This is a genomic window from Flavobacterium sp. (assembly GCF_030146175.1).
Lineage (GTDB): Bacteria > Bacteroidota > Bacteroidia > Flavobacteriales > Flavobacteriaceae > Flavobacterium.
In genome coordinates, this window is the sequence record NZ_JASLCE010000027.1 from 1 (window position 1) to 45,844 (window position 45,844).

A 45,844-nucleotide genomic window follows, 5' to 3' on the forward strand; every position below is an offset into this window, starting at 1 on the left:
TAGGTAGTTTAAGCACCTTAGGGCTTTCTATTGTAAGTGCAGCAATTCTATCACGATATCTGGATAAAGCAGAATATGGGACTTATAAACAAATACTATACGTTTATAATACTTTATTAATTGTTTTTTCTGCAGGCTTACCAAGAGTATATGCTTATTTTTTACCCCGATATCACTTAAATGAAGGTAAGGCAATTGTATGGAAGATAAGTAAAGTGTTGTTTCTGGCAGGAGTGTTATTTTCGGTTTTTTTGTTTTTATTTTCAGATTGCATTGCGGATGTTTTAAAAAATGAAAAATTAGCGTATGGATTGAAGGTGTTTTCGCCAATGCCCATGTTATTATTGCCTACATTAGGTATTGAAGGTATCTTTTCGACCTATAAAAAAACTTTGTTTTTAGCAATTTATAATACGCTTTCAAGATTATTGATGCTGATTTTTATAGTTGTTCCTGTTATCTTGATTAAGGCAAATTATATTATCGCAATTTATGGATGGTTAATCGCTTCATTGATAATATTTGTGATGACTTATTTCTTTAAAGGAATACCTTTCAAAGGAGTGGAATCGAAGGCAGCTAAATTGGAGCTTAAAGAGGTTTTCGCATATAGTATACCTCTTGTTTTTGCCAGTTTTTGGGGTATCGCTATTAAAGCTGCGGATGAATTTTATATTAGCCGTTTTTTTGGTGCAAACGTTTTTGCCGAATTTTCGAATGGTTTTATCGAGTTACCTCTCGTGTCTATGATAACTACAAGTACTTCAGTCGTTTTAATGCCTGTTTTTTCAAGGGTTATACATGAAAATAAAGGTATTGAAGAATTAGTAATTACTTGGAAAAGCGTTTTAAACAAATCTGCAATGATTATCTATCCGATAGTTGTTTTTTTTATGTTTTTTTCTACGGAGGTAATGGTTTTGATGTACTCAGATGTTTATTTTGAATCCGGAAGATATTTTAAAATTAATATGGTACTTAATTTTTTTAATATCATTATTTTCTTTCCATTAATGTTGTCATTAGGAGCTACTAAATTCTATTCCGGATTACATGCCTTTATTGCAATTTTAGCCTGGATTGGTGGATACTTAATCATGATCATTTTTAATAATCCAATTTCACTTGCAATTTTTTCGGTATCATTATCGATAGTAAAAGTGATAATTGCTTTAGTATATGTGAGCAAAAGACTAAACGTCAAAGCATACGAGTTATTTCCTGTTTTTCAGATGCTCAAAATAATACTGCACACATGTCTTGTTATGTTTGCTGTGACTTTTTGTCTTAAGATGATAGCCATTGAAAATAGTTTAATGAATCTTATTGTGGCAGGACTGTTATATGTGACGTTAGTTTTAATGACAGGGCGTTTTTTGAAATTGAATTATTTAGAATTTTTATATCCATTACTTAATAAAATTAAAAAAAATGGTTGATGGATTTAGTGGGGCAATAGAAAATGAAAATGTTCTGAGTGGTTAGCTTTTCTTTTGTTTAAAATACGAATAATTAAATTGCTAGATAAAATATATATATGATTAAAAAGGACTATAGAATTGTATCTGTCTCCTAAAATTACAAACAATAATTTTGAAATTTATATTTAAAATGTGTTTTATGAATAGGATTGCTATAGTATATCTGATAACAATAATCTTTAAAAAATGAAAATAACCTTAATTGCAGGGGCAAGGCCTAATTTTATGAAAATTGCTCCTATAATACATGCTATTCAGAATGCACAAAAAAAGGGAAAAGATATCTCATTTCGATTAGTGCATACAGGGCAGCATTTTGACGAAAAAATGAGTGCTACCTTTTTTAGAGAGCTTAACATTCCGCAACCGGATGTTAATTTAGAATGCGGAGGAGGTAGTCAGGCAGAACAAACGGCAGCTATTATGATTGCTTTTGAAAAAGAATTGTTAATGAATCCTGTTGATTTGGTTTTGGTGGTTGGTGATGTGACATCAACAATGGCCTGCAGTATTGTTGCTAAAAAAGTAAATATAAAAGTGGCTCATGTTGAAGCAGGTATTCGTTCTTTTGATTTAACCATGCCGGAAGAAATAAATCGGATGGTTACTGATAGTATTACAGATTATTTTTTTACTACATCGGAAATTGCTAATGCTAATTTGAGAAAATCGGGGGTTTCTGAAGAAGCCATCTTTTTTGTAGGTAATGTCATGATAGATACTTTGTTGGAAAATATACCGCGCTTTTTAGCTCCCTCAGTTTTTTCCACTTTGGGGTTGCAGAAAGATAATTATCTCGTAATGACTTTACATCGCCCTGCCAATGTAGATCAAGGTGAAAAATTAAAAGAGCTGATACTAACTATTGTTAATAATGTTGATGGATTACCAGTTTTGTTTCCAATACATCCAAGAACAGCCAAAATTTTCAGTGATTTAGGAATACAAGCTGAGAATCTTTTTATAATAGACCCTTTGGGTTATTTAGAATTCAATTATTTGGTTGCAAATGCCAAGGCAGTCATAACTGATTCAGGAGGAATCACTGAAGAAACAACCGTGATGGGGATTCCATGTATTACTTTAAGAGATAACACAGAACGACCGGAAACAATTACTATTGGGACTAATGAATTGGTTGGTACTAACCCATCAGCTTTACTTCCGGTATTATCACAATTGCTAAATGGAAAGTGGAAAAAAGGAGGAATTCCTGAGAAATGGGATGGAATGGCAGCAGAAAGGATAGTTGAATGTCTTTTAAATTTACAGTAAGTCACTGGTTTAAAGTTTTTTTTGATAGTTCTGATAAGGTTATAATATTTGTCAAGCTTTGAAAAAATAAAAATGATGATTGGCGGAAGTGTAAATTGTTTAGATCTAATAATATAGTTTAAATGAATACTAAGCAAAAAGCGTGGAGTGTAAAAGAAAATAATTTAGATAGATTTGTTAAAATTGTTTTTTTTATAATTAGTCCTTTTATCGGGTTTTTATATTCTTTAAAAAATATAAAAACCAAATCGTCGTATGTTATTTTCTTCCTAACAGCAATTTGTTTTGGTATTAGTTTTACTATAGAAAAGCGAAGCGGAAATGAGTATGATTTAGATAGTTTTTTTTATAGGGAAGAATTTGAGTCTTTTCAAAACCTAAGTTATTTCGAGTATATAGAGGGTTTTAAAGATTTTTTAAGTTTTGACGAAGGAAGAAAAGATTATTATTATGAAACGATAGCTTTTTTTGTTTCTAGATTTACAGATAACTATCATTATTTGTTTGCTGTTTTTGCTATAGTTTTTGCTTTTTTGTCCTTAAAAACGTTTCGGTTTTTAACAGAAGAAGAGAATTTCAAAAATGATTTATCGTCTTATATTCTAGCCTATATATTTTTAACAAACCAGATTTTTAATATCAATGGAGTTCGATTTTGGACAGCAGCTTGGGTCGCGGTTTTTATAGTATTTCAGGTTTTTAGAAATAAAAAATACCACTATTTAGTATTGATGGTACTACTTCCATTTATACACGGTTCATTTTGGATATTTATTTTTGTTGTTTTTTTATATTTAATATTAAGCCGATTTTATAGAATTTTTATTGTTTTATTTTTCTGTAGTTTTATTTTCTCTTCAGTATCGTTACAATTGGCAAAAGATAGTACCGATTTTTTACCAATTTTTCTTGCTAAATTAATAGATTCTTATACCAGTACAGAAACGATTGAGAAGTTAAGTGCTGAGGGAACCGGTTTTTTTTGGATAGCTAAGATTTTCAAAACGATATCATATACCTATATGAATTTACTGGTGTATTTGTTTATACGAAATGAAAAATTAATTAAAGGAAACTTGAAAACGGAAAGTCTTTATAAATTCCTATTAGTATTAGTAACTTTTGCAAATTTTACTATGAGTATCCCGTCTCTGGGAGGAAGATTCTTTACATTGTCTTACCCGATAATAGCTTATATATGGCTAATCAATTTTGGAAAGAATAGGTATAAATATTTACTCTACTTTTTTCCTATTGCATTCTTTTTCAATATTTATGAGCAACTTATTTTGTATTTAAAGGTTACGGGCGTGTATTTTTATATTTCAAGTCCATTTTATATTGTTTATGAATACTTGTTCTAGAAGGATTTTAGGTTCGGTGATTGTGTGGTGAATATAGACTTCGTTTATGTGTATTTAAAATGAAAGTTGATGTAAAATGTTTTAATAAAAATGAAAAATAAAAAAATTATAATTATTGCGAGTGCTATTTTTCCATTTCAATCTCCTAGAGCTAATAGAGCGACTGAACTAGCTAAAGAGCTTGGTAAACAAGGACATGATGTGACCCTCTATGGCGTATTAGGGAATTATGATTATTCCGTGTTTGAAGCTAAAAATAACGTCAAAGTTAAAAACATTGAAAAAATGACTTTTGCAACTTTGAATAGCGATAATTCTAGTAAAGATACTTTTCTAAATAAAGTTTTAAGACGTTTATTAGGACGTTGGCTGGAGTTCCCAAATATTGAATTCATGTTTAAGATGACTAAAATTCTTAAAAAAGAAAAAGGGACAGACATGTTGATATCTATCGCATATCCGCATCCTATTCATTGGGGATGTGCATTAGCAAAAGCGCGAATGGGAATGACGTTTCCTAAGCTCTGGGTGGCAGATTGTGGAGATCCTTATATGGGAAATCCAATTGAAACACCAGCTTTTTATTTTAAATATATTGAAAAATGGTTTTGTCGGAATGTAGATTATATTACGATTCCGATAGAAGAAGGAAGATCAGCATATTATTCTGATTTTAGAGATAAAATTAAAGTCATTCCACAAGGTTTTGATTTTGATTTAGTGCGTATAGATTCAAGAGAACCTAATAATGAAGTGCCTACATTTATTTATTCGGGCGTGTTTTATCAGGGAGTTAGAGACCCTAGAATGTTTCTGGATTACCTTTCAAAAGTGCCAATTAATTTTAAGTTTATCATTTATACACAATCAAAGGATATATTGGAACCTTACAAAAGTAAATTAGGAGAAAAACTTATTATAAAAGATTATGTAACCAGAGAGGAATTATTAGTAGAATTGGCTAAAGCTGATTTTTTGGTAAATTTTGAAAATGGAAACGCTGTACAGTCTCCCAGTAAGTTAATTGATTATGCGTTAGCAAAAAGACCTATAATGTCAGTATCGTCTTTTACAATTGATGAAAATAATATTGATAGGTTTCTGAAAGGAGATTATAGCAAAAAGTTAGAAGTACATAATATAGATCAGTATGATATAAGAAATGTCGCGAATAAGTTTATTGCACTTAATTAAGGTAATGATTTATTAAAGTAGTCTTTATGATTATAGTATAGTGTAAAATAATAATAGTAATGTGTGGTATATATATAACTAACATTCCTTATGAAAAGGAAGAAGTGTTGGACAAGCTTAACTTAATAAAGTTTAGAGGACCTGATAATTTAGGGTACTCAAAAAAAGGGAATATTTCTTTAGGTCATCTACGATTGGCTATTGTCGATTTGGATGTTCGTTCAAATCAACCATTTTTTTACGATAAATATAGTATCGTTTTTAATGGCGAAATATATAATTTTCAAGATATCAGAGATGAATTGGAAACACTGGGACACTCTTTTGAAACAACTGGTGATACAGAAGTTTTAGTAAAGGGATATGCAGTATGGGGTAAAGATATTTTACAAAAGATTAATGGAATGTTTGCATTCGCGATTTATGATTTTGAAAATGAAAAAGTTTTTTGCGCAAGAGACCGGCTTGGTGTAAAACCATTTTATTATTATTGGAAAGATGGTCTTTTTGAAATTTGTAGCCAATTAAAACCGCTAATGAATTCAGAGAGTGAAGTATCAGAAGAAGCGATTTCAATTTATTTAGATTGTGGTTATGTACCTTCTCCATATTCAATTTTGAAAAATGTATTCAAGTTAAGTCCTGGGAAATGTATTGAAATTGATTTAGTGGCTCAATCGATGAATATTTCTGAATATTGGAATTTGGAATCCGTTACGGCTAAAGATATTTCCTATGAGAAGGCTAAAGAAGAATTACACAAATTATTAATCGATGCTGTAAAAATAAGGTTGGATTCAGATGTTCCTTTAGGAACGTTTCTTTCTGGAGGAATAGATTCAGCATTGGTTACAGCTATTGCGTCTAAAATAACTACTGAAAAGATAAATACATTTACTATTGGATTTAATGATCCGAAGTTTGATGAAAGTAAAATAGCAGAAGAGTTTTCAAAAATTTTAGGCACCAATCATAAAACTACATTTTGTGATGCCAATGATGCCTTAAAATTACTGCCGAAATTTCAAGAAGTTTATGATGAACCTTTTGCTGATAGTTCCGCTTTGCCTTCGTTGTTGTTGAATTTAACTACAAAAAAAGGAGTCACTGTCGCTTTATCCGGTGATGGTGGTGATGAAAGCTTTTTGGGATATAATTATTTTGAAAGTATTCGAAAAGCTACAGTTTTTTTTAAAGTTCCTTACTTTATTAGAAGTTTTCTGGGGCTTTTCATAATAAATAAAAAATCAAAATTTAAAGAGTGGCTTTCAATTAAGAATATTGACGATTTTATCGTAAGGATTTTTGTTTCAATGAATAGTTTGAATTTAGTAAAGAACGATTCATGGATCAATACACACTACTCAATATTTAAAAAATTAGCATCTGATGAAAAGCAAAGAGCAGCGGATCTAAATATTAAACTTTGGTTAGAAAATGATAGTAATGTTAAGGTGGATAGAGCGAGTATGGCTTATGCCGTAGAAGTCAGAAGTCCTTTTTTAGATTATAGGATAATTGAATTCGCCAGAACGTTACCCGTAAGTTTTAGATATCAAAAAGAATTAAGAAAAAAGATTTTAAGAGATATATTGGAAGAATATATACCTAGTTCCGTTTTTAATCAGCCCAAGAGAGGATTTTCTATACCATTAGATGATTGGATTAAAAATGACCTGAAAGAGGAAATTTTAAATTGTTTGAATGATTCCTTTTTGAATGGAGTGCCTAATCTGGATGTGAAAAAATTCAGAAAACAATTGTATAATCATATGGAAGGGACGGAGATTAACGGAAACAATATCTGGAAGTTATATGTACTTGCGAAATGGTCTGAGTACAATAATATTAGTCTGGGCTCAAAAACGAATTAAGGCGTATTAGTGTTTTTCCGTTGCTTATAAATGAAAGAATACTGATTATTCGGGATACTAATGTTTCTTGTTCGAAACTTTTATGAAATATGAAATCAAGGAGCATTGAAATTATCATTGATGTCATTACGGATCGTCTGACTCGAAATCTGAAATTAAATTAAAATAAAGAAAGGATCTTATTATGGAAAAAAAGAGAGTCGTTTTTGTTGCGGCTTCTACTCAGGGTGGCGGTGCCGAAAGAATGCAAATCAATATTATGCATTCTCTTTCTATTGAAAAATACGATGTCTTTTTTGTGAATACCAGCAGTGAGCCTAAACCTCAAACCTTAAAGCCACATATTACATATATTCAGTACAATAAAAGCCATGCTAAAAATGCATATCGCTTACTGTCTAAAGAGTTAAAGCATATTAATCCGCATTATATTTTTACCACATCCATTGTTGTGGCGTATTTGTTGCAGATCATACGTATGATGTCCCGACTCAAATCCAGGTTGATTGTTCGTATAGCTGTACCGCCGTCAGAATCGCCTCATAAAGGAGTGAAATCATCTATTCTAAGTTTGATTAATTCGTTTACGCTTAAGCATGCTGATCTGATTATTGCTCAGACCGAATTTTCGAAAATAGATGTTGCCAGGCACTATAAAGTACCGTTGACAAAAATAAAAGTAATCAGAAATATTGTTGATCAATCGTTATTAGACGAAAGTGGAGATCGGTATTTTCCGGGTGAATTTAGTAGCGGGAATTATAACATAGTAGCTGCGGGAGCCTTGTATTCGGTAAAAGGATTTGACCTTTTGATCCATGCGATGAAAGAAGTGGTAAAGTACAATATAGCGACCCGTTTATATATTTTAGGTGATGAGCGGTATGAGACGGGATATAAAACCCAATTGTTGCAGCTGATACAAGATAATCAATTAACAAATCATGTTTTTTTATTAGGCCATCAATCGAATCCGTATCCGTATTATAAAAATGCCGATTTGTTTGTACTGTCTTCACGGAAAGAGGGGTTTCCAAATGTTGTTTTAGAAGCATTATATTATGGAATTCCGGTTGTAGCAACCAATTGTGTGGATTTTTCTGAAGTCATCAACAATGGCGTAAATGGATACATTGTTGCTAAAGATTCCGTAAATGATTTATCGGAAGGGGTCATTAAGGCTATCGATCATTTGAAAAAAACGACGACTAACAAAATTGTTAATTATAATTACGAGCAAATTTTTAGCTAATGCATCTAGTTTCTGTTATTATTCCGACCTATAAACCCGGAGACTATATTTACCAATGCTTCGAGTCGCTTGCTGTTCAGACTTGCGGCAAGGCTGTATTTGAGGTTGTGGTTGTGTTAAATGGGGAAAGAGCACCTTATTATGATACTATAGCGGCAGCTCTGAAAAAGCATAATTTTAATTACAAGCTATTCTATACCAATGTACCCGGGGTATCAAATGCAAGAAATATAGCGCTTGATTATGTCGCAAACAGTGCTACATCGTATGTTACCTTTTTGGATGATGACGACAGATTAAGTTCGTCTTTTATAGAAGAATGTTTAAAAAAGGCACAACCGGATGTCATTGTGGTGTCCAATGCCAAAACCTTTGTTGAAAATACAGATGAAAAGCTCGGTGATGATTATCTCTCCAGTTGTTTTAAAAAAAATCAGGGGAAAAAATATAATATCATAAATTACAGGAGTTTTCTATCAACAGTATGCGCGAAATTCATTCCGTTATCTGTAATTGGAAAAACCAGATTTGATACGCATTTTGCTATCGGTGAAGATTCCTTATTTGGTTTCGAAATATCCGGCAGAATCAATGAAATGAAATTGACAGACGAGAAAGCGATTTATTTGAGAGGTTTACGGCCATTATCGGCAAGTAGAAAAAAACAAAAAAAAATACCCCGTATTTTAGGGAGCTTAGGCTTGTGTAAAAAGTACTCACAGGTTTATTTTTCACACTGGAGGCAGTACAGTTTCAAGTTATATATAACGAGAATTTTAGCTGAAATGCAATATATTTTAAAAACCCTTATCCATTAATAATAACCGACTTAAAGCAAATAAATAATGAAATATACTTTTGAAGTTATTACATCTCCCGATATTTTGTGGGATAAAATGGCCTCATGCTATGACCATACTGTATTTAAGTCCAAAAACTGGGCAAATTTTCTGAAGGAATTCTATAAGGTGGCTCCGTTTGTTGTTGCTGTATCTGAAAAAGATAAAGAGATCGGCTATTTTTATGGACATAAAATAAAGAAATTTGGCGTTCCGATAGTAGCATCGCCTTTTGAGGGTTGGTCAACATCGTATCAGGGTTTGTCGATGTTAAAAGAGATAACGGTAAATCAAAGATTGGATATTTATGAAGAATTAATAGCATGGTTGTTTAAGAATAAGCACTGTCGTTATTTTCAGGTTTCTGATTGGCAATTGGAAGTTGCAGAATGCCTGCATCGTAATTTTACTATTGAATTGCAGAAAGGTTATGTGCTGGATCTTACAAAAGATAAGGAAGAACTTTATAAAAATACGAGTTACAGCAGTGTACGTTATTCCATTAATAAATCCAAAAAAAAGGGAGTAGAAGTAAAGGAAATTTCGGATGTAAATGAATATGCTCACGAATATTATAAACAGTTAAAAGAGGTTTTTCAGAGACAGGGTTTAACGCCTACCCATTCTATGGAGCAAACCAAGACAATGTTGCAGCATACCTTTTCTGAAAATATGGTGGCGCTTTATGCCGTTAATCCTGAAGGAGAATGTCTGGCGTCAGCATTTTTTCCTTATGCGGGTAATTATGGATTCTTTTCAGGAGGAGCAAGCTACCAGTCGGCACAAAGTTATTGTCCTAATGAATTAATCATGTGGAGTGCAATAGAAATGTTGAAGGATAAAGGGGTGAAATATATGGAATTCGGAGGAGGGCGCCGGTATAAAGAAAAGTACGGTCCTACGCCTTACGTGAAACCAAAAATTATTGCGTCGAACCTGTTCTGGCTTATTCCTGCCAAAGCATTTGCCAAATCAGCCTTTTATACTGTTAGAAAAATTGGAGCATTGCTTAAAGGTAAAAGAGTTAATGAAGGGGTATAATACTAGTAAATGATGAGAAAAATGATTTCTTTAATGTATCATGATGTATATGAACATTCCGTTCATGAAAGTGGTTTTCAAACAGCACCAGCCAATAAATATAAAATTTCAAAAGAGGAATTTGCAAAACAAATTCAAAGGATATCCCAATATTGTACTGATAGAAATATTTTAAAAGAAAATGTAATGCTGACCTTTGATGATGGTGGAGCTTCTTTTTATTCAATAATAGCTCCGATTTTAAAAGAATATGGCTTTAAGGGATATTTTTTTATTAGTACCGCATTTATTAATACGAAAGGGTTTTTAACATCAGATCAGGTGATTTCGCTGCATGAAGAAGGACATTTTATTGGGGCACATTCGCATACACATCCGGGTATGCTAAATAAATTGCCGTTAGTAGAACTGGAAGAAGAGTGGTCCGTTTCAATTAAAATATTAAATGAGCTGTTAAAAATCAAAACAACACATGTATCGATTCCTGGCGGTTCATTTTCTAAGGAAATGGGAAATATACTTGCGAGCAAGGGAATTGAATCGATATTTATATCACAGCCTACCGATAAAATAGAGCTTATTAGTGATAATTGCCGCACCATAGGAAGATTCGCAATTTATAACAATACAAAAGTTTCTGAAGTCGAAGATTTATTGAAGACTATTTCGGTAACGCGTTTAAGACAGATTGTGAAATGGAAAAGCTTAATTCTGTTTAAGTATTTATTAGGAACAAATTATTTAAGGATTCGGAAATTTCTATTGAAATGATAAAGAGCATGAAAATTTTATACGTACATCAATATTTTAAATTTCCAAGTGAAAATGGAGGGACGCGTTCCTATGATCTGGCTACTGGATTTGCAGAAAAGGGATATGAAGTCGAAATAGTGACCTCCACTTCAGATCCGGAATATAATCAGGCGAAACGCTGGGTAAAGTTCCAAAAAGACGGCTTAATAGTGCATTATATCTATTTGCCGTATGGGAATCACTTATCGTATTTTAAAAGAGCTTTGGTTTTCTTTCAGTTTCTTTGGTTTGCATCGTTTAAGTTGTTAACAATAAAAGCAGATTTGGTTTTAGCTACTTCTACACCTTTGTCTATCGGTATCCCTGCGTTGATAAAAAAATGGACAACTAAAACACCATTTGTTTTTGAAGTAAGAGATGTCTGGCCGGAAGCGGTTATTGCAATAGGAGCAATCAAAAATATTTATTTGCAGAAATTATTGTACCAACTGGAAAGAATAATTTATAAAAATGCAGCTGCTATAGTTCCGCTATCGGTTGATATGAAGAAATCTATTGTCGATAGATATCCACAAATTCAAATGAAACCGATTGAAATTATAGAGAACATATCTGAAATCAGACGCTTTCAAAACAACTACAATCAGGACAAATCATTATTAAAAGAAAAAATAGGTTTTATTCCCCGATTTACGGTTTTATATGCGGGGACTTTCGGTCGTGTGAATGGAATAGGTTATGTTGTGAAATTAGCCAAAGAAGTAATAGCAATAGATCCGACTGTTGTTTTTGTATTAATTGGTGCTGGGGCTGAAAAAGAAATGATCACACAGCTTGCTTCAGATGAGGGTGTTTTAGATAAAAATGTTTTTATACTGGATCCGGTTTCCAAACAAGAGTTACCACAACTGTATTATGAATGTAATATGGGAAGTTCTTTTGTGATACCAGTAAAAGAATTGTGGGCCAATTCAGCCAATAAATTTTTTGATACTTTGGCGGCAGGAAAACCGATATTGATTAATCATCCCGGATGGCAGAAAGATAAGATAGAATCTGAAAATATGGGTTATGTACTTCCGGAAAAAATTGACAAATTTGTAGCTCGTGATTTCGTAAGCTATACTCAAAATGATGCGCTGATTCTAAAGCAATCCACCAGGGCTTTGGGAGTTGCTAAAGATAACTATTCATTGGAAATAGCAGTTAAAAAGTATATAGCGGTTTTTAATAAGATAGTATAATGTATAAAAATTATTGTAAACATTTTTTCGATTTTATAGTGGCTTTTTTTGGACTGCTAATTCTGAGTCCGATATTTATTATCGTAATGATTGCTTTGTTTATTGCAAACGATGGAAAGCCTTTTTTCTTTCAGATCAGACCCGGAAAAAACGAACGCCTTTTTAAAATCATCAAGTTTAAGACGATGAATGATAAGAAAGATACGGATGGAAATTTATTGCCGGATTCCGAACGTTTAACGAAAGTTGGAAGCTTTGTTCGTAAAACATCGTTGGATGAAATTCCTCAGCTGATAAACGTTTTAAAAGGGGATATGAGCTTAATCGGACCAAGACCCTTGCTACCGGAATATTTAGAAATGTATAATGAAGTTCAAAAGAAAAGACATTTAGTAAGACCAGGAATTACAGGTTTGGCTCAGGTTAAAGGGAGAAACCAGATGAAATTTAGTGAACGACTCAAAAATGATGTTTATTATGTGGAAAATCTTACTTTTTCATTAGATGTTAAGATTATTTTAATGACGATACAGTCAATATTATTTAAGTCAAATTCTATAGTAAACGGGCAAACTGTTGATGAAGTGGATGATATTGGGCTAAGTAAAAATTTAAGTTCTAACCATTTTAAAAAGAGATAAATATGAATATAAAAGGAAATAAAGTTACTTTAAGAGCTATAGAAAAAGCAGATTTAGATTTATTGCATAAATGGTCAAATGATCCTGAAATAAATTATATGCTAGGCGGATGGCATTTCCCATCTGGTTTATCGGATCAGGAAAAATGGTTTGACTCGCTTAACCTATCAAGTGTAAATCAGCGTTTTGCAATAGATACAAAGGAGATGGGCTTAATAGGTATGGCAAATTTGGTCAACATTAATTGGAAAGACAGAAATGCCTTCCATGGAATGTTGCTTGGTGATAAAGATATGAGAGGAAAGGGATATGGTGTTGATACTATAATGGCAATAAATAGATTTGCCTTTGAAGAACTGGGATTGGAAAGAATGGATGGATCTATGATTTCTTATAATGAAGCATCCATTGGAGTTTATACAAATAAATGTGGATGGAAGATTGAAGGTGTAAAGAAGAGGTGTTATTTTAGAAAAAATCAATGGTGGGATCAGGTAGTTGTTGGAATAACCAGAGATGATTATTTTGAATTAATAAATAAAAACAAGTACTGGGAAGATGTTAAATAAAGAATTTGGCTCTGATTTTCATTATTGTAAAGAAGACAGATTTCTTTTGAAAAGTCCAGATCAATCCGTCTTTTTAAGTAAAGAATTCTCCTTGTTTTTTTCAGGAAGAGTTGCTTTATATAACTTGGTGAAAGACGGAATTGAAAAGGAAAAGTGGCGTAAAATATATTTTCCTAGTTACTACTGCCATGAAGTTGTCGAATACATCCGGACCTTGCCGATACAAGTTGTCTATTATAACTTTAACCCTTTTGTAGATTCAGTTAATACAAAAGTAGAGGTATCCGATGATGAACAAAATGTTGTTGTGAATGTTGATTTTTATGGACTGAAAAAAGTAAATCTCGAGTATTTAAAACGAGCAGTGCTAATAGATGATTTAACTCATAATATATTAGGATTTAAGAATAGTACTGCTAGTTACTGTTTTGCGTCATTAAGAAAGGAATTGCCGGTTCCTGTAGGTGGTTTTTGTTTTTCGCCAAAAGGATATGTATTGCCAGTAGGTGAAGATAATAACAAAAGTGAAGATATAGCCTTAAATAAAATGCAGGCTATGATTTTAAAGAGAGCGTATTTAGAAGGTAATTTGCGGGATAAAGAAGAATTCAGAAGATTGTTTGCTCTCGCTGAAGAAAAATTTGAAGAAAATTATACAAATACAATAATTCCTGAAACTGGAAAACAAATATTATACGAGTTAGATATTGATGAGATTCTCAGCGTAAAATCGTCTAATTTAAAAGAAGCAGTAAAGCGATTAGAAGATGTAAATCAAATAATTGTGAATATGAAACAATTGGATGATGCTTTTGGATTGATTATTGAGTGTCAAAATGATAAGACGAAAATAAAATTAAAGGAGTTTTTATTGTCTAAGAGTATTTTTCCAGCAACGCTATGGCCGAATCAGTTTGTCGATATTGATACTCAATTAGAAAATAGGATGTTATTCATTCATGTAGATTATCGTTATGGACAGGATGATATGATTTTAATAACAAACTATATAAAAGATTTTTTTGCAAATGGTTAAATTTAGCATAGTTGAAATTGAAGATTTTGAATGGAAAAATATAGTTTCGAAGAGTAAACAGTACGATTTCTATCATACGCAATCATATCACCTTTTGGCCAAAGAAAATCATCCTGTATTATGTGTGGCATATTTTAATGATGATTTTATTGCTTTGCCATTAATAATCAGGGATATTGTTGGAACCCCTTATAAAGATTGTACATCAGTATATGGATATTGTGGACCAATAAGTAGTATGGATTTTAATAAGATTCCTGATGAAATTATACAAAGTTTTCAAAATAAATTATTAGTATTCTTTAAAGAAAATAACATTATTACAGCTTTTTCAAGATTACATCCGCTAATCGCTAATGAAAAATTGTTTGATGGTTTTGGAATCGTAAAGGATATTAATAAAACGATTGCGATTGACTTACGATTGTCATTGGATGAGCAACGAAAACAATATAGGAAATCTAATAAATCGGAGTTGAATCAATTAAGAAGAAAAGGATTTCAGGTAATTGAGTCCCAAAATAAAAGTGATGTAGATACATTTGTTTCGATTTATCAAGAAACAATGAGAAGAGTGGAAGCATCGGAAAGCTACTTCTTCGATAAAGATTATTTTTATGATTTTCTGAATAATAGTTGCTTTGAAAATAAATTGCTGTTGGCTAAAAAAGATAATATTATTACCGCTGGAGCCATATTTACCATTACGGATAAAATTATGCAATATCATTTGGCAGGAACAACAGAGGCTTATATCAAAGAGACACCAATGAAACTAATACTTGATGAGGCTAGACTTTTAGGCAATGACCTGGGTGTTGATTTCTTACATTTAGGAGGAGGTGTAGGTGGAAGTGATGAAGACTCACTTTTTAGATTCAAATCCGGTTTTTCAGATTATAGATGTAATTATAAGGTTTGGCAATTTATCGTTGACCCAGAAAAATATGATGAGTTAGTTAAAAACTGTAAAGTAGTACGGACTAATTTTTTTCCACTTTACAGGAGTTAATAATAGTACCCGTATGTTAAAAAGAGTATTTGATTTTAGTCTTGCATTAGTCCTTTTCAGTATGCTCTTTGGGGTATTATTGATTGTATGGATTATATCCGTCATAGCAACGCGGTCAAACGGTCTTTTTCTCCAAAAAAGAATCGGACAATATGGGAAGCTATTTACGATACTAAAATTCAGAACCATGCGTTTAGTATCTGTCAGTGATACTAAGAGTGAAGTTGTTATTCCAATGATATCCGCTTTTTTTCGCAAATATAAATTGGACGAGTTACCACAGTTACTCAATATACTGTTCGGACAAATGAGTTTTGTTGGTCCAAGACCCGATATTCCCGGTTATTACGACAAGTTGGTCGGTGACGAACGTAAAATTTTAGAATTGAAACCCGGGTTAACTTCAGAAGCGAGCATTAAGTACTCGAATGAAGAAGAAATATTAAAAAATATTCCCAATCCTGAGAAATTTAACAATGAGGTTATTTTTCCGGATAAAATAAAAATGAATTTACATTATTATCATAACCGCAGCTTTACAGGGGATCTTAAGGTGATATTTAACACATTGCTTCGTTTTTGTTAAAAATAAATATTTTACTAACAGGGTTTTTATATAATATTCAGGGTTTACCATGCTATATAAATAAGTATAATGTTAACAATGACAAAAGAATAATTATTTTTGCATAAAGATTAGTTCTTCTTTTTAAATAAATATGAAAAAAAATGAGTTCTGCTAAGATTTGGCTTTCTTCACCTCATATGGGAGGAACGGAGCAACATTATGTTAATGAGGCTTTCGAAAGTAACTGGATCGCTCCTTTGGGACCGAATGTAACCGGTTTTGAAAATGCATTGCAATCGTATCTGGGCGGTATAGCCGAAGTGGCGGCATTAAGTTCAGGAACAGCAGCGCTGCATTTATCCTTAATTATGTTGGGTGTACAAGCTGGTGATGAGGTACTATGTCAATCCATGACATTTTCGGCATCGGCCAATCCAATTGCCTATCAGGGAGCCACGCCGATTTTTATTGACAGTGAATCCGATACTTGGAATATGTGTCCTGTGGCACTGGAAAATGCCATCAAAGACCGTATTGCTTTAGGAAAAAAGCCAAAAGCGATTATCGCGGTACACTTGTATGGTATGCCTTATAAAGTAGACGAAATCAACCGAATTGCAGCAGCCTATGATATCCCGGTAATCGAAGACAGTGCCGAAGCGTTGGGAAGTACCTATAAAGGACAATCCTGCGGTACTTTTGGTCAATTTGGGGTTCTGTCGTTTAACGGAAATAAAATCATTACAACATCAGGTGGTGGAGCCTTGGTTGTTAAAGATTCGGAACTGAAAAAGAAAACAATATTTTTATCGACTCAGGCAAGAGACGAAGCGCCACATTACCAGCATAGTGTTATCGGGTATAATTACCGGATGAGTAATATTTGTGCCGGAATCGGAAGAGGACAAATGGAAGTGCTGGACGATCATGTTGCGTTGCGAAGAAAAGTAAATCAATATTATAGAAACTATTTTAAAAATATAGAAGGGATAACCGTATTACAAGAGCCAACAACCGATTATTTTTCGAATCATTGGTTAACGGCAATTTATATCGATCCGGTTATTTTTGGTGTAACGGCTGCCGAGGAATTGCGACTAATGCTGGATGCTAACAATATCGAAAGCAGACCACTTTGGAAACCAATGCATTTGCAACCGGTATTTGAAAAAGCTCCTTATTATGGAGGAACTACCGCAGAAGAGCTGTTTAAAAACGGACTATGTCTGCCTTCCGGTTCGAATATGACCGATGCTGAAATGGAAAGAATTGGAATAGTTCTTGATATGTTTTTTAAATTAAAACTTTCGGAAGCACTTTAATTCACCTTAATTATAGTAATAATTCATGAATAATAATACTGTTGAACTTGAAAAATAGTGTGCTTCAAGGCCTGTACTCTAATTTACAGCAGGCTTCATCAACTTTTAGAGAAGATTTTTCTTTGCAAAGTTTACGCTATTTGCCCCGATGGATTGTCTTATTTATAGACATTTCCGTCGTGATGATCGCTTCTGTGATCAGTTATTTCTTGCTCGACGGCTTGGGAATTCAGTTCCGACTGGCATTAGATAAAGACAAATTTATCTATGTCGTTAGTGTATATCTTTCGGTAACCGTTTTCTTTTTCTGGTTATTCCGAACCTATTCCGGTATTATCCGACATTCGACGTTTATCGACGGTATTCGTTTGTTTTTCGCTCAATCGTCCACCTTTTTGGTGATGTTTTTTATAAATGTCTACTTCGAACAGGCCATTGGTGATAAACTGTTTCTGAATACCCGTTTGCTGCTCAATATTATTATTTCCTTTATGGGATTATTTCTGTACCGCATTGTGGTAAAACAGATTTTTGAGCATTACCTTACCGAATCCAAAAAAATAAAACTCGAAAGAGCGCTGATCTATGGTACCGGTTTTAACGCTACTGCCTTAGCCAATGCGTTGCGTACCGAACGACCACAACGTTTTAAATTACTGGGGTTTGTAGATTATGACGCATCCAATACCACAAAAAGGATTTTGGATATGCCGATTTATACCAGCCGAAAAAAAGTGCCGGTTTTACTACGCTCCTTAGGTGCCAATACGTTAATTCTGGCTTCGAACGATTTACAGGAAGACCGAAAAATCGAACTAATCGATGAGTGTTTGGAATACGGATTTAAAGTATATACCGTACCGGTAGTAGCCGACTGGTCGGATGTTAAGGACATTTCCAAAAAAGTAAAGTCGATTCAGATTGAAGACTTACTGGAGCGAATGCCAATCAAACTGGATAACACCGCTATTCAAAAGGAAATAAATGGAAAAACGGTGGTGATTACCGGAGCAGCCGGTTCAATCGGTGGTGAAATCGTAAACCAGGTAATTGCCTTCTCTCCTAAAAAAGTGATACTAATTGATCAGGCCGAAACACCCTTGTACCATCTAACGTTAGAGCTGAGTAAAAAGAAAACAACGGCAACCGTGCATTCGTTTGTCGCCGATATACGGAATAAAAAAGAAATCGAGTCGATCTTCGCCAAATACAAACCGGATATTGTATTCCACGCGGCGGCCTATAAGCATGTGCCGATGATGGAAGATCATCCGATACAAGCGGTTTTTACCAATGTAATGGGAACCCGTAATCTGGCCGATTTGTCCGTAGCTTACAAAGTTGCGAAGTTCGTAATGATCTCTACCGATAAAGCCGTAAATCCAAGTAATGTAATGGGAGCCAGTAAGCGGATTGCAGAAAAATATGTACAGACGCTAAACTATCATTTGCACGACAACGGTGTAAAACACACTAAGTTTATCACCACGCGTTTTGGAAATGTATTGGGATCTAACGGTTCGGTTGTCCCTTTATTTAAGCAGCAAATTGCAAATGGTGGTCCGATAACGATTACGCATCCGAAGATTATCCGCTATTTTATGACAATCCCGGAAGCTTGTCAGTTGGTATTGGAAGCCGGAGCTATGGGAAGTGGCGGTGAGATCTATATTTTTGATATGGGAAAACCAGTAAAAATTATCGACCTCGCTCGTAAAATGATTCGTATGGCGGGATTACAACCCGATAAAGATATTAAGATCGAATTTGTCGGATTGCGACCGGGAGAAAAATTATACGAAGAGTTGTTAAACGACTCTTCTAAAACGCTGCCTACGCATCACGAAAAAATTATGATTGCAATTGAGGTCTCCGATACCTTTGAAGTGATTTCTGAAGCGGTAGATTTTTTGATCAACATCACAGAAGAAGGAAACGAAATGTCCGATATTGTAATGCAGATGAAAACAATCGTGCCGGAATTCAGAAGTATGAATTCGTCGTTCTCGACCTTGGATATTAATTAAAAATCAAAAGCGTATCTTTGCGCAACATTTATTATTTATGGAGGTAATTTCTCGCTTTTTCTGTTTTTTGGCTCTGGGAGCTCTATTAATCCTGTCTTCCTGTGCGCAAAAAAAAGATATTGTTTATTATCAAAATATCGATCAGTTTTCGAGAGAAGGATCTTCTGCAACATTCGAACCGAAATTACAACCGGATGATTTGCTAATGATTGTTGTTTCGGCAGAAAACCCGGAAGTGGCGGTACCGTTTAACTTATATGCGGTTACCATGCAAGGTAATATCGAAACAGCCGCAAGCCAGCCTCGTTTACAAACGTATCTGGTGGATTCCAATGGAGAAATTTCTTTCCCGGTTATCGGAACTATCAAATTTGGTGGATTAACCCGTAGTGAAGCCATGACAAAATTAAAAGGACTGTTAAGTGATTATATCAAAAATCCAACGGTTAACATGCGGATATTAAACTACAAAGTAACGGTTCAGGGAGAAGTAACCCGACCAGGAACCTACCCGATACAGTCGGAACGGATTACACTACCGGAAGCATTGAGTTTGGCTGGTGATCTTACCGTTTACGGAAAACGTAACAATATTCTGATAATCCGTGAAACAGAAGGTAAGGTAACAACCACACGTATCGATCTTACAAAGCCTGAGTTTTTCAATTCTCAGTTTTACTATCTCAAACAAAACGATGTGGTATATGTAGAGCCTAACAAAACCAAAGTAAATTCATCGGTAATCGGACCGAATATCACCGTAGCCATTTCAGCAATTTCTTTGTTAATAACCATAATTGCTTTAACCACAAGATAGATATAGATGAATCAGGAATTTAATAATTTTGAAGAGCAAAACGAAAATAACTTTTCTATTCGGGAACAGATTGATAAATACTTAATCCATTGGCATTGGTTTGTACTGGGGATATTTCTTTCATTAGTAACGGCATTCTTGTATTTGCGTTATTATACATCACCTAGCTACAAAGCAGTTGCAACGATACTTGTAAAAGATGATAAAAAAGGGGGAATCGCTTCTGAGTTAGCTGCTTTTTCCGATATTGGAATGTTGACAGGGGCAAAGAGCAGTGTCGATAATGAAGTAGAGGTATTAAAATCCAGAACATTAGTAGAAAACGTTATACAAAGATTAGATCTAAACGTATTCTATATAGCTGAAGGAAGAGTTAAATCTTCTTTTTTATATAAAGATTCGCCAATTAAAATTGAGTTTACAAATAAAAGCAAAGATTTTTATTTGCAAAATTTTGCTTATAGAATAGAAAATAAAAGCAATAATCGTTTTGTGATCTATGATGAAAAAGAAAATAAATTAGGTGAATATTCTTATGGTAATGAAGTAAAAACCAAATACGGAACATTTATTGTTAACAAAAAATTAGAAAACTTAACAGATGCCGAAGGTAAAAGCCATAGCAATGATCCTTTTGTTGTCCATGTTAAAATAGTGCCCTTGTCGAAAGTTACCGAAAATTTTAAATTAAAATTGATGGTAAATCCGCTAAGTAAGAATACCAGTGTTATCGAATTGTCGTTAATAGATCCTGTAAAAGAAAGAGCGGAGGATTTTTTAAATGCTTTAGTTAGAATATATAATGAAGATGCCATTGCCGATAAAAATTTTATTTCCGAAAATACCTCGCGTTTTATTTCGCAACGTTTAGAGTTGATCACTCAGGAACTGGACGGGGTAGAGAAAAATGTGGAAGGCTATAAAAAACAAAATAAAATTACGGACATCACTTCCGAAGCAGGTTTGTTCCTGGAAAGTGCCAGTCAGTATGAAAAAAGTGTCATCGAAACTGAAACCCAGATGAAGGTGGTCGCTTCGATGAAGGACTTTTTAAAAAATAGCAAAAAAGGAGATCTTATTCCAAGTAATCTTGTTCCAAGTAATCTCGCTTCCAACGTCGCAGCCTCTACATCCATTGATGAGTTTAATAAAATGGTACTGGAACGCAATCGTATTCTTAAAAGTTCTACGCCAAACAACCCGATTATCATTGCTTTAGATGAGAAAATAGAAGCCTTAAAAATAAGCGTAGATGAAAGCCTGAATCGTATGCAGACGACATTGACGATTAAAAAACGCAACCTGGATCGTCAGGAAGGTTTATTGGGCGGACGCATTTCCCGAATTCCAACACAGGAACGGGAATTCAGAGTGTTGCAACGACAACAACAAATCAAAGAATCATTATACCTGTACCTGTTACAAAAAAGGGAAGAAACGGCAATTTCTTTGGCGGTAACAGCACCAAATGCCAAAGTGATCGATGCGGGCAAAGCTTCGGATATCCCTGTTTCGCCTAAAAAAAATCTGATTTATTTAGGGGCATTGTTTATGGGACTGCTTATTCCTTTTGGAATAGTTTATCTGAGAGATTTGTTGGATACCAAAGTAAAATCGCGTCAGGATATAGAAGCAAAAATCAAAGCACCATTCCTGGGTGATGTGCCACAATCGCTTTCGGCTAATGAATTAATCACAACTACTAGCCGAAGTAGTGCCGCGGAAGCATTGCGGATCGCTAAAACAAATCTGGAATTTATGTTAAACCATGTTCCGGAAGGACAGGCAAAAACTATTTTCCTGACATCAACGTTCCCGAAAGAAGGGAAAACCTTTATCACAGCCAATATTGCTGCTACAATAGCCTTGTCGGGTAAAAAAGTATTGTTGGTTGGTTTGGATATCCGTAATCCAAGGCTGGATGAGTATGTCCAGATTCCATCCAAAGGTTTAACCAATTATCTGTCGTCCAAAGACGATGATATCAATGATTATATCATTAAACACAACGGCTTCGAAGAGTTTTATGTATTACCTTCCGGAGTGATTCCTCCGAATCCGGCTGAGTTGTTGATGAGTAAAAAAGTAAATGCACTTTTTGAACAATTAAAAAAAGAATACGACTATATCGTGGTCGATACGGCTCCGGTAAGTTTGGTAACCGATACCTTACTGGTTGCGCATCTGGCAGATGTCTTTATCTATGTGGTTCGGGCGAATTATTTAGATAAGCGAATGCTAAGTGTACCGCAAACCATTTACAGAGAGAAAAAATTACCGAATATGTGTTTGTTGTTAAACGATACGGATGTAACCAAAGGATACGGCTATGGCTACGGTTATGGTGCCGATCTTGAAGATGAAAGAGCATGGTGGCAAAAACTTTTTAACCGATAAAAAACAATCCGGTTTATAAAAAAAGTCCTTATTTATAAGGACTTTTTTAGTTTATTTAAAAAGAGTATTGCGTTTCATCGCGGCGACAAGCAATAACTCATCAATCTTTATCTTTTTTGAAAAAGAAGCAATATGACTTTTATGATGTATGTCGGAACCGGTAAAATCGATCATGTCGTTTTTAAATAGTTTTTCAACCGTTTTGGTAACGTGTTCACCATAATAGCCAACAGCCGAAAGTAAATTCGCCTGAAACAGACATCCGGCTTTTTTTAGTTTTTTATAGGCGTCGAAATTGTTGTGGTAAAAATTATAACGCTCCGGATGCGCCAGTACAGGCTGATATCCGGCTACCTGTAACTCAAATAAAATATCAAACAACTGAATCGGCGGATTGATATACGACATTTCCACCAGAACGTAGTTGTCTTTTAAGGTTAACAGTTTTTCGTTTTGAAATAATTTTACAAAAGTATCGTCCAGCATATATTCCGAAGCCGCTTTAAGCTGTAAAGCTCCGGAAAGTTCCGGTAAAAGCCCGTGTACTTCATCAAGCTTGTTTTCAATGCCTTCGCGGGTATTTTCCCAAACCGAACTACAGGTATGCGGTGTCGTTATCATTCGGGCGAAACCGAATTCGCGGCACGAGTCTAATAAATAAGCCGTATCCTCCTGAGTTTGGGCACCGTCGTCAATTCCAAAAAGAAGATGGGAATGAATATCGGTGTAGTCCTGCGGTATAAGTTCCTTTAAAAGGGCTTTGGATTTAAAGAATGATAACATACTGCAAATATAGCCAAATTGAGTATGCAAAAATAAACTGCAATCGGGTGAGAGAAAAGGAATCTTATAGCAAAAGAAAATATTGTTTCAGGACTTTATTTCGCTAAATTTGACTCCGTCTAAAATTATAGATAAGTTTGTAAACTATTAACATTAAAACTACCAATACTATCCGGTGAAAGATGTAATTCTAAAGGCCGAACATATTTCCAAACAATATCGTTTGGGAACGGTCGGTACGGGAACCGTAAGCCATGATTTAAACAGATGGTGGCACAGAGTGCGCGGTAAAGAAGATCCTTACTTAAAAATCGGTGATGTAAACGATCGTTCGAGAAAAGGAAACAGTGATTATGTCTGGGCTTTACACGATATAAGTTTCGAAGTCGAGCGAGGAGAAGTACTGGGAATAATCGGGAAAAACGGAGCTGGAAAATCCACCCTGTTAAAAATCTTATCCCGGGTAACGGCACCTACAACCGGAAGTATCAAAACCCGCGGGCGTATTGCGTCGTTACTGGAAGTAGGAACGGGTTTTCATCCGGAAATGACCGGAAGGGAAAACATCTACCTGAACGGTTCCATTTTGGGAATGACAAAAAATGAGATTACCTCCAAAATAGATGAGATTATTGCTTTTAGCGGTTGTGAACGCTATATCGATACACCGGTAAAACGCTACAGTAGCGGAATGACCGTTCGATTGGCATTTGCTGTTGCGGCACACCTCGAACCGGAAATCCTTGTAGTCGATGAAGTATTGGCTGTTGGTGATGCGGAATTTCAGAAAAAAGCAATCGGAAAAATGCAGGACATCGCCAAAGGCGAAGGACGAACCGTACTATTTGTAAGTCATAATATGGCGGCCGTAAAAAGTCTTTGCACCAAAGGTATTGTCATGGAACACGGAAGGGTGGTTTTTGAAGGTAATGTAGACGACTGTATTGACGAATACCTGAGAGAATCGCAGCAAAATGCGACAAGACAATGGGATAAAGACCATCCCGGATCGGAATTTTTCCGTCTGCACAAAGCGGAAGTCCTCAATCAGAATCAGGAAACAGCGTTAAATCATATGATCTCAAGTCCGGTAATGGTTCGTTTTACGTATGAAGTACTGAAAGACGAACAACAATTCACACACGGATTTAATTTATTTAACAACCAGGGGATTCATATTCTGAGTTCACACGACACAAAATCCGATACACTTCTGGAACCAGTATCCAAAGGAATATATACCAAAACCATTACAATTCCGGGCAATTTACTGGCGGAAGGAGGTTACACCTGTAGTTTTGCGATTATGCGCTATAGTCCGTTTCATGTGGAGTTTCACGAAATGGAAGTGGTTGGGTTTAATATCATTGATGAAATGGGCGATAATACGGCTCGTGGCAATTATTCAGGACGATTCCCGGGATTGGTACGTCCGTTGTTAAAATGGGAAAAAATATGAAAAAAGGATGGACAGGCGAACGCCTCGAAACATTTATATATAACAGAGATGCTATTGATCATTTGCATCGTTATGCCATAGCACAACAGTATGTAACCGGAAAAACGGTTCTCGATATTGCCAGTGGCGAAGGATATGGAACCAATCTTTTAAGTGAGAATGCGGCATTTGTTTACGGTGTCGATATTGACGAAAAGACCGTAGCAGCGGCAACACGCAAATACCACAAAAATAATATCCGTTTCCAACAGGGAAGTACCAGTGCGATTCCGCTGGAAAACCAAAGTGTGGATGTGGTGGTCAGTTTTGAAACCATCGAACATCACGATCAGCACGATGAAATGATGTGCGAGATCAAACGCGTTTTAAAACCGGGTGGCATGGTGATCATTTCCACTCCGGATAAATTGTACTATTCCGATCAGCGGAATTTTAAAAACGAGTTCCATATTAAAGAACTCTATCAGCAGGAATTCGAAACCTTGTTGTCGGGATATTTTGCAAAGCAACAATTGTTGGCGCAACGCTATTGTAATGGGAATTCCCTGATTACCGATATCGCAAGCCCGGAACAACCGGTGATTATGACCGGCGATTATAAGGCTGTACAACAAACGGATATACCCGCTTTGTATCTTGTTGCCATTGCTTCAGACGAATCATTTGACCGACAGGGTCTTTCTGTTTTCGACGGAAGCAGCATTATGGAAATAGAATACCAGCAAAAAATGGCAAAAATCTATAATTCAAATTCCTATAAAGTGGGGCATAGGGTATTAATGCCGTTTAAGTTTCTAAAAAAAGCCTTTAAATAATGCTGGCCATCGTAATTCCATATTACAAGATTCAGTTTTTTGAAGAAACACTCCGTTCACTCGCCAATCAGACCGACAAACGGTTTACGGTATATATCGGAGACGATGCCAGTCCCGATGATCCATCGGGGTTATTAGAACGATTTAGCGGTCAGTTTCCGTTCGAATACCATCGCTTTGAAACCAATAAAGGCGGCAATTCGCTGGTTCGGCAATGGGATCGTTGTATCGATTTGATCAACGACGAGGAATGGATTATGATTTTAGGTGACGATGATGTATTGTCGGATAATACCATAGCATCCTGGTATTACAATTACGAACAGTTTAAGGACAAAACGAATGTGGTTAAGTTTGCCTCAAAAATAATTTTTCAGGAAACAGCCCGAATTTCCGATCCTTTTCTACATCCTGTTTGGGAAAAAGCAACGGAATCTTTTTTTAAAAAAACAAAAGCGCTTACAAGAAGCTCGCTGTCGGAATATATTTTTACCAAAAAGGCTTACGATACCTACGGTTTTTACGATTATCCACTGGCATGGTACAGTGACGATCGCGCGTGGATCGATTTCTCCGAACAGAAAAGCATATACACCATTAATGAAAGTTTTGTCTTTATTCGATTTTCAGAAATGAATATTTCGGGCCGACAAGACAATACCGTTTTAAAAAAGAAAGCCAAAGAACAATTTTTTGGAGACTTTATCCTAAAAAAATTAGCCCTGTTTTCTAAAAAGGAGCGATTGGATTTATTGTTAACCTATGAAGTTGCGGTAAAAGACCAGCGAAAGTTAGTCTTCAAAGAATGGCTGCTGTTAGGGAAGCACTATGTTCGTAATTTTACACCAATATCGTTTTTAAAATTTATCCGACGTTTTTTTATCAGTATTTTTAAAAAATGAAAGCGTTAGTATCCGTAATCATCCCAACCTATAACCGAGCTGATCTGATTGGAGCGACTTTGGACAGTATGATTGCCCAAACCTATCAGGACTGGGAATGTATTGTCGTAGACGATGGCTCGACAGATAATACCGAAGAAATCCTGTCGGCATATAGCAATAAGGATAGTCGGTTTTACTATTATAAAAGACCCGATAACCGGACGAAAGGCGCCAATGCGTGTCGGAATTATGGCTTTGAAAAAAGCAAAGGTGCCTATATAAAGTGGTTCGATAGCGATGATATTCTGTATTCCGATTTTCTGGAAAAACAGGTTCGCATATTGGAAGAAGATAAAGAGTTGGATTTTTGTGCCTGTCTGGCGGAAGATTTTACAGAAGGTTCACCCATTAAAACCGTTTTTAGAGCAAACCGAACACCAAAGGAAGATGTATTAACGGCCTATCTCACCAAAAATCATTATTTTTTTACCGCGGCACCGTTATGGAGACGTATAACATTGGAGGGCAAAGCTTTATTTGATGAAGAATTAGCCAATAGTCACGAAACGGATTTCCATTTCAGAATGCTGGCCAATCATTTAAAATATGTATACAAGGACGATGTGTTATTTGGAATCAGAAGAGGACATCAAAGTATAACGCAGGACAAAGCCAATGAACTTTCGTCGCATATTTCCCGACTTAAATTTTTTACAAAAGCATTTAAAATTGTAGCAACAACGGCGACAGAAAATCAAAATACGCTCCAACAATATTTATTATACCGACAGTTGAGTTCGTTTTATCAGATCAAAATAAATTCCGGAAAAACAATAAAAGGATACGGTATTCAAATACTGAAAAATATTTTCAATACAGCCTATCCGCTACAAGATAAAATCCGGATCTATATCGGTTTTATACTCATCACAATTTCCAATAAAGGCTATAATTTTTTAAAAAGTGCCAAGATTGACATCAATGAAGCGATCGAAAATTAAATAAAGTAATCGTTTAAAAATATTGATCATTAAAAAATCGTTACGTAAAATTAAAACGGATTTGTCATAAACAAAACAAACAAGGAGTTATGAAAGTTAGTGTATGTATGATAACTTATGGGCACGAAAAGTTCATACGTCAGGCGATAGAAGGCGTCTTGATGCAGGAATGTGATTTTGATTATGAATTAGTTATCGCCAACGATTGTTCTCCGGATGCCACCGACGAAATTGTAAAAGATATTATCAAAACACATCCGAAAGCACACAAAATACACTATTTTCCCCATTCCAAAAACCTGGGTATGATGCCTAATTTCCTGTTTGCTATGGCACAATGTAAAGGCGAGTATGTGGCGATGTGTGAAGGAGATGATTATTGGATAACCAAAGATAAACTTCAAAAGCAAGTCGGTATTCTGGAAGCTAACCCAAATACAGGATTGGTTTATACGGATGTAAAACATTATGATCAAAAAATAGAAAAGTTGCTGGATAAACCGGCCGGAAAGGAAGTCAGTAAAGCGGATGTTATTCCCGTAATGTTGAAAAACAAATTTATTGAGTTTCCAACTACCTTGTTTCGGAAAAAAGTTCTCGATAAAGCAATTGAAATCAACCAGACGTCACTGTTAAAAGGTGTGATCGGCGATACCCGTATTCTTTTAGAAACAGCATACCTGTCGGATATTTTCTTTTTAAAGGAAGTGACAACCGTATATCGGATCGTCGAAGGAAGTGCCAGTCATCCCAAAAATATTGACAAATATATTTTTGCGCTTAAAGATTCGTATTTATGCCGAAAAGAATTCGTAGAACGCCATAACCTGCCAAAAGTCTGGTTGTCGGATGCAATATGTAATACCAATAGAGGATTGATCAACATGGCTTTTATTGCAGATAACTATACTGATGCATTGAAATTACTTAAAAATGTAGTAATTTTTGAGATGTTTACATATTCGAGCAAATCGGTTATAAAGAAAAAAATGACCTTGGAAATATGGGGTAAAGGATTTCTGGCGTTTTTAGGAATCGGTGTTTTACGCCAAAAAATAAAAAAGAATAATTAGACAAAATAAACAATACCCTATATTCTTTGGGATATTATAGTGATAAAAGCAATTTATTTTAAATACGATGCGGGTAGGATTTAATCCACATAAAGATCAAGTACAACAAGCGGACGATTACTTCCATCAGGTAATCTTACCGGTCTATATTCCATCTTTCGACGGTTATTTTAAAGACAGTTTTGCGATATTGAAATATTGTATCGATTCCTTATTGCTAACGGTTCATTCCAAAACCTTTATCACGATTGTTAATAATGGTAGCTGTGAAACCATCGTTACTTATTTGAATGAATTATTGGCCGCCCAAAAAATTCACGAATTGCTGCATACCTCTAATATCGGAAAAATGAATGCCGTTTTAAAAGGCTTGTCCGGTAATGACTTTCCTTTGGTCACTATTGCGGATTCCGATGTGATGTTTTTGCCCGACTGGCAGATGGCGACCTATGCAGTGTTCGAAAATTTTCCTAAAGCCGGGGCGGTTTGTCCAACGCCGTCTTCGCGATCGTATAAAACCTATACTGCTAATGTTTTGTGGGATTATTTCTGGTCCCGAAAATTGCAATTTACAGCCGTGAAAAACCCGGATGGATTAAAAGCGTTTGGACATAGCGTGGGAAATGAAAATTTTTACAACCGTTACCAACTGGAAAAATACCTCACGCTTACGCAAGGAAATACCAAAGCAGTAATTGGCGCCGGACATTATCTGGCCACCTATCGCAGCGAAATTTTTAAAAATAAATTGCCCAAGCATACTCAATATCGTTTAGGAGGAACCAGCGAGCGGGACATATTGGATATTCCAGTGGTCAAATCCGGTTATTACCGATTGGCAACAGAAGATAATTTTGCCTACCATCTTGGAAATGTAACAGAACCCTGGATGGCCGATACATTGCAAACCCTAACAAAAAGCGCTGTGAGCCCGATAAAACAACCCGTTTTAAAAGCAAACAATGCAACAAAAATCGGATATTGGATCAAAACAAAACTTTTTTCCAGATTCCTGTTTAATAAAAATATAATACCCTTATTTTTCAAGTTTAAAGGATTGCCGGCCAATGTGGTACAATCGTATTTAAAGAATTAACTGAGGAAGAAAAACAAACCGAAAAAGACATAATAACTGTTGATACCCATGATAACCGTAATCTATCCCTATAGAAACCGGGACTTGGAACGCGTGCGACGTTCCCTGGATTCCTTACAGATCCAGACCGATATACGATTTAAAGTCGTCTTGGTCGATTATGGATCGGATCAGATAACAGCACGTGCCGTTCAGGAATTGACTAAGCAATATGCTTTTGTAGAATACCATTACCTTTTTACAACAGATCAGCCCTGGAGTAGGAGTATCGCCTTAAATTATGCCATCCGGAAAGCCGATACCGACTATTGTTTTATGGCGGATATCGATATGATTTTCGCCCCGGATTTTATGGCATTTGCCAATCAGCATGCCCGATTGGACGAAGGAATGTATTTCCCGGTAGGGTTTCTATCGGAAGCGGAAAGCGTTAATAAAAAATCATTTGATCAATATATACTAAAATTTAGTAGTAGTAGCGAAGCTGCAGGAATGTCGTTGTTTCCTACGGCAAAATTGCATCAGATTCGAGGGTACGATCAGTTTTTTCATTTTTGGGGATCGGAAGACAACGATATTCACAATCGCCTAAAACAATTGGGTTGTCCGATTCGATTTTGTGACGACAAAATACGGATGTTGCACCAATGGCATCCCAACTTCCGACAAACGGAAAGCGCTCTGTTAAAACAGGAATTGCAACTTTCGGGTGTGGCCGAATTAAACCAGGAACATTTTCGGTTCAATCAACAACGACAATTCACAACGGTTAACTCCGAAAACTGGGGAATCGTGATGGATAAAAAAGACTATAATTTCCTACGGGAACTTCCGGTTCAAAAAATAACAAACCGTAAAAGTGCCATTGATCATTTGATATTCGGTCAACTGCCGCAATTGAAAGACGGAGAAACGCTTAGTGTTTGTATCGAAGAAGAGCCGTTGTATAACAGTTTTAAATACAAACTCAAAAAAATACTGGGAAAAAAGGTACCGGATTATTATACGTTAAAAGAGAGTAACGATCTGTTGTTGCGGCATATTGTTACCCAGTATGCGCATTTGCCATATACCTACAGAATACGTGAAAACCTTAGCGGTATCGAGTTTAAAATAAAAAAATAGAAGCCATATTTTTTATATTTTTACCAAATGGTAACAAACTTTCCCAAAGTAATCCTTATTTCACAAATGCCCCTGCCTTATCCGAAAATAGGGAGCTGGACAACCTTGTATAAGAATTACTTCGAAAGTAAGCATCAGATCGACTATATTATCTGCGAACCTCCTGAAAAAAGATTCGATACGGTAAAATATGCAGTGGTTGAAAACACCTTACAGGCAAAAATCATCCGGAAATGGAAGAAAAACCGCTATGTGGGATATCTGAATGCGTTGGAAGAATTGTTACAACCGGATCAGAAATACATCATTCAGATTGTCGATAATTACGGAATTGTAAAGCCGCTACTAAAATTCCTTTCGGAAAGTGGCTATCGTCAGCATTGTTATTTGCAATTCTGTTATCACGGCTTCCCGCCTTTCTACGAAAATTTTGCCGGACGTTGGTTTTTTGAAGGGATCGATGAGATGGTAGTGTTAACGCACGATTCGTACAAAGCCCATAAAGACTATTATACCGTTTTACCAACCCGTTTTTCGGTACTTCATAATGGCGTGGACACTAAAAAGTTTCACCCGATTGCAACAGACACCAGACAACTTCTAAAAGAAGAATATGGTGTGATCAATAAAAAAATATTTGTCTGGTGTGCACAGGATCGTCCTAAAAAAGGATTGCATATTGTTTTGGATGCCTGGAAAAACGTAATCGAAAAAAGAAACGATTGTGTATTGTGGGTTATCGGAACCGAACCCAAAGAAGCGATGGAAGGCGTTCGTTATTTCGGGAAAATTCCGAATGATGAATTGGCAAAATACCTTCAGGCAGCCGATTGTTATTTGTTTTCAACGTTGTGTCACGAAGGTTTTGGCTTAAGTCTTATCGAAGCTTTGCATTGCGGTAATTATTGCATCGCATCCGCTTTAGGAGGCGTTCCCGAAGTATTACAATACGGAAAGTTTGGAAAACTAATCGAAAGTCCGCATTTTGTCTCCGAATGGGAAAAAGCAATGTTGGATTTTGCAGAAAATCCCGAGCAATCTTATGCTTTTGATACCGCGTTGTATACCACCGAAAACTGGAATGCAGGAATGAATACGATTATTGCATCTGCTCAAAAGAAAATGTCCCAATGAAAACGATAGCTGTAATTCCGGCTCGCGGCGGATCGAAACGACTTCCCGGGAAAAATATAAAACTACTCGGAGGAAAACCGCTTATCGCGCATTCTATCGAATATGCCAAAGCCAATGCGGATATAATTGATGCTATCGTAGTAAGTACCGATGATTCGGAAATCAAAAAAATAGCCCTGGATTACGGAGCGATTGTAATCGACAGACCGGCTTCGCTTTCGGGCGATTTGGAACCAACGGTTACCGCTTTAAAACATGTGCTGGAATCGCTAACGGAAAAACCGGAAAATGTCGTTTTATTACAGGCGACAAATCCGTTACGACCGGAGGCATTACTTCGGGAAAGCTTTGAAAAATATAGCACGACCGGAGCCGATAGTTTGTTTTCGGTAACTCCCATAATCCGTAAACTAGGAAAAATAACCCAATCCAGATACGTTCCGTTTAATTATGAAATCGGACAACGGAGTCAGGATATGGAACCTTTATATTTTGAAAACGGATTGCTATACATCAGTAAATCCGAACTTATTTTAGAAGAACAAAAAATTATTAGCGAACAGGCTATTCCCTGGATTGTGGAACATCCGTTTGCCGAACTGGATATCGATACGGAAGCCGATTTTGAATATGCATCCTATCTGTATCACAACCATAAAACACATAATAAATGAATCCCTATATTGAAATAGCCGGAAGAAAAATCGGCCCGGATTATCCGCCATTGGTAATTGCCGAAATCGGAATTAACCACGAAGGTTCCCTGCAAACGGCCAAAGAAATGGTCGATGCGGCTTTTCGCGCCGGTGTGGAAGTGGTGAAACATCAAACCCATATTGTAGCCGATGAAATGAGTGGTGCCGCCAAAAAGGTAATACCCGGCAATGCCGATGTTTCGATCTATGAAATTATGGAGCGTTGTGCTTTAAATGAAGCCGATGAACTCGAGCTTAAAAATTATGTGGAAAGCAAAGGAATGCTCTTTATTTCGACACCGTTTTCAAGAGCGGCAGCCGAGCGATTGCGAAAATTCGATATTCCGGCCTATAAGATCGGTTCGGGTGAATGCAATAATTATCCGTTACTCGAACATATCGCATCTTTTGGAAAACCGGTCATTTTAAGTACCGGGATGAATACCATTGAAAGCATTCGTAAAGCCGTGGCTATTTTTGATAAACACAAGGTGCCGGTAGCACTGTTGCATACTACGAATTTATATCCTACGCCAATCCATCTGGTTCGTTTTGGCGCGATGACCGAAATGCACAATGCCTTCCCGGATAAGGTTTTCGGATTAAGTGATCATACATTAAACAACAATGCCTGTCTTGGAGCCGTAGCCTTGGGAGCGTCCATTTTGGAACGCCATTTTACCGATCATATGGAACGCACCGGACCGGATATTGTATGCAGTATGGACGAGCAAAATTGTGCCGATCTGATTCGGAATGCCGCTGAAATCGCACTAATGAGAGGCGGAACCAAACAACCGGCAAAAGAGGAACAGGTAACGATCGATTTTGCATTTGCAACCCTGTGTACGATTCAGGATATCAAAAAAGGGGATGTTTTTACAAAAGAAAACACCTGGGTAAAACGCCCGGGAACCGGAAAAATACTGGCCGAACATTTCGAATCCGTATTGGGTAAAACCGCCGGACGGGATATTGCTAACGACGAACAGCTAAGTTGGGACGATATAGTATAATCGCAGGATGAAAAAAATTGTATTTCTAACCGGTACCCGTGCCGATTTCGGGAAAATCAAATCGCTGATCCAGGCTTTGGAAAAGCAACCGGATTTTACACCCTATCTTTTTGTGACCGGCATGCACCTGCAACAGGAATACGGTTATACGTGGATTGAGATTGAGCGTTGTGGATTTACAAATCTGCATGCGTTTGAAAATCATACCCACGAAACAACGATGGATTTGACACTGGCCAAAACGATCGAAGGATTGTCGGCCTACTGTAAAGAGATCCAACCGGATATGATTATCATTCACGGCGACAGGGTGGAAGCACTGGCAGGAGCTATTGTGGGATCGCTCAACAATATCCTGGTAGCGCATATTGAAGGTGGTGAAATTTCCGGAACGATAGACGAATTGATCCGACATGCGACAAGTAAGATGAGTCACGTTCATTTTGTGTCGAATGATACGGCCAAAAAACGACTGATACAAATGGGCGAACTGGAAGCGTCTGTGTCGGTTATCGGTTCTCCGGATCTGGATATTATGTTTTCGGATACACTTCCCGACCTGCAAACCGTAAAAGAATACTACGAAATAGATTTTGATCATTATGCGGTGGCCATGTTCCACCCGGTGACAACCGAATTTCAAAACATGCAAGACTATGCCGATAATTTTGTCGCGGCATTATTAGATGATGATCGCCCGTATGTGGTCATTTATCCGAATAATGATCTGGGCAATTCTGCGATTGTAAAGGCTTACGAAAAGCTAAAAGACAACAAACGTTTTCGGGTTTTTCCGTCCTTGCGGTTTGAATACTTTCTGACTTTGCTCAAAAATGCCCGTTTTATTATCGGAAACAGTAGTGCCGGAATCAGAGAGGCGCCGTATTACGGTTTGCCGATCATTAACATCGGCAGTCGCCAGCAAAATCGTTCGGTAAATAGTGATATATTGAATGTCGACTATGATAAAGCGGCTATTCAGGAAGCATTGAAAGTTATCGGGACGCATACTGTTCAAAAAATAACCGGTGATTACGGTAGCGGAAATAGCGCCGAATTATTTGTCAGTTCCCTTAAAGAAGCGAATCTTTGGCAATTAAACCACCAAAAACAATTTAGGGATATTTAAAAAGATGTCAAAAAACAAAATTTTTATTCTGCTTCCGGACGGAATTGGACTTCGCAATTTTGCCTATTCCCGTTTCCACGAGTTGGGAGTCGAACAAGGCTATGACGTGGTTTTCTGGAATAACACCCCTTTTCAGCTAACCGATTTAGGGTTTCAGGAAATTACAATCCGCGAAGCGAAAAGTAACAAACGTACCGAAGTCTATAAAAATGCCCGGAAACAAATTGAATTAAACCGGAATAAAAAACAATGTAACGATGCGGTGTACGATACCTATCGATTCCCGTATTCGTATAAAAATATAAAAACAGCGCTTAAAAGCATCGCAACCCAATGGTTGACATGGCGCTATACATCCGATAGCGGAATTCTGAAAATCCGACAAAATATCCGCGAACTCGAAAAACAAACGGCCTATTTCCGGGAATGCAAAAAAGTGCTGGAAACCGAAAAACCCGCGATGGTATTCTGTACCAATCAAAGGCCAATGACGGCTATTGCGCCACTTTTGGCCGCTCAGGAACTGGGAATTCCCACGGCAACGTTTATTTTTTCATGGGATAACCTACCCAAAGCCACGATGGTAGTCGAAACCGACTATTATTTTGTCTGGAGTGATTTTATGAAAGCGGAACTTTTAAAATATTATCCGTATATTAAATCGGAATCCGTTTTTGTAACGGGAACACCGCAGTTCGAATCGCATTTTGAAACAGAGCGACTGCTTTCGAGGGATGCTTTTTTTCAAGCTAATGGATTGGATCCGAATAAAAAATATATCTGTTATTCCGGAGACGATGTGACCACTTGTCCCGATGATCCGGAATACCTTGAAAATGTAGCGGAGGCTATCGAAACACTCAATCGGGAAGGACAAGCATTGGGAATTTTGTTCCGCAGATGTCCGGTGGATTTTTCGGATCGTTTTGATTCGGTACTACAAAAATACAAACACCTTATCGTACCGGTAAATCCCAAATGGGAGAAAAAAGGCGGTATGTGGAATACAATTTTACCTACTCCGGAGGATCTGGATTTGCAAATGAATACGATCGCCCATACCGAAATGGTGATCAACTTGGGATCGTCGATGGTTTTTGATTATGCCGCACATCACAAACCGTGTGCCTATATCAATTATGACGTTGAAAATAAAAAAATAGCCGACTGGTCGGTAAAAAAGATTTACAACTATGTGCATTTCCGTTCGATGCCCGATCCGGAAGCGGTGATCTGGTTGAACAATAAAAATACAATCGACGCTGCGATTCGGGAAGTGGTCGTTCACGGAAACAGCGATACGACAAAAGCCGAAGAATGGTTCCGGATCATCAATGCGGTTCCACCCGAAATGGCCTCAAAAAATATATGGACTGCGATTAATACCCTGTTGTCATGATGCACATTGCTTTTTTAACACCGGAATACCCGCACGAAAAGGTACTGAACAGCGGCGGAATTGGAACCAGTATTAAAAATCTGGCCGTAGCATTAGCACAAAAAGGCGTGACGGTATCGGTAGTGGTCTACGGACAAGCGGAAGATTGTGTTTTTGAAGAAAACGGCGTCACGATTTATTCGGTCAAAAAACGAAAATACAAATGGGCAACCTGGTATTTTTATCGGAAATACCTGGAATCCTATCTGAACGATCTGATTGTTTCCGAAAAAATTACACTGGTCGAAGCACCGGATTGGACGGGTATAACGGCTTTTATGAAATTAAAAGCACCGTTGATCATCCGATTTCACGGCAGTGATGCCTATTTCTGTCATCTGGAAAACAGACCGCAAAAACGGAAAAATTTCTATTTTGAAAAATGGGGCATCCAAAAAGCAAAAGCCTATATCGCTCCGACAACCTTTGCCGGTGCGCTAACAAAAGAGATTTTTAATATCCGAAATAAAGAGATTGTAACGATTCATTATGGATTGAATCTGGAGCAATTCCGCGATAATGGAACACATCTGGAAGAAAACGGACTATTGCTCTATATCGGGACGATTATCCGGAAGAAAGGCGTACTGGAATTGCCCGGAATCATGAAACACGTGATCGAACAAAACCCGGAAGCGCGTCTAATTCTGATCGGAAACGATTCGTCCGATATTAAAACCGGGGCGTCGTCTACTTGGGAATTACTGGCGGATAGTCTCGACGATGCGCTAAAAAACAAAATAGAATACAAAGGCAAAATACCGTACGAAAAAGTACGATCGTATATCGAAAAAGCACAAGTCTGTGTTTTTCCTACTTTTGCCGAAACTTTGGGAATGGTAACAATTGAATCGATGGCCATGCGAAAACCGGTTGTAAATAGTAATATCGGTTGGGCTAACGAACTGATTGTAGACGGAGAAAGCGGTTTTCTGGTACATCCAACGGATCATAAAACCTATGCCGACCGTATTGTACGTTTATTAAACGATTCGGAATTACGGGAAAATATGGAGAAAAAAGCCGAAGTCAGAACGCACGAAAGATTTAATATTGCCAAAACGGTTGAACAGAATATAGCATTTTACCAAAAGATAATCGGAACATGATCGTATTGTATCATCATCAAAATACCGTCACGACTGTTATGGACCTCGAAAGCGGTACCACAATCGCGGTTCCGGATTCCGGAAATATAGCCCGTAGTTTGCTACGTCTGGCAACGGATTATCCGGATCGGTTGTTACTTTGGTGCGATACCAATTATCGCGAGGTACTTCATCTCGAAAAAATCGCGGCGCTTTTCCCGCATAAAAAAAGAATGCTATCCTACGGTATCGGAAATTTTATACCGGATGCCATTGGTTATGTGGACGAGAGTTTGTTTGCCAATCCCAATCGCAACGTAACATTTCCAACCTGGCAAATGCACAGCACCGTAGGGGGCATATTTGCCGAAACGGTAAACGCATTAAATGGTCTGAAGGCCGACCGGAATTTTGCCTATTTTTTATGCTCCCTGGCCAAACTGGGAATGGCTATCGGATTAGAATGTTGCTCGGAACCCTTACTACTCCGAAAACAGCTGGATACTAAAGTTAAAACCGGACCGGAAGCATCGAATCAATTACTTTTCCGATTTGCAAAACAACATTATCGCGGTCGCTGGATTTTGATGTTGTTGTTAAACCTGTTCCTATACGAACGAAAAGTAACGCTATTTCCTTTTATTATGGCGTTATTTTATAAACGAAGAACACTTTCCGGAGTATTGTTCAATAATGACATAGAACCAATAACCGATAGAACACCTTTTGCGTTTGATGTTATCATTCCGACGATCGGTCGAAAAATGTTTTTATATGATGTTTTACAGGACTTATCGGCTCAGACACTAAAACCGAAAAGCGTAATCCTGATAGAACAAAATCCGGTGACGGATAGTAATAGCGAATTGGATTACCTTGCAAAGGAATCATGGCCTTTTGAAATCATACACCGTTTTATACATCAAACCGGAGCTTGTAATGCGCGGAATATGGCTTTGTCGTTTGTACAAAGTGAATGGGTATTCCTGGCGGATGACGATATTCGTTTTCAGTCGGATTTTTTAGAACAAGCAAGCCGCGAAATAGGTAAAACAGGAGGGAAGGCATTTACGCTAAGTTGTCGACAGAAAGACGATATCCCGAAAGATACCAATCGCATACAATGGGAAACGTTTGGTTCAGGTTGTAGTATTGTACATCGCGATGCCCTGCAAGGACTGAAATTCGACATGCGGTTTGAAAATGGTTTTGGAGAAGATACCGATTTTGGAATGCAACTCCGCAATAAAGGATATGATATCTTATATTTGCCACAACCCGAAATATTACATCTGAAAGCACCTGTAGGCGGTTTTAGAACCCGTCCCGTTTTGGAATGGCAAATTGATGAGGTTCAGCCCAAACCATCGCCTACGGTGATGTTGTTCCGACTGTTGCATTATACCGAACAACAACTATTAGGATACAAGACTACACTTTGTATCAAGTTTTATACAATCCAATCCGATAAAAATCCGCTACGCTATTATAAAAAGTTCCGCAAAGCCTGGAACCGGAGTACCTATTGGGCAAACGTTTTAAAAGAACGATCATGAAGAATACATTGATCATCTGTACTTATAGAAGAGCGCAATCGGTATTGCGATTGTTGCAATCGGTGGCGGAGCAAACCTGTTATCCCGATGCGATTCTTATTGTCGATGGTTCGCCAGACGATGAAACGGAAAAGATCTTACAGGAAAATACCTTTCAAAATTTAAAATATCATAAAGTTAGCCCGGAAAACAGAGGGCTTACCAAACAACGCAATGTTGGGATCAATCTTGTTCCAACCGATAGTGATGTGATCTGTTTTTTAGACGATGATACCATTCTGGAAAAAGACTATTTTGAAGCATTGCTTAAAACGTATACACAATATCCCGATGCCAAAGGCGTAGGAGGTTATATTACCAACGAAGTAAAATGGAAGCCGATCACGCCGGAATATACGATTTCGAAAAATGAATTCGAATACGACGGATGGGTACGTAAAGACGGTAGCCGTTTTGTGTTGCGAAAAAAGCTGGGACTGGATGCGGATCGACCGCCCGGATTTTTACCAACGTTTTCACACGGGCGAAGTGTTAGTTTTTTACCGCCTTCCGGAAAAACTTATCCGGTGGAACAACTCATGGGTGGTGTTTCGTCCTTTAAAAAAGAAATTTTTCAAAATTTCCGTTTTTCAGAATATTTCGAAGGCTACGGATTATATGAAGATGCCGATTTCTGTCTTCGGGTTTCGAAAATGGAAAAATTATACGTTACTACCAGCGCCCGACTGGAACACCATCACGACGCTTCCGGCCGGCCGAATCAATACAACTATGGTCGAATGGTGGTTCGAAACGGTTGGTATGTCTGGAAAGTGGCCTATCCTCAAACCGATTGGAAGTCAGCATTCAAATGGCATGCAATCATCGGTCTGCTACTTTTGATCCGAATTAGTAATATCTTTACAACATCCGATAGAAAGGCAGCCTTTACCGAATCGTTGGGACGTTTTACCGGATGGATCAGTCTGCTGTTTAACAAACCAAAGGTCCAATCCGGACAATTCTTTTAGCATATGAAATTAGCCCTTATTACACATGTACCGCATATTATCCGGGAAAACCGGTATTATGCCTATGGGCCTTATGTAAAGGAAATGAACCTTTGGTTTCAATATATCGATACGGTTTTACTGGTCGCTCCGGTTCAGAATGGAGCTATTTCGGCGATCGATTTGCCCTATCAACATTCGGAAATCGAATTTCGCGAGGTTCCGGCTTTTTCACTTTTATCGGCCAGGGAAATACTAAAAACGATAACGCATTTACCCCGTATTATCCGCTCGACCTACCTTGCGATGCGGGATGCGGATCATATCCATTTGCGTTGTCCCGGAAATATGGGACTGGTCGCCTGTCTGGTACAAATTTTATTTCCGAAGAAAAATAAAACGGCAAAATATGCCGGAAACTGGGATCCTAAAAGCAAACAACCCTGGAGTTATCGCCTGCAAAAGTGGATTTTGAGCAATACGACACTCACCCGGAATATGAAAGTTCTGGTATATGGCGAATGGGAAAATGCCAGTTCGAATATTGTTCCCTTTTTTACGGCAACCTATCGCGATAGTGATAAAAAAGAAGTGCTGTTGCGAACGCCCGATACGACAATAAACATACTTTTTGTAGGAACATTGTCCAAAGGAAAACGACCTTTATATGCCGTACAACTAACGGAAGCGTTGCTCCAATCGGGATATGATGTTCGCCTGGACTTGTTTGGCGAAGGTGCGGAACGGGAAAATCTGGAAAATTATATTCGGGAAAACGGACTACAACAACAGATCGTTTTACACGGAAACCGGGAAGCGGAAATCGTCGAAAATGCCTACCGGAAGAGTCATTTTTTAATATTACCTTCGCAAAGTGAAGGCTGGCCTAAGGTGGTTGCCGAAGCCATGTTCTGGGGATGCGTACCCGTTGCGACAAAAGTTTCCTGTGTGCCGTCGATGTTGGATAACGGAAAAAGAGGTATCTTGTTATCGCTGTCTATTGCAGCTGATAAGGCATCTGTAGAACGATGTATCGTTAACCATTCGGATTACCGGGAAAAAGCCAGACAGGGAATGGAATGGTCCCGACAATTTACGTTGGACTATTTCGAAAATGAAATAGGAAAAATGCTAAAAAATCAGTGATGCTAAAAAAAGTCATTATATTCGGGATGATAAGTATAGTGCTGCTATTGCTTGTAATTAACAACAGAACACCGTTTATGCAACCGGAAGGCGGCCCGTGGTCTGTTGGATTTGGAGAGTCAACTGTATTTCCACATAAAATTCCGATTGAAAAAAATCAATTATACACTTTTGAACAGCTAAAAAAACAGGAAGACAGTACAACATTCCTGGCCGATCCGTTTTTTATAAAAGAAAAAGATACCTTTTATCTTTTTGTGGAACATAAAAAAACAAAACCTAACGGAGATATTGCATTACTAACATCGACCGATGGCGTCAATTACAATTACAAAGGAGCGGTACTGACCGAAAAATTTCATTTGTCCTATCCTCAGGTTTTTAAATATAAAAATGAATTTTATATGTTGCCGGAAACCAAAAGTGCCGGACACGTATTATTGTATAAAGCAGAACGATTCCCTTACGGCTGGAAAGTTTGCGATACCCTGATTAAAAACAGAGCGCTGAAAGATCCGTCAATTTATCTGTCGGATAGTCTTAATGTTTTAGTTGCTTCCGATGATCATTTGAATATGTATTTGTTTGAAGCGGATTCGCTTTTTGGAAAATGGAAATCGCACAAAAAGGAAAAAGTACTAATGGGAACTGAAGCAAGAGCCGGTGGCCGTTTTTTTGCCGATAAAAAAGGCTTGTTGTTGCCGGTTCAAAATTCAACGGAAGGCTATGGTTTTGGGCTATCGTTATACCGTTTTAATTTTGCCAACGGAACGTATACTACCAAAAGAGAGCACCCGTTTTTCCTTAAAAGAAGCGAAACAATTAAAGAATTTAACGCGGGCATGCATCAGATCGATGTACAGTTGATTGATGGAAAATATTATTATGTTTACGACGGTAATCGTTTAAAAAATAATGAACGGAAATTGAATGTCAAAGGACCGTTAAAATGGAATTATATCGATTTTAAAAATTGGATTTACCAACAATGCGAATCGTTCAATTAATTGACAGCCTCGAAACCGGAGGTGCCGAAAAAATGGCTGTAAGTTATGCCAATGCCTTGTCGGCTGAAATTTCGTTTTCAGGGCTAATCGCAACCCGGAAAGAAGGAGCTTTAAAAAAGGAATTACAATCCGATGTTCCCTATTGGTTTGCCAACCGAAAATCCGCTTTGGATTTTAAAGCTTTGTGGCGAACGCGAACGTTTGTAAAAGAGCATAAGGTATCAATAATGCATGCGCATAGTAGTTCTTTTTTCTTTGCCGTATTGCTAAAAATGATTCAACCTTCTTTAAAAATTGTTTGGCATGATCATTATGGTTATAGCGATTTTGTGTCGGAACGAAAAAATAAAAGGTTGTTACAGTGGGCATCGTTCTTTTTTTACCGAATCATCGCTGTCAACGAAAAACTAAAAAACTGGTCCAAAAAGGAGTTGCATTGTAAACAGGTAAAATACCTTCCTAATTTTGTATCCGTAGTGCATAGCGAATCCGGAATACCGTTACAAGGAGCAGATGGAAAACGAATTCTCTGTCTGGCAAATTTAAGACCGCAGAAAAATCATTTGCTGGTATTGGAAATTGCAAAAAATATAAAAAACATACATCCGGACTGGACATTTCATCTGGTTGGGAAAGATTTTAAAGATGCCTATTCGGAGCAGTTGCGGGAACAGATTCTTGCTTTAGGATTACAGCATACTGTTTTTCTATACGGAAGTGTAGCAGAAGTGGATTTTGTGATCCGACAGTCCGACATCGGGATATTAACCTCCATTTCCGAAGGACTGCCGGTTTCGTTACTGGAATATGGCTATTTTGGTCTTCCGGTGGTAGCGACAGCCGTAGGGGAAATTCCAACGGTGATTAGCGGTGCAAACGGTATTTTAATACCGGAAGGCGATGCCGGATCATTTACCGAAGCATTGTTGCAACTGATTGCAGATCCGGTAAACCGTAAACAAATCGGAACCGCACTGCAAAACGACATCAAACAACATTATATAAAAGAATCCGTAGTACAGGATTATCTGAATTTTATCAGTAATGGGGAATAAAAAACAAACGACCTATATCGCTTTATTACTATTGCATATTGTAATAGGTGGTGTTATTTATGTAGTGCCGTTTTTATCGGTACTACTAACCATGCTGACTTTTGTTTCCGGTTTAGTGATTTTGCTTAAAACCAGAAATAAGAATAACGAAGCACTGTATTTGTCGGCCTATGTCGTTGGAATCGAAGTATTCCTGCGAATGACAAACGGTATGATTTTTAATGAATACGGAAAATATTCCGTCATGATCTTCCTGCTCATCGGAATGTTTTACACCGGTTTCTCCCGGAATGCGTGGCCTTACTGGTTATTCCTTATTTTTTTGGTGCCGGGTATCATTGTTTCCACAGCAACCCTGTCGTATGAAACCAATATGCGAAAAGCCATCGCATTTAATATATCCGGACCGGTTTGTCTCGGAATGGCGGCTATTTATTGTTTTGACAGAAAAATAACCATTCGGGAATTGCGGAGCCTGTTAACGACTTTTGCAATGCCCATAGTTACCGTAGTGACCTACCTGTTTCTGTATACGCCCAGTGTACGGGATGTGGTAACCGGAACGCAATCCAATTTTGAAACTTCCGGTGGTTTTGGTCCCAATCAGGTATCAACCATGTTGGGTTTTGGAACCTTTGTGTTTTTTAGCCAGTTTTTATTGAATTCACCAACCCGGAGATTACAAATTATCAATATTGCGTTGACGTTAATGACAGCCTATCGCGGTATTATTACTTTTTCCCGTGGCGGTATGATAACCGGATGCATCATGATCCTGTTATTGGTTATTATGACGTATTTTAAATTGAACAAGGAAGGGCGAAGTAAAATGTTAGTGGTGTTTATTTTTACGATACTGGCGAGTCTTAGCGTTTGGATTTATAGTTCCTATCAGACAAGCGGACTTATTGATAAACGGTATGCCAATCAGGATGCTCTAGGAAGAGAAAAAGAAAGTAAATTATCGGGTAGGGAAGAGTTGATTAAAACGGAAATCCAAATGTTTGTTGATCATCCGTTTTTAGGCATTGGTGTCGGAAAAAATAAAGAATACCGACAGGAATTAACCGGAATTGACCTGGCTACGCACAATGAAATTACGCGAATGCTGGCAGAACATGGTATTTTAGGAGTGATCAACCTGTTAATCCTCTTTATCGTACCGTTAGTGTTGAGTCTGGGAAACCGGAATCATATCTTCTTGTTTTGTTTTTTAGCCTTTTGGCTGTTCACGATTAACCATGCGGCCATGCGACTCGCCGCACCGGCTTTTATTTATGCCTTAACCTTATTAAAAGTATATCCCGATGACGAAAAAGATCCTTTACATCGGGAATAAACTGGCCGGTCATGGTCAGAATCCTACAACAATCGATACGCTTTCGGTTTTATTTGCCAAAGAAGGGTATCGGATGGTTACGGCTTCGTCCCAAAAAAATAAAATACTGCGAATTGTCGATATGGTGCTTACGGTTCTAAAACACGCACGATCGGCCGATTTTGTAATTATAGATACCTACAGTACTTTCAATTTCTGGTATGCCTTTTTGGTGAGTCAGGTTTGCAGAATACTACGATTAAAATACATTCCGTATCTGCATGGTGGCGATCTTCCGAAGCGGTTGCAACAAAACCCGCGTTTCTGCCGGATGATTTTTGATCATGCCTATAAAAACGTAGCGCCGTCGGCCTATCTGATCGAACAGTTCCGACAAAAGAATGTGCCACGTCTGATACAAATTCCAAATCTGATCGAACGGGAGCGGTATACCTTTAAACAGCGGAATGTAATCAAACCGCATTTACTTTGGGTACGGGCATTTGCCGCAATTTATAACCCTAAAATGGCGGTTGATGTAGCGGCATCATTGCAAAAAATATACCCGGAAACAACCTTATGTATGGTTGGTCCTGATAAAGATGGAAGTCTGGATGCGGTGAAAGACTATGCCGGTTTAAAAAAGGTAGCGGTTCGCTTTACCGGACAACTATCCAAAACGGAATGGACGACATTGGCCGCCGGATACGATATTTTTATGGCGACATCTCATTTCGACAATATGCCCGTTAGCGTGATGGAAGCGATGGCTTTGGGATTACCGGTAGTCGCGACAAATGTTGGCGGAATTCCGTTTTTGCTACGTAATGATGTTGAGGCACAATTGGTTGCCGATGGCGATGTTGAAGCCATGGTTGCGGCCATTCGGATGTTGATTGAAAATCCGGATAACGCTCAAAAACAAATCGGAGAAGCCTATCGTAAAGTCGAAAGCTTTGACTGGAAAGAAATCAAAAAGCAATGGAAGCTATTGTTTGAGTATTAGTAATATTATTGTATGTTTGTTTAATAAATGAAGATTAATTCTATAAAAAAACAAGTATAAACTGTTTTAATTATATAAAAACTTGTTTTTTGTAGAAATAAATTCCCCTACATGAGCGGCAAAAAAATACATTTTGAAATTTCTGAAAGGAAAGTGCTTTTGCGTATAATAGATGTTTTCGCTGTTTTTGCTGCCTTATACTTTTTGACGGTTACCTTTAAATTTCATTATTTTTCCTTTAAACAATCCTCTATAGGTTCCATACTATTTCTGGGGCTTTATATCAACCTGTTCGGAACCATTTTTGAAATGTATAACCTGCAGG

The 45,844-nt window shown here is 37.2% G+C and carries 40 protein-coding genes; 39 read left to right on the forward strand and 1 reads right to left on the reverse strand.

Translation table 11 applies throughout. The features are described from left to right. The 19 genes from Q1R07_RS03105 to Q1R07_RS03195 all read left to right on the forward strand — a co-directional run. Nucleotides 1-1,439, forward strand: a 1,439-nt coding sequence (locus Q1R07_RS03105; RefSeq protein WP_300485906.1) for an oligosaccharide flippase family protein, incomplete at its 5' end; no start/stop codon positions are given. A gap of 228 nt (nucleotides 1,440-1,667) precedes the next feature. Then, nucleotides 1,668-2,756 carry a UDP-N-acetylglucosamine 2-epimerase (non-hydrolyzing) gene (wecB, locus tag Q1R07_RS03110; protein ID WP_300485908.1) on the forward strand — a complete coding sequence of 363 codons (1,089 nt, stop codon included), beginning with the start codon at nucleotides 1,668-1,670 and terminating at the stop codon, nucleotides 2,754-2,756. A gap of 122 nt (nucleotides 2,757-2,878) precedes the next feature. After that, nucleotides 2,879-4,120, forward strand: coding sequence for an EpsG family protein (locus Q1R07_RS03115; RefSeq protein ID WP_300485910.1), 1,242 nt, complete (start codon nucleotides 2,879-2,881; stop codon nucleotides 4,118-4,120). Between the two features lie 90 nt (nucleotides 4,121-4,210). Then, the gene (locus Q1R07_RS03120; RefSeq protein ID WP_300485912.1) at nucleotides 4,211-5,314 is read left to right on the forward strand and encodes a glycosyltransferase; all 1,104 of its coding nucleotides are present in this window, start codon (nucleotides 4,211-4,213) and stop codon (nucleotides 5,312-5,314) included. A gap of 59 nt (nucleotides 5,315-5,373) precedes the next feature. Further along, on the forward strand, nucleotides 5,374-7,188 hold the full coding sequence (asnB, locus tag Q1R07_RS03125; RefSeq protein WP_300485914.1) for an asparagine synthase (glutamine-hydrolyzing): 1,815 nt from the start codon (nucleotides 5,374-5,376) through the stop codon (nucleotides 7,186-7,188). Between the two features lie 184 nt (nucleotides 7,189-7,372). Further along, nucleotides 7,373-8,440, forward strand: a complete 1,068-nt coding sequence (locus Q1R07_RS03130; protein WP_300485916.1) for a glycosyltransferase — start codon at nucleotides 7,373-7,375, stop codon at nucleotides 8,438-8,440. Continuing rightward, entirely contained in the window at nucleotides 8,440-9,258 is an 819-nt protein-coding gene (locus tag Q1R07_RS03135; protein ID WP_300485918.1) for a glycosyltransferase family 2 protein, read from the forward strand. Before Q1R07_RS03130 ends, Q1R07_RS03135 begins: the two co-directional genes overlap by 1 nt. A 27-nt stretch (nucleotides 9,259-9,285) precedes the next feature. Next, the gene (locus Q1R07_RS03140; RefSeq protein ID WP_300485920.1) at nucleotides 9,286-10,320 is read left to right on the forward strand and encodes a GNAT family N-acetyltransferase; all 1,035 of its coding nucleotides are present in this window, start codon (nucleotides 9,286-9,288) and stop codon (nucleotides 10,318-10,320) included. A gap of 9 nt (nucleotides 10,321-10,329) precedes the next feature. Next, nucleotides 10,330-11,091 carry a polysaccharide deacetylase family protein gene (locus Q1R07_RS03145; RefSeq protein ID WP_300485922.1) on the forward strand — a complete coding sequence of 254 codons (762 nt, stop codon included), beginning with the start codon at nucleotides 10,330-10,332 and terminating at the stop codon, nucleotides 11,089-11,091. 8 nt (nucleotides 11,092-11,099) lie between these two features. Beyond that, entirely contained in the window at nucleotides 11,100-12,317 is a 1,218-nt protein-coding gene (locus Q1R07_RS03150) for a glycosyltransferase family 4 protein (protein ID WP_300485924.1), read from the forward strand. Continuing rightward, nucleotides 12,317-12,958, forward strand: coding sequence for a sugar transferase (locus Q1R07_RS03155; protein ID WP_300485926.1), 642 nt, complete (start codon nucleotides 12,317-12,319; stop codon nucleotides 12,956-12,958). The genes Q1R07_RS03150 and Q1R07_RS03155 overlap by 1 nt, the downstream gene beginning before the upstream one ends. A gap of 2 nt (nucleotides 12,959-12,960) precedes the next feature. Then, entirely contained in the window at nucleotides 12,961-13,527 is a 567-nt protein-coding gene (locus tag Q1R07_RS03160; RefSeq protein WP_300485927.1) for a GNAT family protein, read from the forward strand. Continuing rightward, nucleotides 13,517-14,563 (forward strand): hypothetical protein, encoded by a 1,047-nt coding sequence (locus Q1R07_RS03165; RefSeq protein ID WP_300485929.1) that lies wholly within the window; start codon nucleotides 13,517-13,519, stop codon nucleotides 14,561-14,563. Before Q1R07_RS03160 ends, Q1R07_RS03165 begins: the two co-directional genes overlap by 11 nt. Further along, complete coding sequence (locus Q1R07_RS03170; RefSeq protein WP_300485931.1) at nucleotides 14,556-15,575, forward strand: GNAT family N-acetyltransferase; 1,020 nt, start codon at nucleotides 14,556-14,558, stop codon at nucleotides 15,573-15,575. The genes Q1R07_RS03165 and Q1R07_RS03170 overlap by 8 nt, the downstream gene beginning before the upstream one ends. 13 nt (nucleotides 15,576-15,588) lie before the next feature. Continuing rightward, nucleotides 15,589-16,161, forward strand: a complete 573-nt coding sequence (locus Q1R07_RS03175; RefSeq protein WP_300485933.1) for a sugar transferase — start codon at nucleotides 15,589-15,591, stop codon at nucleotides 16,159-16,161. A 143-nt stretch (nucleotides 16,162-16,304) separates the two neighbouring features. Further along, entirely contained in the window at nucleotides 16,305-17,465 is a 1,161-nt protein-coding gene (locus Q1R07_RS03180; RefSeq protein ID WP_300485935.1) for an aminotransferase class I/II-fold pyridoxal phosphate-dependent enzyme, read from the forward strand. Between the two features lie 140 nt (nucleotides 17,466-17,605). Continuing rightward, nucleotides 17,606-19,492, forward strand: a complete 1,887-nt coding sequence (locus tag Q1R07_RS03185; protein WP_347760657.1) for a nucleoside-diphosphate sugar epimerase/dehydratase — start codon at nucleotides 17,606-17,608, stop codon at nucleotides 19,490-19,492. Between the two features lie 37 nt (nucleotides 19,493-19,529). Continuing rightward, entirely contained in the window at nucleotides 19,530-20,309 is a 780-nt protein-coding gene (locus tag Q1R07_RS03190; RefSeq protein ID WP_300485937.1) for a polysaccharide biosynthesis/export family protein, read from the forward strand. 6 nt (nucleotides 20,310-20,315) lie between these two features. Then, on the forward strand, nucleotides 20,316-22,706 hold the full coding sequence (locus Q1R07_RS03195; protein ID WP_300485939.1) for a tyrosine-protein kinase: 2,391 nt from the start codon (nucleotides 20,316-20,318) through the stop codon (nucleotides 22,704-22,706). 51 nt (nucleotides 22,707-22,757) lie between these two features. On the opposite strand, the gene Q1R07_RS03200 is transcribed toward Q1R07_RS03195, so the two are convergent. Further along, complete coding sequence (locus Q1R07_RS03200; protein WP_300485942.1) at nucleotides 22,758-23,489, reverse strand: CpsB/CapC family capsule biosynthesis tyrosine phosphatase; 732 nt, start codon at nucleotides 23,487-23,489, stop codon at nucleotides 22,758-22,760. 175 nt (nucleotides 23,490-23,664) lie between these two features. On the opposite strand from Q1R07_RS03200, the gene Q1R07_RS03205 reads away from it, so the two are divergent. The 20 genes from Q1R07_RS03205 to Q1R07_RS03300 all read left to right on the forward strand — a co-directional run bounded on the left by Q1R07_RS03205 (nucleotide 23,665) and on the right by Q1R07_RS03300 (nucleotide 45,519). Then, entirely contained in the window at nucleotides 23,665-24,948 is a 1,284-nt protein-coding gene (locus tag Q1R07_RS03205) for an ABC transporter ATP-binding protein (RefSeq protein WP_300485943.1), read from the forward strand. Further along, nucleotides 24,945-25,763, forward strand: a complete 819-nt coding sequence (locus Q1R07_RS03210; protein ID WP_300485945.1) for a class I SAM-dependent methyltransferase — start codon at nucleotides 24,945-24,947, stop codon at nucleotides 25,761-25,763. Before Q1R07_RS03205 ends, Q1R07_RS03210 begins: the two co-directional genes overlap by 4 nt. Further along, complete coding sequence (locus tag Q1R07_RS03215; RefSeq protein WP_300485947.1) at nucleotides 25,763-26,665, forward strand: glycosyltransferase family 2 protein; 903 nt, start codon at nucleotides 25,763-25,765, stop codon at nucleotides 26,663-26,665. Before Q1R07_RS03210 ends, Q1R07_RS03215 begins: the two co-directional genes overlap by 1 nt. Then, the gene (locus tag Q1R07_RS03220; protein WP_300485949.1) at nucleotides 26,662-27,648 is read left to right on the forward strand and encodes a glycosyltransferase family 2 protein; all 987 of its coding nucleotides are present in this window, start codon (nucleotides 26,662-26,664) and stop codon (nucleotides 27,646-27,648) included. The genes Q1R07_RS03215 and Q1R07_RS03220 overlap by 4 nt, the downstream gene beginning before the upstream one ends. Nucleotides 27,649-27,737: 89 nt before the next feature. After that, the gene (locus Q1R07_RS03225; RefSeq protein WP_300485950.1) at nucleotides 27,738-28,721 is read left to right on the forward strand and encodes a glycosyltransferase; all 984 of its coding nucleotides are present in this window, start codon (nucleotides 27,738-27,740) and stop codon (nucleotides 28,719-28,721) included. A gap of 67 nt (nucleotides 28,722-28,788) precedes the next feature. Next, nucleotides 28,789-29,817: a glycosyltransferase family A protein gene (locus Q1R07_RS03230; protein ID WP_300485951.1), complete on the forward strand. Its 1,029-nt coding sequence runs from the start codon at nucleotides 28,789-28,791 to the stop codon at nucleotides 29,815-29,817. A gap of 48 nt (nucleotides 29,818-29,865) precedes the next feature. Further along, nucleotides 29,866-30,942 carry a galactosyltransferase-related protein gene (locus Q1R07_RS03235; RefSeq protein ID WP_300485953.1) on the forward strand — a complete coding sequence of 359 codons (1,077 nt, stop codon included), beginning with the start codon at nucleotides 29,866-29,868 and terminating at the stop codon, nucleotides 30,940-30,942. A gap of 27 nt (nucleotides 30,943-30,969) precedes the next feature. After that, nucleotides 30,970-32,076 carry a glycosyltransferase family 4 protein gene (locus Q1R07_RS03240; RefSeq protein ID WP_300485954.1) on the forward strand — a complete coding sequence of 369 codons (1,107 nt, stop codon included), beginning with the start codon at nucleotides 30,970-30,972 and terminating at the stop codon, nucleotides 32,074-32,076. Then, complete coding sequence (locus Q1R07_RS03245; protein WP_300485955.1) at nucleotides 32,073-32,750, forward strand: acylneuraminate cytidylyltransferase family protein; 678 nt, start codon at nucleotides 32,073-32,075, stop codon at nucleotides 32,748-32,750. Before Q1R07_RS03240 ends, Q1R07_RS03245 begins: the two co-directional genes overlap by 4 nt. Continuing rightward, the gene (gene neuB / locus Q1R07_RS03250) at nucleotides 32,747-33,787 is read left to right on the forward strand and encodes an N-acetylneuraminate synthase (protein WP_300485957.1); all 1,041 of its coding nucleotides are present in this window, start codon (nucleotides 32,747-32,749) and stop codon (nucleotides 33,785-33,787) included. The genes Q1R07_RS03245 and neuB overlap by 4 nt, the downstream gene beginning before the upstream one ends. 7 nt (nucleotides 33,788-33,794) lie before the next feature. Next, nucleotides 33,795-34,916 carry a UDP-N-acetylglucosamine 2-epimerase gene (gene neuC, locus Q1R07_RS03255; RefSeq protein WP_300485959.1) on the forward strand — a complete coding sequence of 374 codons (1,122 nt, stop codon included), beginning with the start codon at nucleotides 33,795-33,797 and terminating at the stop codon, nucleotides 34,914-34,916. A gap of 4 nt (nucleotides 34,917-34,920) precedes the next feature. Beyond that, a complete protein-coding gene (locus tag Q1R07_RS03260) occupies nucleotides 34,921-36,315 on the forward strand; it encodes a UDP-glycosyltransferase (protein WP_300485961.1) in 1,395 nt (464 codons plus the stop codon). Then, nucleotides 36,312-37,463, forward strand: a complete 1,152-nt coding sequence (locus tag Q1R07_RS03265; protein ID WP_366526331.1) for a glycosyltransferase family 4 protein — start codon at nucleotides 36,312-36,314, stop codon at nucleotides 37,461-37,463. The genes Q1R07_RS03260 and Q1R07_RS03265 overlap by 4 nt, the downstream gene beginning before the upstream one ends. Beyond that, the gene (locus tag Q1R07_RS03270; RefSeq protein WP_300485963.1) at nucleotides 37,460-38,998 is read left to right on the forward strand and encodes a glycosyltransferase; all 1,539 of its coding nucleotides are present in this window, start codon (nucleotides 37,460-37,462) and stop codon (nucleotides 38,996-38,998) included. The genes Q1R07_RS03265 and Q1R07_RS03270 overlap by 4 nt, the downstream gene beginning before the upstream one ends. Next, complete coding sequence (locus Q1R07_RS03275) at nucleotides 38,995-40,008, forward strand: glycosyltransferase (protein ID WP_300485964.1); 1,014 nt, start codon at nucleotides 38,995-38,997, stop codon at nucleotides 40,006-40,008. Before Q1R07_RS03270 ends, Q1R07_RS03275 begins: the two co-directional genes overlap by 4 nt. Before the next feature lie 3 nt (nucleotides 40,009-40,011). Next, nucleotides 40,012-41,133: a glycosyltransferase gene (locus tag Q1R07_RS03280; protein WP_300485966.1), complete on the forward strand. Its 1,122-nt coding sequence runs from the start codon at nucleotides 40,012-40,014 to the stop codon at nucleotides 41,131-41,133. Continuing rightward, nucleotides 41,133-42,140, forward strand: coding sequence for a hypothetical protein (locus Q1R07_RS03285; protein WP_300485968.1), 1,008 nt, complete (start codon nucleotides 41,133-41,135; stop codon nucleotides 42,138-42,140). The genes Q1R07_RS03280 and Q1R07_RS03285 overlap by 1 nt, the downstream gene beginning before the upstream one ends. After that, a complete protein-coding gene (locus tag Q1R07_RS03290) occupies nucleotides 42,122-43,195 on the forward strand; it encodes a glycosyltransferase family 4 protein (protein ID WP_300485970.1) in 1,074 nt (357 codons plus the stop codon). Before Q1R07_RS03285 ends, Q1R07_RS03290 begins: the two co-directional genes overlap by 19 nt. After that, nucleotides 43,185-44,534 (forward strand): O-antigen ligase family protein, encoded by a 1,350-nt coding sequence (locus Q1R07_RS03295; protein WP_300485972.1) that lies wholly within the window; start codon nucleotides 43,185-43,187, stop codon nucleotides 44,532-44,534. The genes Q1R07_RS03290 and Q1R07_RS03295 overlap by 11 nt, the downstream gene beginning before the upstream one ends. Then, nucleotides 44,503-45,519, forward strand: coding sequence for a glycosyltransferase (locus tag Q1R07_RS03300; protein ID WP_300485974.1), 1,017 nt, complete (start codon nucleotides 44,503-44,505; stop codon nucleotides 45,517-45,519). Before Q1R07_RS03295 ends, Q1R07_RS03300 begins: the two co-directional genes overlap by 32 nt. Nucleotides 45,520-45,844: the final 325 nt, after the last annotated feature.

Excerpts from the sequence above, each read along its gene's own strand:
- Q1R07_RS03240 (WP_300485954.1), top strand. The coding sequence starts at position 30,970 with ATGGTAACAAACTTTCCCAAAGTAATCCTTATTTCACAAATGCCCCTG.
- Q1R07_RS03290 (WP_300485970.1), top strand. The coding sequence starts at position 42,122 with ATGCGAATCGTTCAATTAATTGACAGCCTCGAAACCGGAGGTGCCGAA.
- Q1R07_RS03235 (WP_300485953.1), top strand. The coding sequence starts at position 29,866 with ATGATAACCGTAATCTATCCCTATAGAAACCGGGACTTGGAACGCGTG.
- Q1R07_RS03280 (WP_300485966.1), top strand. The coding sequence starts at position 40,012 with ATGAAATTAGCCCTTATTACACATGTACCGCATATTATCCGGGAAAAC.
- Q1R07_RS03115 (WP_300485910.1), top strand. The coding sequence starts at position 2,879 with ATGAATACTAAGCAAAAAGCGTGGAGTGTAAAAGAAAATAATTTAGAT.
- Q1R07_RS03275 (WP_300485964.1), top strand. The coding sequence starts at position 38,995 with ATGAAGAATACATTGATCATCTGTACTTATAGAAGAGCGCAATCGGTA.
- Q1R07_RS03120 (WP_300485912.1), top strand. The coding sequence starts at position 4,211 with ATGAAAAATAAAAAAATTATAATTATTGCGAGTGCTATTTTTCCATTT.
- Q1R07_RS03130 (WP_300485916.1), top strand. The coding sequence starts at position 7,373 with ATGGAAAAAAAGAGAGTCGTTTTTGTTGCGGCTTCTACTCAGGGTGGC.
- asnB (WP_300485914.1), top strand. The coding sequence starts at position 5,374 with ATGTGTGGTATATATATAACTAACATTCCTTATGAAAAGGAAGAAGTG.
- Q1R07_RS03140 (WP_300485920.1), top strand. The coding sequence starts at position 9,286 with ATGAAATATACTTTTGAAGTTATTACATCTCCCGATATTTTGTGGGAT.
- Q1R07_RS03155 (WP_300485926.1), top strand. The coding sequence starts at position 12,317 with ATGTATAAAAATTATTGTAAACATTTTTTCGATTTTATAGTGGCTTTT.
- Q1R07_RS03190 (WP_300485937.1), top strand. The coding sequence starts at position 19,530 with ATGGAGGTAATTTCTCGCTTTTTCTGTTTTTTGGCTCTGGGAGCTCTA.
- Q1R07_RS03170 (WP_300485931.1), top strand. The coding sequence starts at position 14,556 with ATGGTTAAATTTAGCATAGTTGAAATTGAAGATTTTGAATGGAAAAAT.
- Q1R07_RS03200 (WP_300485942.1), bottom strand. The coding sequence starts at position 23,489 with ATGTTATCATTCTTTAAATCCAAAGCCCTTTTAAAGGAACTTATACCG.
- Q1R07_RS03295 (WP_300485972.1), top strand. The coding sequence starts at position 43,185 with ATGGGGAATAAAAAACAAACGACCTATATCGCTTTATTACTATTGCAT.
- Q1R07_RS03180 (WP_300485935.1), top strand. The coding sequence starts at position 16,305 with ATGAGTTCTGCTAAGATTTGGCTTTCTTCACCTCATATGGGAGGAACG.
- Q1R07_RS03225 (WP_300485950.1), top strand. The coding sequence starts at position 27,738 with ATGAAAGTTAGTGTATGTATGATAACTTATGGGCACGAAAAGTTCATA.
- neuC (WP_300485959.1), top strand. The coding sequence starts at position 33,795 with ATGAAAAAAATTGTATTTCTAACCGGTACCCGTGCCGATTTCGGGAAA.
- Q1R07_RS03230 (WP_300485951.1), top strand. The coding sequence starts at position 28,789 with ATGCGGGTAGGATTTAATCCACATAAAGATCAAGTACAACAAGCGGAC.
- Q1R07_RS03145 (WP_300485922.1), top strand. The coding sequence starts at position 10,330 with ATGATGAGAAAAATGATTTCTTTAATGTATCATGATGTATATGAACAT.
- Q1R07_RS03195 (WP_300485939.1), top strand. The coding sequence starts at position 20,316 with ATGAATCAGGAATTTAATAATTTTGAAGAGCAAAACGAAAATAACTTT.
- Q1R07_RS03220 (WP_300485949.1), top strand. The coding sequence starts at position 26,662 with ATGAAAGCGTTAGTATCCGTAATCATCCCAACCTATAACCGAGCTGAT.
- Q1R07_RS03270 (WP_300485963.1), top strand. The coding sequence starts at position 37,460 with ATGATCGTATTGTATCATCATCAAAATACCGTCACGACTGTTATGGAC.
- Q1R07_RS03265 (WP_366526331.1), top strand. The coding sequence starts at position 36,312 with ATGATGCACATTGCTTTTTTAACACCGGAATACCCGCACGAAAAGGTA.
- wecB (WP_300485908.1), top strand. The coding sequence starts at position 1,668 with ATGAAAATAACCTTAATTGCAGGGGCAAGGCCTAATTTTATGAAAATT.
- neuB (WP_300485957.1), top strand. The coding sequence starts at position 32,747 with ATGAATCCCTATATTGAAATAGCCGGAAGAAAAATCGGCCCGGATTAT.
- Q1R07_RS03150 (WP_300485924.1), top strand. The coding sequence starts at position 11,100 with ATGAAAATTTTATACGTACATCAATATTTTAAATTTCCAAGTGAAAAT.
- Q1R07_RS03300 (WP_300485974.1), top strand. The coding sequence starts at position 44,503 with ATGACGAAAAAGATCCTTTACATCGGGAATAAACTGGCCGGTCATGGT.
- Q1R07_RS03215 (WP_300485947.1), top strand. The coding sequence starts at position 25,763 with ATGCTGGCCATCGTAATTCCATATTACAAGATTCAGTTTTTTGAAGAA.
- Q1R07_RS03135 (WP_300485918.1), top strand. The coding sequence starts at position 8,440 with ATGCATCTAGTTTCTGTTATTATTCCGACCTATAAACCCGGAGACTAT.
- Q1R07_RS03210 (WP_300485945.1), top strand. The coding sequence starts at position 24,945 with ATGAAAAAAGGATGGACAGGCGAACGCCTCGAAACATTTATATATAAC.
- Q1R07_RS03285 (WP_300485968.1), top strand. The coding sequence starts at position 41,133 with ATGCTAAAAAAAGTCATTATATTCGGGATGATAAGTATAGTGCTGCTA.
- Q1R07_RS03160 (WP_300485927.1), top strand. The coding sequence starts at position 12,961 with ATGAATATAAAAGGAAATAAAGTTACTTTAAGAGCTATAGAAAAAGCA.
- Q1R07_RS03260 (WP_300485961.1), top strand. The coding sequence starts at position 34,921 with ATGTCAAAAAACAAAATTTTTATTCTGCTTCCGGACGGAATTGGACTT.
- Q1R07_RS03245 (WP_300485955.1), top strand. The coding sequence starts at position 32,073 with ATGAAAACGATAGCTGTAATTCCGGCTCGCGGCGGATCGAAACGACTT.
- Q1R07_RS03165 (WP_300485929.1), top strand. The coding sequence starts at position 13,517 with ATGTTAAATAAAGAATTTGGCTCTGATTTTCATTATTGTAAAGAAGAC.
- Q1R07_RS03175 (WP_300485933.1), top strand. The coding sequence starts at position 15,589 with ATGTTAAAAAGAGTATTTGATTTTAGTCTTGCATTAGTCCTTTTCAGT.